The sequence below is a fragment of the Psychrobacter sp. P11F6 genome, from assembly GCF_001435295.1.
Taxonomy (GTDB): Bacteria; Pseudomonadota; Gammaproteobacteria; order Pseudomonadales; family Moraxellaceae; genus Psychrobacter.
Genome location: NZ_CM003594.1, coordinates 2846602 through 2904272, shown reverse-complemented (window position 1 = coordinate 2904272; position 57671 = coordinate 2846602). Strand labels below are relative to the sequence as shown.

The following is a 57671-nucleotide window of genomic DNA, read 5'->3' as shown; positions in this document are numbered from 1 at the left end:
TGAAGAGCAAAATACCCGTCGTAGCTGGATTGAAAATAGTATCACTAGCCTACAAGAGCTGACAGCTGGTATCGAAAATGCGGCAAAAGCGGTCGGTATTGACAATTTAGATGCTGACGCAGGTTCGCAGTTTTAACCGATCACGAATTTACTGGCTTAACAGCAAGCATAGCAGTGATTGACATAGTATTGACCGACATAGCATTGATCGATAATGCCTGACAAGTCGTTATAAGCTAATGAGAATTATTTTCATGGAAAAATAATTTAGGTATAATACACACGTTGTCGACTACCGTTGGCAGCGTGTTTTTTTTACCATATTAAAATAGCCTGATAGGTCAGTACATCGCTGTACCTTATCGACTAGAAGTGAAACACTTTATAGCATGCGATTTTAATGGTTCTAGATTAGAACTAAGGTACTCTTTATGAACACCACGATGAACACCACAAATATCTTCAAAACCAAAACCCCTGCCTCTTTTTATGCGCCTTTTGTCAGCAAAACCACCCTGTTAAAGCCAATGCTTGGTATTCTATGTGTGCTATCCCTTAGTGCTTGTCAGCCGACGGACGGTGTGTCTGATGACGTTTCTGAAAACGAAAAATCTGCCATTAATAATGCTGACAGCCCAACGCTAACACCTGAACGCCTGCAAACCATCGAAACGCTCGCTGGCGTACCAATGCAGCAATTGGCAAGCTTTGATCCGCAAGAGGTCAAGCAAGGTGGTGATACAGGAATCAGTATTAGCAGCGCTGAGAGTTACTCTAAACCTTCATCAAACTTGACGGCATCACGAAAAGGGCATTTCTTTATTGGTAATGCGTTCTTTCGGCAACCGTGGGTGATTGCCCCTGCCAGCACTGACAGCCGCGATGGTCTGGGCGCATTGTTCAATGTTGCTGCCTGTCAGTCGTGCCATGTCAAGGACGGTCGCGGTCATGCACCTATGACCAGTGATGACGATGCCGATAGCTTGCTTATTCGCCTTGCGATGCCAGCGACCACCGATGAGCAGCGTCAGCAACTGCAAAACTCACTTATCGAAAAAGTCGTTCATCCTATGTATGGTGGTCAGCTACAAGATCGAGGCATCCAAGGTGTGCCTGCTGAAGCCAGAATTGCGGTGCAGTGGACAGATAAGCCTGTTACTTTTGCAGATGGTCATATCGAAACATTGCGTGCGCCCACCTTTAATTTAACCAAACCGGGTTATGGTGCATTTGATGATGATTTGATGGTGTCGCCGCGAGTGGCTTTACCGATGATTGGGCTTGGATTACTTGAGCAAATACCGGATGAAGCTATTAAAAAACAAGCGGTTGATAATAAAAACAGTACGAATGGCGATATCAGTGGCAAGTTCAATTGGGTCATGGATCCACAGACTGGCAAGCATGCTCTTGGACGCTTTGGCTGGAAAGCTGGGCAAACTAAGCTGATTACTCAAAACCAAAGTGCTTTTAATGAAGATATGGGCTTGACCTCAAATATACGTCCTCATGAATCCTGTATGCCGACACAGACGGCTTGTATGAATGCGACGACTGGGGCTGATGAGCAAGGCGATGGCAAGCCGCCTGTTGAAGTCAATGATGAAGTGGCTAAGTTTGTGGAGTTTTATACACGCAATTTGGCAGTACCGCATCGGCGTGATGCTGACGATACGCTAGTGCTAGCGGGCAAAAAACGCTTTTATGATATGGGTTGTCAAAGTTGCCATACGCCAAGATATCAATTGCCAAAAACTGACGATGACCATCTTGAGCAGCATGGACAAGTGATTTATCCTTATACAGATTTACTATTACATGACATGGGTGATGATCTTGCCGATCGCACGATTGCTGGGAAATTACCCGCAAAAAATATCCAAGTTGAGTTTTTAGCCAATTCTTATGAATGGCGTACGCCTGCTTTATGGGGCATTGGTCTGGCACAAACGGTTGATCCACAAGCAACATTTTTGCATGATGGTCGCGCCCGTACGTTGATGGAAGCGGTGCTATGGCACGGCGGTGAAGCCCAAAAGCAACAGCAAAAAGTACTCAAACTCGACAAACAAGGTCGTTCTGAATTGAATGCGTTCTTACAGTCATTATAGAGATAAGGTCATTTATCTATGCTAAATGACTGAGTAATAACTGAGAAAGTAAGTGTTGATAAGGTTATCCGCCCAATCAAACACTAGAGATCAGAGCTTATAAAGATTAGAATTTAAACCATTATTGATAATAATATTGAGAAATTTATGAAAATAAACCATGCTTTAGCGATGGCCTTATCGGCCTTAAGCGCAGGCTTGCTGATCAGCTGCGTCAAACCTGCTGATGACAATAAAGCGCCAGAAGTAGATAGCCAAAAAGTTGCGCAAGACAAGGCGGCATCTACAAGCGCAGCAGAAAAAGATAGTAGTGGAGATAAAATTACCGCTGTCGATATTAGTGCCGAGACCGAAAAGACCTATTTGACCCATGTGGCAAATGACATTGTCATTCCAGCCTATGCGGATGCCGCAAAACAGAGTGATTTATTGCATGATTTGGCACAAAAGCATTGTCAGCAAGCACCAGTCAGCGGTGATGAGCTGCAAGCACTGCGCGATCAATGGCTAGTGCTTGCACAAGCATGGGCAGGCGCTGAGATGATTAACTTTGGTCCAGCGACCGCCAGCATGAGTAATTTATATATCAATTACTATCCTGATGAGCGCGGTCTGGTACACAGTGGCGTTGCCGATCTAATCGCTGCCAATCCTAAGCTCACCGCCGAGCAATTGGCTAACGAGAGCGCCATCGTGCAAGGGGTGCCAGGATTAGAAGAAGCGTTATATGCCAATGACAGTCTGGATGCTGCTCAATGTGCTTATGTGATGAGTGCAAGCAGTGCTTTGAGCACACGCTTAAAAGATATTGAGAAAAACTGGCAGCAAAATGCCACTAATCTATTAGCCATTGATAAAACGGCTGACAGCGATCAAGGATTGAATCAATGGTTTAATTCTTTACTCTCGTTGGTTGAGACCATGAAGTCTAATGCCATCGATCAACCGTTAGGCTTAACAGGAAAGGCAAAAGGTCATTTGCCAGCCGCTACCGCAGAGCAAAGCCGTGCCATTATCAATGCTAAATTGGCGACATTGAATGAAGTACTGACGGATCCCGTTTTGACCGCTATTTTGGGCAGCAATAATGAAAATGAAGTCGCGGATAATTTATCGACCGCGCTTGCTGATGCCACCACACTATTAGCGCAAATGCCAGAAGACTTAGGGACTGCCGATAAAGCCACTCAACAAGAGCTGTATGATCACCTCACAACTATTACACGTCTTATTAAGCGCCAATTGATTCCGGCGCTGGGTATCCGTGTGGGCTTTAACAGTACTGATGGCGATTAAAAAATGCACTCTATCGATACTAAGACAGCAAATAAATCACAGCCGCAGCCAGAAGATAAGCAGTCTAATAATGAGCTGCTGGCAACATCAGCATTGACGATGCTTTCTACTATAATGGGTACTGTAGCGCTTGTCGGTATTCATCATCGTTATCGCAAGCAGCGTCAGCCTGATGCCCGCTTGCAGGATTATGTCATAGGCATACGTTCGCAGTTGCAGTCGTTAACCTCTACACCAACACCCCAGCTAGCACGGTTTAGTTACGCTTGTCAGCAAGCCGCTACTGCATGGCAACACGCTTATTATTTATCGCTAGATGATAGGAATAATACCAATCATCATAGTGTCGCTGACTTTAGCGCGGCACATACCACCACCGTACTGACCCGACCCATTTGTTGGGTTAGCGGCGTGGCGTCTATGCCAAAAAATAGCGCCTTAGCAAATGATGATCAGCGTGATGATAATGATTTTGGTGTGGTCGGTATTGATGCTGAGCGACAAATCGTTTGGCAAACGACCATGCCTGAACGTGTCCATGATATTGTCGTTCAGCCTGTGCTTAGTGATCAAGATAGTACGGTGAAGAATCATAGCAGTCGTGACGTCGTGGTGATAGGTCGTCGTCCTAGTGAAAAATTCTGGGTGCTTGATACTGCGACAGGACAAGTAAAATTCGCCATTAACGCTGCAAACAACCGTCATTTTTATGGACACGCTTGTTATAGCCTAGATGGTGAATTGCTGTATGTGACCGAGAATGACACCATAAGTTTGGATGGTAAAATCGGTATCTACGATGCTTACGATAATTATAAAAAAATAGCAGAGTACAACTCGCATGGTATCGGTCCGCATGAGCTGATTATGCATCCTGATGGCGAGACGTTAGTGATCGCTAACGGCGGTATCAAAACCGAGCAAGCGTCGCGTGAAGAGCTAAATCTAGACAGCATGTGTCCTTCATTGGTTTACCTTAATCGTCATACTGGTGCTTTACTTGAGCAGATTATGCCTGAGCACAATCAAATGAGCGTGCGTCACCTAGCCATGCATGACGATGGAACGGTGATGATAGGCATTCAATTCCAAGGCGAAAAGCATATCAATGTGCCGTTAGTATTGACCCATAAGCGTGGTGATACGGATTTTAAACCCCTTATTATGCCAAATGATCAATGGCAGCGCTTTCATCAGTATATCGCCAGTGTAGTGGTCGATAGTGCGCGTGACCTACTATGCGTGACCACACCAATTGGCGGTTGTGCAGCGATTTATGATTTAAACACTCGCACCTTAATAAATGACGTTAGCCTACCAGATTGTGCAGGGGCAGCAGTGTTTTTGCGGCAAAGTACTAATAATACAGCCAATCATGATGAGCAATCAGCTTTCATCGTTAGTGATGGGCAAGGTCAATTGACCAGATTAACGGTCAATGATTTATCTATACCGAACTCAGATATCGTCACTACAAATCAAGCTATCGTTAAAGACAGTCAATGCCATATGATGTCGTTTGATAATCATCTGCAAGCGCTATGAGCATGAATGTGCCGCCAGCATATCAGTCTCGCTTATTAGAAAAATCGATACAGCATTTGGCGCAAGCAGGTATTGAGCTACATATCAGCAAAAAGCGGGTGAAAAATATCAATTTCCGTTTAAAGCCACATCAATTACTGGTATCTGTACCACTATTTATTAGCCCAGCCCAAGCTGCGCAGGCTGTGATGAAACGCGTGTCATGGGCGATAGCAAACCATCCGCAAGTATTAGAGCAGTATAAACGGCAACAACTTCCTTTAGCGCAAGCTTTAACTGCTGATAGTACCTTGCCATTGTGGGGTGTAGAGCAATCGTTCACTTTAAACCATGATGAAAAACTTGCCTATTATCGGCAACATCTTTCTGAAGCGATATCTGCATTATTTGCAAAGTGGCAACCGATTGTCGGTGCGACAGCCAATGAGATACGCCTAAAAAAAATGCATACGCGCTGGGGCAGTTGTAACACGCGTGCGCGCCGAATTTGGTTGTCTGTGTATCTGCCTGCTTATCCTATTGCGTGCACCGAATACGTCATCGTCCATGAGCTGTGTCATTTACACCATGCTAATCATAGTCGTGCCTTTTGGCAAACGGTCGCAACCGCAATGCCTGATTATCAGCATTGGCACGATATGCTGGCAGGGAAGACAGGAAAATTAGATTAAACGATTCATTTAAATAATATCCATAATCGTCATGTTCTCATTTTTAACACCATCTTTAAAATGAGACACGTTCTGATAAGCCTGATATGATAAGACATAACGATATAAACCGTGTCGTTTAAATAATAAGTTTGTCTACAGGGATGTCATATGGAAAATGTCAATCAAGCGCAGTTTTGGCAGCAGCGTTATGAGCAAGACAGTATCGGTTGGGACATGGGACAGGTATCGCCACCGCTCAAAGCCTATATTGACCAACTGCCCGAATCTGCCAAAGAGCAAGCGATTCTAGTGCCGGGTGCGGGTAATGCTTACGAGGTAGGTTATTTACATGAGCAAGGGTTTACCAATGTCACCTTGGTTGATTTTGCCCCAGCGCCGATTGCAGCGTTTGCTGAGCGTTATCCTGACTTTCCAGTTGAGCATTTAATCTGTGCCGACTTTTTTGAGTTATCGCCTGAGCAGCATCAGTTTGATTGGGTGCTTGAGCAGACGTTTTTTTGTGCGATAAATCCATCACGCCGTGACGAGTATGTGCAGCAGATGGCAGCGTTACTGAAACCGAATGGTAAGCTGATTGGTTTGCTCTTTGATAAAGACTTTGGACGAGAAGAACCACCGTTTGGCGGTACAAAAGCTGAATATCAGCGGCGTTTTGAGCAGCGTTTTGATATTGAAATCATGGAGCCAAGCTATAATTCACATCCTGCACGGCAGGGCAGTGAGCTGTTTATTAAGATGCGTGTAAAAGCGTAATTTCGTGCTCAATATTTTTTCGAGCCTGCTTCTCTAAACGTGCATAGTAATAATCCGTCAGATAAAGCGTTGGATGCGCCAGTAATTCTTTTAACACTGCCATGCGTCCGACGCGATAATCACCATCTGAGACATGCGCATACTCTTGGCGTACAGCGTGAGCATAGTGTTCATACACCGACCAAGATACCCCTAAAATACTTAAGTCCATATCTAGTAAATAAGCGGCATCGCTGTATTTTCCTCTCTCTTTAGCCTCGTCTGACCATTTCTCAATTTGATGACTAGCCGTCATCATAATCAGCGCATAGATATGTTGGCATTGCTCCGCACTTAAATAACCAGTTAATGACTCTACTGCATATTCTGCACTTTTAAGCTCGTTATCTGAGTGCGTCGGCTCATATATCACATCATGATACAACAGTGCTAACGCAATGATATGCGGCTCATGCAAATTATCCTTAACCTGATCGAACTGCCCAAACAACTGCTGAATATGCTGCAAGCTATGATAAACACGCTGCGGCTCGTTATATCGTATGGCGATATTTTGCCAAAGTATGCTCACTTGCTCTAGCGTGATATGGCTACTCATAGCGGATAAATGCTGCGTAAAAATCGTACCAAGCTCAGTATTTAGTTGCGACAAATCTTCCATCGTTAACCTTCGTTTGATAATTGCTGACAATTTACAACCAACAGATTATTCTTTATTAGCAGCATCTTCAAAGGCTTGCTTAAACACTTTACCCAATAAATTGACATCATCGACACGGGCATAATTTAGACGGGTGACAAAAGCAATATGGCGGTGTGGCCCTTTTTCTGCTAATGGTACGGCTACCGCATTTTGATTCTGCAGATGCAGCTGGTCGAGTGCCATTTCTGGCACCAATGTCGTCCCCATATTGGCAAGTGCCATCTGTATAAGGGTGTTTAGACTGGCATCTGAAAAGCTTGATTTCATCTGTGCACGGTCAAAATGACAGACAGAAAGGGTTTGATCGGTCAAGCAATGCCCTTCGCCGAGCAGCATGAGGTTGGCGGTTGCCAGCTCATCAGCGTTGATGGTTTCAAGCTTGGCATGCACATCATCTTTTGGGAATACGGCAAAGAAATCCTCGCTCCAAAACTCAAAGCTGTGCAAACCATCGACCGCATAAGGCAGCGCAATAATAGCCGTATCAATATGACCGTAACGCACTTGCTCAAGTAAGCGCTCCGTTTGTTGCTCAACGATGGTCATACGAAATTCTGGATAATTGGCTCGCAGGGCAGGTAAGACTTTTGGCAGTAGATAAGGCGCAATCGTTGGAATGATACCGACAGTCATCGGATACGCCAGCGGCGATTGATGGCTATGGGCGCGTGTGGTCAAATCATTGACTTCAGAAAAAACTCGCTGCGCCCGTGTTAAAATGTCTTCACCAATAGGGGTAATCAATACTTGCTTATTATTACGCTCAAAAATCTGCGTATCCAGTTGCTTTTCTAACTCGGCAATACCCAAGCTCAGTGCCGATTGCGAGATATTACAGTCTTCAGCTGCACGTTTGAAGTGACGGTGTTTAGCCACGGCTAAAGCAAACTCAAGTTGACGTAAAGTAATCATAAAACCTCTCTATTAATGGGTTTTTAACGTGATATATTATGCTGATTCATTGGGTGTAACAATTCGATATCCAAACTCGATGTCATCTTAACGTAACCTAACGGCTGTATAGTGACTGACGCATGCTCTATAGTGGCTTACGCATAATGCACTGATGATAAAAAGTAGAGAGAATAGTTTAACAAGTTTAATAAAACAAAACATCACATTAAAAACTTTTAACTGGATTAACGATAGAATTCGCGTATAGTTTGTCAGGTGGCCCAAAGCAGTAAAGGCTTAATAGAAACAATCATACCAAGAAATTTCAATCAACTTAACTATTAATTAACTATAAAGGAGCCAATCATGGCGTCTATTATCAATCAAGAAATCCCAGAATTTTCAGCTGATGCGTACGTTAATGGTGAATTCAAAACCATCACTTCAGAAGATGTAAAAGGCAACTGGGCAATCTTTTTATTCTACCCAGCTGACTTTACCTTTGTTTGCCCAACTGAACTTGAAGACATGGCGGCTCATTATGACGAGCTTAAAGGTTTGGGCGTAGAAGTATACTCAGTATCTACTGATACTCATTTCACGCATAAAGCATGGCATGATTCTTCAGAAGCGATCGGTAAAGTACAATACCCAATGATCGGTGATCCTACTGGCCGCATCACTCGTGGCTTTAACGTCATGATCGAAGAAGCAGGTTTGGCTGAACGCGGTACATTCCTAGTTGATCCAGACGGCTTGATTCAAGTTGCTGAGATTCATGCTGGTGGTATTGGCCGTAGTGCAAAAGACATGCTACGTAAAGTAAAAGCAGCCCAATATGTTCGTGAAAACGATGGCGAAGTTTGCCCAGCCGCTTGGGAAGCTGGTCAAGAAACGCTAAAACCAAGTCTTGATCTTGTTGGTAAAATCTAACTCTTGATTTAACGAACTGGCTCAATACTTTAGATATTTGTAGTGCTGTATATCCTACTTTGAGTTAAATCAGCATTATAAATGAAGACCCCATCAGCATAAGTTGATGGGGTCTTTTTATGTTATTTATCAATAAGTGTTTTTATTCATGCATCGTGATAATAAGTGAAGCGCTAAGCATGAGATTGTAGTTTATTTTTATCAATTATCTTATAAATCTCATCTTTTAAATGCAGTTTTCGTCGTTTCATCAGTTCAATTTCTTCATCGCGACTGGTGTGTGTCACCAAGTTTTTATCCAACTGATTAATCTGCTGATCTAGCTGGGTATGCTCATCAAAGATCGTCGCAAAATGACTGTCTTTTAGCTTAAGCTCAGCAATAATGTCTTTGTTATCTTGCCATGTATCAGTCTTTCTCATGTTGTCATCCTTGTTATGAAGCGCAAGTTTGCAGTAAGCACCCGCGCATGGTCGTAAGATTGTTTTGATGAATTGCTATGATTTTGAGACTTGATTTTATTAAGCCAAAACACTATTTAGCTCAATATGGATAAGACCTAATAGTAGCAGAAAGCGTCTTTGATAAACTTGCATAAAAGACAATCTGCAACGAGGGAAATAAGAGTTTTTCCTATTAGCCTCATTTGATTGTAGCGAAAAAATAGCCTTGTTACCATGAGAATAATCTACATGTATATTGAAATTTAATTTAAAATAATAATTAATGATTGGTTTTATAAAACATAAGATTTGAGTTTCTCAGCTTGCCGAAACCCTCAGAACCTATGATAATAGAGACATCAAAGGACATAAAATTATGGCCTATAATATTTTAGATAAAATTATTAATACCAAATAGTCTATATTTGAACGAGCAACATGACAGTTGCCGTTACATATCCAGTAATGATGAGGAACAAACATGATAGATAAAAGTTTATTAGATGCCATCAAAAGTTACAGCGAAAAAATGACTCGTCCAATTACCTTTGTATTGGGTAGTGGCGAACATAGTAAGCGTGCTGAGTTGATTGATTTTTTGACTAAAATCGCTGGCACCACAGATAAAATCAATTTTGATGCAACAGCAACTGATGATAGCTTACCAAGTCCAATTAGCTTTAAAGTAGTCAGTCATGTCGATGGTGCATTGACTGATACGGGTATCGTCTTTAGTGGCATCCCCGGTGGTCATGAATTTACCTCGCTGATTTTGGCTATTTTGCAAGCGGGTGGTCATACGCTAAAATTGGATGAAAGTATTCAAAAGCTGATTAAGCGTTTTAATAAGCCACTACAGTTTCAAACTTACGTGTCGCTATCTTGCCACAGTTGCCCAGAAGTGGTACAAGCGCTCAACCAGTTTGCACTATTGAACGATGGTATTAGCAACGAGATGATTGATGGTGCTCTATTCCAAGAGCAGGTTGATGCTAATAACATCCAAGGTGTACCAGCGGTATTCTTAAATGGTAAACCGTTTGCCAATGGTCTCATCGACACGGCAAAATTGATTGGAAAGTTGCAAGAGCAATTTCCTGACCTGTTAGCAGAAGCTGATGACGATGCTGAGCAGTTAGAGCAGCAAGATGTGACGATTATTGGTGCAGGTCCAGCTGGCGTTGCCGCTGCGATTTATACCGCTCGTAAAGGCTTAAAAGTGACGATGGTTGCTGATCGTATCGGCGGACAGGTGAAAGACACACAGGATATCGAAAACTTAATTTCTGTGCCTTTAACCACGGGTACTGAGCTATCAGCGAACTTTGAAAAACATTTACGCGAATACGATATTACTTTAAAAGAGCATGTCAGCGTCAAAGAAATCAGTGAGACAGAAGATGAAAACTATCGCATTCATCTAAACACGGGTGAGACGTTTGAGACACGCAGTATTATCTTAGCGACGGGTGCTCAGTGGCGTAAGCTTGGTGTTCCGGGTGAAGAAGAAAACATCGGTAAAGGCGTGGCTTTCTGTGCTCACTGTGATGGCCCATTCTTTAAGGGTAAAGACATTGCTGTCGTCGGTGGTGGTAACTCTGGTATCGAAGCGGCATTAGATCTTGCTGGTATCGTGAAGCATGTGACCGTGCTTGAGTTCGCGGATGATTTAAAAGCGGATCAGGTATTGATTAACAAAGCCAAAGAGAAAGATAATATCGAATTTATCACTGGCGCAGCGACGCAAGAAATTAAAGCGACTGATGGTAAAGTGACTTCGATCGTTTATCAAGATCGCAGTACAGGTGATACTCATGAGCGTGACTTGGCAGGGGTGTTTGTACAGATTGGTCTAGTACCGAACTCTGCGTTTGTTAAAGGCTTTGTTGATTTGAACCGTTTTGGCGAGATTGAGATTGATGAGCGCTGCCGTACTGATCGTAAAGGTATCTTTGCTTGTGGTGACGTGACCACTGTGCCATTTAAGCAAATTAATATTGCGATGGGTGAAGGTAGCAAAGCGGCATTATCAGCGTTTGAATACTTGGTTATGCAGTAAGCTTTAAATGAATTTTCTACAAGTTCAGATAAAAACCCGATGCTAAGGCGTCGGGTTTTTTTGCTTATAAATATGAATTAAGTACTATTCAGCCAACACCCCAACCACCGAAAGTATCTCACCTGCTTCATCTTCTTTGATTACACGTGTCTCTTTTAACGCTGAATTGATCCAAGCTTGTATATGAAGGTTGTTTAACATCGTCTCACAATACTGTTTGGTCGTTGATTTCAACACTATGCCAGAGGCATCGGCATACGTTTGCAAACGTAGAATAACTGGTGCAAAAAAAGCATCAGCAGCCGTAAATGAACCAAGCAAGTAGCTGTCTTTTGAGCGCTCTTTCAGGCAATCTTCGAATATTGTTTCTATACGCGCTATATCATTTAAGCAGGCATTACTTGGTTGTATCTTCGCCATCGCTCGAATGTTCATCGGCATCTCACTACGAATGCCCATGAACCCTGAGTGCATCTCAGCGATGATGCTTTGGCAATAAGCGCTATTTATTCTGTTGCTAGTATTGGTCTCAGCGTCAGACTTCCTCAATCCTGTCCAAAGATCTAATTCCGTCAAATAATTATTGGCGTGAATGGCTATCGCTAAAGTATCCCAGACCGTGATTTTATCCTCACCTCGACCATAAACCAGAACCGGTACTTTGCCTGTTGGCGCATGCTCATTGAGAATGGGTATCGCGGATGGATGAAACAGTTCAATCAGTTGCTCATCAAAATCAATATTAAAAGCTTTGAGTAGTAGCCAAGCTCGCAATGACCATGACGAATAGTTTTTATTACCGATGATGAGTAGAGGTTCTTGCATCATAAAATCCTATTGAGCTGTATAAGTAGTATTTTATTATGTGCTCAATATTAAAAATTAACCAGTCTGTAGTTCAGTAATTCCAGTAAAAAACGCCCATCCAAAATTTGGACGGGCATTTTTTCAACAGTAGTAATTGTATTTAAGTCACTATCAATCGTCTAATAAATCCATACGCTTTGCCGCTTCATAAATACCTGTTGAGCGGTTGCCAGTACGGCAAAAGATCAGCATTGGCTGTTCAGCTTGATTAAAGAAATCAGCAAATTCTTCGACATGGTTTTGATTAAGCTCACTACCAGCGAAAGACACTTCTTTATAAGCAAGACCTGCTTTTTTAGCAGCAGCTTCAATCTCAGCGCTGGTCGGTTGGTTCGGCTCTTCACCATCTGGACGGTTGTTAATAATGGTTTTAAAACCATTTTCAGCAATCATAGGTACTTGATCAGGGGTGATTTGTCCGGTAATACTAATTTGATGGCTCATAAGAGCTCCTTTTTATTTTTTATACTAAATAAAGTGTGTGGCGTAAGATACAGAATCTTAGCCTAATCTTAATAGGCAACTTTCTAAAGAGACCGTATGTAAGCATTATCGATTTTTTATAGTAACGGTTATAACAAACCTTGCATCAATGCGCTTTGATACAACAATTTAGCACGTGCACCTGTCCCGCAAAACATCAATATCGGTTTAGGCATCGAGCGATAAAACGCCGCAAATTGCTCGACAGTCGCCATGCTCAAGCGCTCATCATCAAACGGTAAATGATGATAAGTAAGGTTGGCTTTTGCCGTGGCACTGGTAAAGTCGCCGCTATTGGGCTGCGTTTCTGTCTCGGCATCAGGACGAATATTGAGCACGGAGCGGTAGCCAAGCTCAGCAATCTTGGTGCATTGGCTTGGATAAATTTGCTTATAAATAGTTAAATTATCGGTCATAAGTCGTTTCGGTCGCGTATATTAAAAGACGTTTGGAGGTATCGTATTGTAGCTAAGCGCCATTTTATAAAGGCTGTACTTTAGGTATCTCTTCTAAAGGCTGTATTTTTTAAGGGCTTATACCAATTTAGCATAACACAGCTTTTATCATATCTATATTTTGTCACAGCACAATAATAAGTATGCTTGATTGAGCAACATATGTCTCACAGACCGATTAGATATCTTTTAGCGCATTTACCGCATCCATCGTGCTTAAATAAACTTGACCTGAGAGGGTGGTAATGACCGGAGTATGCTCGATAATGTCCATTACTGGTCCTTTAATAAAGCTAAAGTTTAAATGTTTATTTTGGTTCAGCAGCTCTTGATTAAGACTGATCAGCATCTCTTGTCCGGTCAGGTCAATGTGATTGACCGCTGACATGATGAGTATGACCTCATGCGCTTCTGGATATTGCTGAGTGGCTTGTATGACCCTACGATGGACGGATTCACTATTGCCAAAAAATAAGCTCTCATCGATACGCAGCATCAATAAGTTGCTAAAGGTCACCACATCGTGACGGTTTATATTGCGAAAATGCCCTGTGCCAGCTAGCTGACCAACCACAGCGACGTGCGGTTTACTCGATTGCCAAATGAGGCTAGCAAACGACACCATCAAACCAATTACTAAGCCTGTATTTAATCCAAATATCAATACGCCGATGAATGCCGCCAAAAAGCTGGCCGCATCTAGACGGTCGCGTTGCCATGCCGATTTCAAGGTTGCTATATCAATGAGACCGATGATCGATGCCATGATGGTTGCGCCCAATAAAGCGTAGGGCAGTGGTGCGAGTACATTGCCAAAAGCGATTAAAGCAGCAATCATGACCAGCACGGTTACTAAACTTGCAACTGGTGTTTTGGCCCCTGAATCGGCATTGATGGCGGTGCGCGAAAAGCCGCCAGCGACGGTAAAGCTTTGAAAGAAGCCACCCGCCATATTGGCGAGCCCCAGTCCAGTCAGCTCAGTATTGGCGTTAAAAGCCTCACCGCGCAGGCGTGCATAGTTGCTGGCGACGGAGCTACTAGAGACAAAGATAATCAATGCCATCAAACCTGCGCTAGGTAATAGATTCAGCGCCTCATCGAAGTCTGGTACATAGGGCAGGGTAAAGGTTGGTAAGCCTTGTGGAATACTCCCAATCGTGGCCACGCCGTTCGTAGTCCAGTGTAAGCTGATGCTCAAAACAATTGCAATACCGAGCAAAATAAGCGGAAATAGTCGCTCAGCCCATTTGGCATAAGACACTGATAACCAAGATTTCCATAGCCATTTGCTACCGTAGCGATTGGCCACCAACAGTGCAAAAGCAATGACGCCAATAACTAAGGTTAGCGGATGTAGCTGGCGTGCATACATTTGCATGCTTGATAGATAACCGATTAAGTTATTTCCCGCAATAGGAATCGCAGTCAGATATTTAAGCTGACTGATAAAAATTAATACGGCTGCACCACTGATAAAGCCTGCTGAAACGCCGCGACTGATAAACTGCATAATCCAGCCAAGCTTGAGCCGCCCTGCTAGCCATAACATCGTACCAACCATCAATGACAGCAAACTTGCCATCAATATATACTGCTGAGTGCCCTCTGTAGCATAAGGATGCAGGCTGCTGGCTGTCATAATCGCAGTAATAGCGACAGGCCCTACTGCTTGCACATTACTCGATCCTATCCATGCATAGACCAGCACGGGAACGATGGCCGCGTAGAGTCCATAGACGGGTGGTAATCCTGCCAATACCGCATAACCTAAGCTTTGCGGAATGACGAGCACCCCAACCACCAACCCAGCAACAACGTCAGTTGGCAGGGCAGACAACTGGTATTGACGCAACCAAGCAGGAATCAGACGAGCGGCGATAGAAGGCATAGCAATATGTCATCACAATATATAGTCAATCCTATATAAATCAGATACGGTGTCAGGCTCGCTTAGTCTACTATTGGTAGTACTTTCGCTTGCCTTCCTTATATCTAAACTATATTGAACTGACTATAGTAGAAAAAATTGAATAAAAGAAAAGGTTAAATACAGCCAAGCGCTAAATTCATAAAGTTATGCTAAAAAATGACGCTAACAAGTGATGCTAAAAACTCAAGCCAACAAACTAGCTGTCAGTTTTGGCACAAAAGCGTTCATACAACAAATGTAACACTGCCAAGGCATCGTCGCTGGCAATACTATAATAAATTTGCTTGCCTTCGCGGCGGGTCGTCACCAGCGCATCTTTGCGTAGAATACCAAGCTGCTGTGACAAGCTTGGCTGACCAACACCGACTAAGCTTTCGAGCTCGCTGACGCAATATTCTCCTTGAGTCAACTGACATAAGAGTAATAAGCGATCCGGATGTGAAAGCGACTTTAATAGTTGGCTGGCTTGCATGGACGCTTGCTGCATTTGCTCAGCAAGGTCTTTAGGTGCAAAGTCTGCTACGCTAGATGACGCATCATCAATGCTAGTAGTCGAGGTGCTCAATGCTGAAGTAGAAGTAGTCAGAGCAAGCTCCTTATATAAGACATAATAAAAAATTTAGGATTAATAGCTAAGATAGGATTAATTATCAATGATATTGCCACGGATAGCAAGTTATCATTATTTACATTATATAAATTGATAAAATGTTAAATCGTTGCTATATTGGTATGCATCGTTGATAAATATGTGGCGGTCAATACGATAAGCTGAAGCCGGTGCATATTATACTGAACAATTTATCAAAAAATAAAATATTCATCTAAAAGCAAAGAGGTAGCCATGCAAGTTCATTCATTCTTACATAGCGACACAGAAACTTATACTCACGTACTCGCGGACGTTCAACAACAAGTCTGTGCCATCATCGATCCTGTATTGGATTTTGATGCTAAGTCAGGGCGCACTAGTACTACTAGCGTCGATGAGGTGATAGAGTTCGTCCGCGAGCATGGTTGGGAGCTGGTTTACATCATAGAGACTCATGCGCATGCTGACCATATATCCGCCGCGATACATGTCAAAGATACACTCGGTGGGCAGTTGGTAATCGGTCAACATATCACCGAAGTGCAAAAAATATTTAAGCAAATATTCAACTTTGATACCAGCTTTCGCACCGATGCCAGCCAGTTCGATATTCTAACGGATGAGGGCGATACTTTGGCGCTTGGCAATATTACTATTACGGTCATGTATGTACCGGGTCATACGCCGGCAGATATGGCCTATATTGCTACTGATGATGAAAAGACCGTGGTCTTTGTTGGTGATACTTTATTTGCTCCTGATGTCGGGACGGCTCGCTGTGACTTTCCAGGTGGGGATGCCAAGACGCTGTACCACTCAATCAAGAAGCTCCTTGCGCTCCCTGAAGATACGATAATATATCTGTGCCATGATTATCCAAGCAAGGGTCGCCAGCACTGTCCAACCACGACTGTCGCTGCACAAAAACTGGGCAATATCCATGTCAAAGATGGCATTAATGAAGCAGAGTTTGTGCAAATGCGTGAGCGCCGCGATGCCACTCTTGACATGCCGCGTCTAATTATTCCATCGGTACAAGTAAACATCGATGCAGGTCATTTCCCAGAGCCAGAAGACAATGGTACCCGTTATCTCAAAGTACCGATTAATGTACTTGGGCAATAAGACAGATATCAGGATAAGTAGACATCAGAATAAGCAAACATTATAAACATGTATAACGTTACGTAAGCACAATACGAGTATAAGCCATCATAATGCTAGTCTTTACCGTAAACACATGGCTATATTACTCCTTTACCATTAAGCCTTCACACTTAAGGATTGAACCATGGAAATTAATATCGGCAGTACTGAGCGTTTACTACGTATTATCGCGGGTGTCGTGATTATCGGCTTGGGTTTGTATTTTCAAAGCTGGTGGGGCGTGATTGGCTTAGTGCCATTACTCACAGGACTCTTCCGCTTTTGTCCTTTGTATAAAATGCTTGGGATGAATACCTGCAAGCGTTAAACAGTCGCTAGTTTTATTGTCATAAATACATAATCAAGCATGTGTGTTGAATACTTTGATCGACCAACACCCATGCTACTTGTATAGGAGTCTTATAATGATTGAGCAAAACTCTCATCTGGTCTGCCCACATTGTCAGGCAACCAACCGCATACCAGCAGCCAAACTTAGTGCTGCGCCAAATTGTGGCAAATGTGGTCAGCCGTTATTAACGGGAAGTCTTCATGAACTAAACGCCCAAACGGTTCGTAAAGTCATTCAAAAAAATGAAGTCTTGACCATCGTTGATTTTTGGGCGAGTTGGTGTCAGCCGTGTCTAATGATGGCACCGCAGTTCAAAGCCGCAGCGGCTCAACTGCCACAAGTAGTGTTTGCCAAAATACAAACCGATAAATATGAGCAAGCGGCGGCACCTTATAATATTCGCAGTTTGCCAACCATGGTGGCTTTTAAAAATGGTAGAGAGATATCACGGCAGTCAGGTGCGTTACCTAGCGATCAAATTGTTCAGTGGGTACAAAGCTTACATTCTTGAGTTTTAACGGATTATGATTATAAAAAAGCCAGTATGCTTATTGCATGCTGGCTTTTTTATAACAAATACTATCTAAAGTCATCAAAGAGTTGAGCAGTTAAATATTACTTATCAAACTTAACTTATTAAACATAATCTATTAAACATAATTTATCACGCATTACTCGCCATAAATCTTAACACCATTGGCAAAGCTACAACGCTGAATGCGGGCGGATTGAATGATGGCATCACGCTCGCCATAGAGCCGTGATAATTTTGCATCGCGCGCCTTGGTATTGTTGCTTTTGCCCACGCCAAAGCTAATATTAGGGGAGATGCCCCAACGTCCCGCAGAAACCCCAACCCCGACACCTGAGGCGGATAAAGTTGATTGCTCATTGCGCGCCGCGTCGACATAGCGATTGACGCGGTTATATTCTTGGCTAAGGGCTTGGCAATCGTAACTTTGATACGTGCTTGGCGGCACATATTGTGGCGTGACATTGCCCGTCGAGGCACAGCCTGAGAGACCAAAAATGCCAGCTGTCGCCAGTAGTGTCGCTGCAGTAAGAGTTTTCATAGTGGCTCCATTAGGCTAGGTTAAGGCGATTGTATTTATGTAAGATAGCAAACTTAATGGGATTAAGATATTGAAAATATAGCAATTATTAAATATTTTCAATGCTAGTAATATAAGTATTTGTGCAATCAAAATGTTATATGTTTATTAAAATAAGTTACCAGGTTTAGCAAAGGCTAGTACCACAATGCCCACATATGCCGCTCCAGCAATAAGAATACCGGTCTTTCTTTGGCTAGATGTGGCGTTATTATTAAACGCTTTGATACTGGCACTGATAGCCGCAACGAGTAAGATTACTTTTGCAAATACCCATTGTATGGGTGCATTGGCACTCATCAGCTGCATTAGCATGACTGCCCCTGACACAATAATGAGGGCATAGAGAATGTGCGAAGAGATTTTAACCACGCGTGGCGCTTGCTTGTTTGAGCTTAATACCAAATAGCTCTGATATAAAAACAGGGCAATGAGCAATACAGCCATGAGCATGTGTAGATGTTTCATGAGATATTATTTCCTTTAAAGGTGCAGTTTCAGCGCTTACTGGTTACATATAATTATGGTATGGAAAACACTATCTTCGCAATAGCTCGTTATTAGCCCTTGTTTTGTCCAGCACATAACGGACTATCAGGGCTTTGACCTCGCCATTCTATTGGGGTGTAAGCATGAATCGCTAAAGCATGGACTTGACCGCCTTGCGAGGTTAATAAGGAGTTTGCCAGTCCATATACAAGCTGATGCCGTGCGACCAATCTTTTGCCTTCAAAAGCATCACTAACAATCGTAAGCTTAAAATGGCTTTCTTTACCATCAAAATAACCAGAATGATTCATTGACTCATTCAACAATTCTATATGTTGCGGCTGCAACGCTTGTAGCTCAGCATTGAGCGCATCAGCGGTCGGTGTTTTACTCATAATGATCTTTCCATATATTTTGCCTAATAGTACTTGGCGGTATCATACTTAGCAATTTGTGAATTGCAAATAATGCCTATTATAGCAGACGCTATTAGCGGTAAAGCCTGCTATTAAGTGGCGTATGCCTGTAAGCGATTAAACTTTTGAGCTATCCTGTTTTTAAAAAATATAGCAATGAAAGATATTCTTTTTAACATACTGTCTTTAATGACGAGAGCTAATAGCCAGTCATGGCAAGTAGCGGTATCTGTTAGCTATCAGCATAAAAAAGCAGAGCACAATTGATAACCTGTACTCTGCTTTTATAAGTAACAACCATTTACTCAAAGCATGAAATCTAACAATCTCGTTAGCGACGCGCTTTTTGATAAAGCGGCATCACTTTAGGCATTAATGATTGCAACTGAGCAATACGGTTGCTGCTGGTCGGGTGAGTGCTTAAGAACTGCGGTGGCTCACCTTGACTCGCGCTTTGCATTTTTTGCCATAAGGTAACCGCTGCTTGCGGATTATAGCCAGCACGTGCCATTAACTCTAGACCAATCTGATCGGCTTCAGCTTCTTGTGTGCGACTGTGTGGACGGCTCAGCCCCAAATCCCCAGCAACGTTTGCTAGTTCAGCTTGACCTTGTGACAGTCCAAATATGCTAGCAGCCACGCCGATACCAGTCTGCGTCGCATACTGACGCGATAGGCGCTCACGTGAATGCTCACGCAGCGCATGTGACATCTCATGACCCATAATGGCCGCAATCTCGTCATCCGTGAGATTCAGGCGGTCAATGATACCCGAGTAAAACATGATTTTACCACCCGGTACCACAAAGGCATTCAGCTCATTAGATTTGATCGTATGCACTTCCCATTGCCATTTCGCCGCATCTGGACGGTAGACACCGACCTGACCGACCAAACGATTAGCGATGTTCTTTAAGCGATTAAGCTGAGCCTTATTGGTATCTAACACGCCGCGCGCTTTTGCTTCTTGCAACGTTTTGGCATAACTCTGTGCAGACAGCTGCAAAACTTGCTCACTAGAAACCAGTAAAAGCTGCTGACGGTCAACGCCAACGGCACCGGTACTGGTGGTGCTGGTACAACCTGTCAGGGCTAGTGCCGACAATGAAGCGGCCATCACGGTGCTGGTCAGTAATTTTTTCATAATAAACATCCTCGCTGTAAATGATAAAAAATAAAATAAAACAAAGCGGCTATTAACAATAAAGCGGTTGTCGTTAAAGTGATTATCGTTCAAATGACTCGTATTAAATTTTTTGTGGAATAAAGAGTCGAAGAGGCAAGTAAGGCAGTTTTTTATTGATGTTCTACCTGTGCTTGCTACGTGACCTCAACAGTAAAATTTTACCCGAACTGTCATTAGGCATAAGTATAATAATGTTACTAAGGCAAAACCAATGCAGGAAAAGTAACAATACAGCGTAGGATTGTAAGTGAGAGGGACGTTGACACCAACAAATCTATTTTTCGCGACTAACGTCTATAAACTTGATAGGCGGCATAAATCTCAGTCAAAAAATAGTCTCATAGGCAATGAGATACTACCTACAAGGACAGAGCTTTAGATTTCTAACATTATTGTGAAAAATAATTGATATTATTTAAAATAAATAATTATCGCTAAATCAATTATTTATGATAATTACATCAATAAATAGCGAGTTAAAGACATAATATTGGAAATAAACGTTAAAAATGAGGTTGACAGGGTTAGAATATCTGATAGAATAGCCAGCCTATCGAGACGGAGTTGTTGTTAACAACACTACAATTCGATAATAAGCGGGAATAGCTCAGTGGTAGAGCATAACCTTGCCAAGGTTGGGGTCGAGAGTTCGAATCTCTTTTCCCGCTCCAAATATGGCTTGAAAAAGCATCAAAGCCTCACTTTATTGTGAGGCTTTTTTTTGTCCTGATTTTAAGGGTTGTCATTGTTTCTTAAGAATATTTCGATGACATTCCAAGCTACTATCGACGGAATTCACGACATAGATTACTAAAAGTTGTAGCGCCAAAACTAAGTTACAAAAGGTGGTCAATTTGACACATTAGCCTCAGTTTAATCACGCATAATTATATAGATCGTTTAAACGAATATAACAACAAATAATCCATCTATAGACCATGATGATAATAAGGAATAATTATGCAAGAATTCAAACATAGAGCATTTAATGAATTATTTGATCTGTCAGGAAAAACCGCAATTGTGACGGGTGGTGCAAATGGTATTGGTAAAGCAACGGCGTTACGTCTAGCACAAGCTGGGGCAAACATCGCTGTTGCTGATCTAAAATTAGAAGATGCAAAGGCTGCGGTCAAGGATATCGAAGCTTATGGTGTAAAAGGCTTGGCAGTCGAGTGTAATATCTTGAAAGATGAAGATTTGGTCTCTATGGTAGATAAGGTCGTCGCTGAATTTGGTACTGTCAATATTTTAATCAATAATGCTGGCGGCGGCGGCGGTGGTCGTGAAAACCCAGCCACAGCATCGGTCGATGATATTCGCCGTGACTTTGATTTGAATGTTTTTAGTGGCTGGCGCTTGTCTCAATTATGCGTGCCACATATGAAAGCGTCGGGTTATGGCTCGATTGTATTTACCACTTCGATGTCGAGTATCAATAAAAGCCTGAACATGAGTGGTTATGCGGGTTCAAAAGCGGCTGTCAATCATATGGTGGCGAACTTGGCACATGATTTTGGCCCTGAGGTACGCGTCAATGCGGTTGGACCTGGTGCCACGCGTACTGATGCGTTAAAAACTGTACTAACACCAGAAATCGAAAAGAAAATGCTAGAGCATACGCCGATTCAACGTTTGGGTGAAGCCGATGATATCGCTGGTGCTATGCTGTATTTTGCCGCACCACTATCTGAGTGGGTCAGTGGTCAAACCATATTTGTGAATGGCGGCGGTGTGCAAACCTTGGACTAAGCTTATCTGCATATGAAAGTATTTAAACCATGATGTTAAAGCTATAGTAAATAGTAAGAAAACCGTTATGAAAAGCGTCATTTAACGTATAGTTGGGTGACGCTTTTATCGTTTTAAGCCTATGTTTTATGATAAAGATACTGGCGCATTGATAGGCTGTATCTTTCAATTGACTGAATGTGCTCAATTGACGATATTCAGGTCATTAAAAGCAAATATGGGCGACCTCATTGCAAAAAGTTTGCTTGCCATTCTTAAAGCCTGCGATGGCTTGCGAATTGATTCTAATCGCTTCTACCGCGCCTTTCGCTTCTAATATGACTAGGGTAGCCAGTGCTCCTACTTTAATCTCCGTTTGCTGTGACAAAAGTTTCGCTGCATTTTTGCTAATCATATCGAATACCTCCGCTATCTGCTCATCTTTTGCTAATTGAGTGATATTGGCATACATATTTGCCATTCTAATCAGTGAGGCATCACCGTAAGGCGTGAAAGCATTTAAAATATTATTACTAGAAATAGTCGTATTGATGCCCATTGCTAATAGCTCATTGGCGTTGACCATGCCTCTAGGAATGAGCGCATCATAATCACGCCCATTCAAAAATATGTCGGTGGCTGGTAACACCGTCAAGGTAATGTCAGCGAATTTCAGTAACGCAGCCATTTCCATACGTTTGTCTTTGTCCATCGCCGATAGTTTGGTCACATGACCAATAGACACGCGACCTTGATAATGGCGCTTGATGGTTTCTTCAACCAATTTTGGAATGCTTGAGCCTTGTGGATCCAGATCAAAATCTAAATGAAAATCAACATCGACGTCAAACTGCTCAGCCAAGTCAAACACCATTTCAATATGCTTGTGAGGATTCTCATCTTTGTATGGACAGCCGCCAACCAAATCAGCGCCTTGTGACAATGCCAGTTTGAGTAGCTCATGAGTATGCAGGTCATTGGTCAATCCTGATTGCGCAAAGGCGCAAATCTCTATATCGATGGCAAATGTATAGGTATCGCGGGCTTTTTTGATGGCATTAAAGGCACGCATCTCTGTTTTTGAATCTGTTTCAACAAAGGTACGCAGACCAACGGTGCCTTTTTTAATCGCCATCTCAATCACTCGTGCAGCACGATTAAACACATCTACTTCCGTAAAATCCTTTTTAGCCTTACCTGTTTCTTCAACAGCCTCGTTTAAATCACCTTGCTCTATAGTACAACGATCAAGGATGCAGGCTTTATCAAGGTGAATGTGGCTCTCATAGAATCCTGCACAGACAAAGTAACCTTTAGCATCGTAAATTGCTTTTGACGCATCATCATTTTCAGTTTTTTTCGAAATGTCGTCAATGCTCTCAATATAAGCGCCGTTTATACTGATATTGACCAAGTTTTTATGATTGGGTAATTGGGCATTTTTTATAAGTAAATCGGGCATCATTTTTCCTTGTTTTTTTGCTTGGAGTGATTCAACGATCAATGGCATTTTAGTGTCAAGAGTGGGGGTTTTAAACTTTAAATCCGCATGACTATTCGATGTTTTTATTTTTTCCTACCCAACGGTCGTTTTTTGTTCATGAGTGGTTAGGGGTAAGCGTCATCGAGTCTAATATATGGAATATAATGACCACCGCTACGGTATGTAGACTTTGTTTATAAATAGACTATATCGTTTTTACCAAAAAACATACTTAGTTATTAATGTTTTATTGTTATAATTATCTTATAATTTTTGAGTGTTCGTTAAGATATACTAATAATAAAAAGAGTAAATAATAAGCTAAATTTAGCTTCATAGCTTGAAACTACGAAGGCATTTCTGTGATGGAATGACTTCATTTAAATACAATCAGATAAACAGGAAAAAGTATGTCAAATATCGATGAGTCGTTACAAGAATTAATGAATCTTGATGGTGCAATGGGTGGCTGTATCGTCGACTATATGTCAGGCATGGTACTTGGTATGGCTGGCGGCGGCGTTGACTTAGAACTTGCAGCAGCAGGTAACTCGCAAGTGGTAAAGGCGAAGGTAGCAACGATGAAGTCATTAGATATCAAAGGTGAAATCGAAGATATGTTGATCACCTTGGAGTCTCAATTGCACATCATTCGTCCTACAGCCAAGCATGAAGACTTGTTTATTTATTTGGTGCTTGATAAATCAAAAGCCAATCTTGCATTAGCCCGCCGTAAGGTACAAGCGGTAGAAAATAAACTAGAAGTATAATTCGGTTGGTCGTGTTCAAAAAATGAGTGATTTATCAAACTCTCCTTGTTGCTTATCGCGCCTTAAATAAGACAAGACTGGCAACAAGGTCAAATTCGTTATGTACGTACTGTACATAGCGAATTATTATTTTATAAGCAGTAGGAATAACTTAACGAGCGTGAGCCGTTTTATCAAGTGGTGGCAAAATGAAGTGTATTGCGTACGTCAGTAGAGTGCCTATCAGTGATCGTACTATTCGAATGCCTACTGGGTTATCAGACATCGTTAGCGTCTCTCGTAAGCACAATCCAAAATCGCAAATTACGGGTATCATCTCTTACCGTGACGGTCAGTATCTGCAAGTGCTAGAAGGCCCTTATCTTGAAGTAGACAAGTTAATGATTAAGATAGCTTCTGATCCTAGACATGAAGATCTTTGGGTGTTTTTGGATGTGCGCGTGATCAAACGCAGCTTTAATAATTGGGCTGTGAGCGTGTTTGATTTTGTGGATCAAGGCAACTTTTTTAATGCGTTCATTGAGAATAATAGCGCTGTGTTAAACAGCTTTAATGAATATCAACAAAGACGTATTCAACCGTTTATTGATATAAAAAAATCTGATACGGTGCCTGAAAAGTATTATGAAGGTAAGGATTTAAGATTGTTGGCATGGCCTGATCTCAATAATGAAAGCCAGCCGCAGATGATGATGAACCTGTGTATCAAATTGACTAAAAAGCCTTATTCGTTTAATGCACTAGCGGATAGTGGTGATTTTGGCAGCCATCATCAAGTCACACAGATTATCAGAGAGTTTGATCGTTTAGGTTTATTGAGTGTCACAGAGGCAGCACCGATACATGAGCAAACCGTAAATGAGAAAAAGCCTAACAAATTTTATGGTGCGATCAAAAAATTCTTAGGAATGAGGTAAAAAATTGAATTATCAGAAGCTAGCAATCATTGGTGAAGTAGGTGCTGGAAAAACTCGGTTGGTCAAGACATTAAGCGAGATAAGCCCCATCGAAACAGAAGCAAAATCTAGTATTGATATCGGTAAAGAGTACACGACGGTCGGCATCGATTATGGGCGCATCACTCTGTCTGACGATATGGCGCTAGGTATTTACGGTGTGCCAGGTCAAGAGCGGTTTTCTTTTTTATGGGAGTTTGTCAATCAGTCGCTATGGGGATTGCTCATTTTGATTAGATATGGCGAGACACCCGATTATGCCAATTTAGATAAGCTGTTACACTTTTTTGCGCCAGAAAAAAATCAGACCACGTGTATCATTGGTATCACTCATTGCGAAGATGCTGACAAAGATAGCCTTTCAGCACTGGGACAAGAAATAAGAGTGATGTTGATGCAGCATAACGTGGTGGCACCTGTGCTGCATACAGATCCTAGAAACAGAGAGTCCGCCGTGTCTCTGTTGTCATTATTTAATACCCTTAATAATCAAGACTAATGCCAGATATGACTATGTTAAAAGAAAAATTAGACGAAAAATCACCAGCAAAAATAGCGTTATTAAGCCACATGAAAGCATTGTGTGACGCCAATAGAGAAGTCATATTGGTTAGCTTATGCACCACAGATGGCTTTCCCATTAGTTGCTTTTCGATCAGTGAATTGAGCAATCAAACGGACAAGTTTGCGGCGATGAGTAGCACACTATCAGCGCTGAGCGATTCATCCGCGAGTCAAATGAAGCAGGGCAAGTGCGACATCACTATTGTCGAAGCCACTGCTGGAAATATGCTATTTGTCAAAACTGACTATATCGGTAAGCCGTGTGTATTGACCGTGGTAGCGCAGAATAAGATGGCACTAGCAGAAGCAAGATATAAGACCAAAAAACTGATTGGTGCCATTTCTGCTATCACTGAGTAAGGCGCATAAGTAACTAAGATTGCTGGATTCGGTAGGGCTATAAGCGATAATTCGACTATGATAGACATGTGATGTTATTCGCGTGATCAAATATCGACCTTGTATAAAGGTAATGCATTGACCTTTGACGGCCATATCTACCAAAAACTCAGCATTAGCGGTATTAATTTTGGCATGGATCCTGTGCTTATGCTTTCTGACTTCTTCATCGGTCAGCTTTAGGTTGCTGGTTGTGCCAAAACCATCTTGTAAAAATTCATGATTTCTCAAATCTGCTAGCGTCTCAAGTAATCCCATTCTGCTCAGATAATCGGGACTGGCACAGAGCGAATAACGAGTCAGCGCCAGCCGTTTTGTTTGGTCGCTGGAATCTTGCAGCTCTTAATGCGAATGACGATCTCATACCCTTCTTCGATCAAATCAACGTGTCGATCAGAAAAATCCAACTCAACGTTTAGGACGGGACAGCCAGTGCTGTATCTATCGGTGATGGCGCGTAATGAAGAATTTCTACAGTACATTGCGTAGAGGCTTATCGCGTATTAACTATCGGGCGAATAGGCTGAATTTATGCTGTTGGCTCTATTCTAAAATGAATGGTTCGATTTTGAAGTAAAAGGTTCTGCTGTGGCTATTTGACGCTATATTTACAGTGTTATTGTTCTGAAATCTAGAGTAATTAATTACAGTCAATAAATTTTTTTGATAGCTTATTTTTCATAACTTGTTCTTTGATAGCTTAATATACAAAGCACCACTTAACGGATTGTTGAGCGGTGCTTTTTTAGGTACTAATTCTCACGATACTGAGCTTAAAGATACTGAGCTTAAAGATACTGAGCTTAAAGATACTGAGTTTAAAGATACTAAGCTTAAAGATACTAAGCTTAAAGATACTATCAAGGATAAATAGTTAGGTTTGGCTTTTTTTACGACCTATCAAGCTATTAGCTACCCATGCTGGACCAATTAATAAGAATTGTAAGTCTTCAAAAAACGAGGGTTTTTTGCCTTCAATTTTATGACCGATGAACTGTCCAATCCAAGCAACCACAAAAACAGCTGCCCAAACCTTAAAGCTCCATGGTAATAATGCCATTACTGACAAACAAATAAGAATAAACATCCCCATTGCCAAGAATAACGGCGTGGATAGACGCATATAAAATAACAATACCAACGCGCTAAGTACCAAGGTAAACCAAACTGATAGCGACATGCCCATGCCTAACAGGCTGACAAATATAGTAGGAACGCATAGCCAATGGATCTTCTTATTGACTAGGTTTTGATGACTGACAGAATATTCACTAAGCCATTGCTCAAGTGTGCGTTTAGACAGGCGTTTTTGCTGAGTACGAGACATACTAACCTCCATGTTAGTAGATGAATTGAAAAATCTCTCCTATCAGTTGTAGCACTAATTGAACCAGTCCACCACATTATCTGATAGACGCCACAGTCAAAACCTATAACGTTATCAACATGTTTGCCAATATCTGCGAGCTCTTCGGTTTTATTCTTTTAAGATATCAGCGCTTATACGTCACACAAGATAACCGCTAACCTTGTTCACTGCGCTGCCATTCATACAAACCAATAAAGGCGTTTATTTGATATATCATGGTTTGAATGGCAAAAATGTAATTGCCTGACATTAGATTGACGATGAGCCAGACAAAGTTAACGATAATCCATAACCACCAGTTAAATGAATAGCGCAAAATCATCGCGGCTTGTGCAGTAATGGAGAGGACAAAAGCAATGACGTTGATCCAAAAGAAGGAGATAAATCCTAGGAATTTACTATTATCATCTTCAACCACTGCATAGCCATAGCTGGCTAGTAAATTATTTACCGTGGGAAAAAGTGCGAGACCAATAATAATAAAGGCGGCGGTAATCAACCAAACCGCTTTGCTCGCCGCCTTTGGTATCATGTCGCCATCAGGATCGGTATGTTTTGACCAATAAAAAATACCGTAGACATGGGTGAAAAAGTTAAAGAGTGGCGCGAGCATCAAACCGACTGCACCAGACGTCGCCTGCACGACGACTTCTCCCGCAGTCGCTGCCATTCCCAACCCGTTGCCCATGACGTTTTTGCGAAATGATAGCGAAACCACACAGACCAAACCAACGAAAGACACGCCCAAATAAAACATATCAAGCGTGGTATGTTCTGTTGTGAGCCAAAAACCTGCGGATAAGGCTATTACCCCGCAAATGAACCAAGTGACAATCCATTGCATCGCCCACTTTCCAGTAATATTATCTAATAGCTGAATACGCATAAAGCCTTTTTCCTTAAAGTATTAAAACTACAATGGGTGCTTATCTTATTTTTTAATATCATATTATTTTTGTATTATCGCTATTCTTGCCATCGCTATTTTTATCATCTCGTCTATCTACCATAAACATACTGATCGATAAGCAGCAGCGCTTGCTGATAGCGCGCATCGTAATCTGGCTGATCAACCATGTGCGGTTTGATATCATGACGAGCAAAAATATCGACAAGACGTCGCTCAAAGCGTCCACGCGCCTCAGGCGTGCCCAATGAGCGCATGCCATCATCAATCCACGGCGTATTGTTATCCAGCATAATGGTATGATCTAAGCGAAACTCATCGATGCAAGCCGCCACAAAAGGATGGCTGCAACCTTCATATTCTTCACAGAATGCTTGAGTAGTCACAAAATCGGTATCAACGATGGTGACAGGAGCGGTCGCATTAGCCGCCGCATCTCTTATAGCTTGAGCATGCTGAAGGGCAATCGGACCATAGTCATTGTATTGTAGACCGACTTCACTACCGCCCAAATCAGTACCGACATATAATCGTCCCATCTCTAAAGCAAAGCTGGCGCCATAATAATTGGCCAGTTTATGCACCAATGTGGTCTTACCTGAGCTTTCACCGCCAACAATCGCCACCGTTTTGGTATAGTCGCCGCGCGCTTGCGGGTGAATAGCTGACCAATGTGCGACTGGATTACGAGCGATGGCATAAGAATCAAACTCAGGCTGTAGCGGGGTCGTGATGACTGGCATCGATAATCGCTCATAGACATCACTCTGCGCCAATGGGTGGTTTTCTGCGACAAACAAGACTGTCTCTGCTGGTAAGTCGAGCGCTCTCGTCAAACGTTGTAGTTTGGCATTGCTGGCGGGAATGTCGATTGTCACATCGACGAAGCTATCATGTAGTGGCAGCTCAATCTCATGAGTGGTATGAATCTGGATAAATGGTAAATCAGCACACGCCATCTGTAGCCAACGTGCTTTGTCTTGCAAAGTAATGTCAAAATCTGGATGCGGTGCTGGATGCGCCATAATGATAATATGCAAGGTATTCGCTTGTCCTGCCGCAGCCAATATACTGCGCATTTGACCTAAATGTAGTGGCTCAAAATGTCCAATCATCAATCCTGACTCGTACATAGCTTTCCTTAATTTTTATTTATTCTTAATTGCACTAATTTTATAGATAGACTGCTGGAATATCTGTTATTTACCAGCATGTTATAAAGGTTTAAGGCGATTTACAGGTAGGTTATTGTAAAGGGGTGTTTTTTTATATGACTTTTTTCTGATAAAAATATGACCAAGTTATTAATTTAACTGTGATTGTTTGAGTATCTCACCATTTCTGAAGTTTCATCTACACAATATCTATGTGCTGAAAATGGCTAAATATTGGATTTGTAACAACATGTGTAATATGGCAGCAATAAAGCTCATCGTGAAACATTTTGAAATAACTATTTAAAATCAGCAGTTTATGAGGTTTTATGACAGATTAGGGCAAGCTTGGTTAGCATAAACTCACAAAGTACGTCTATACGTTCAACAGATAAATATTAAATAGTTGCTATACTTATTCATAAGTTAAGAAGGCTAAGTAGTTTCCTGACTAGAATCGGAAAAAAAGCATAAAAATAGAAGAAAAAAGCAAAAAGTAGAATTTTAAATAACAATAGAAACAATAGAGAGGTATTTGATTTGGCTAAACTAGCAAAACTACATCGCTCACAGAACAATCGCATGATAGCAGGTGTGATGGGTGGCATTGCCGAATACGTTGGCTGGTCACCGACTTGGGTGAGAGTATTATTCGTGATTATCTCATCTTTGAGTGCAGCAGTACCTGGCATCTTAATTTATATAATTTTATGGATAATCATGCCAAAAGCGACTAATGCGTCTTACCAATAAGATTTTTTTATATTTGCTCTTATCTTTTTAATAGCTTAGTTTAATAGCTTAATAGTAGTATCGTTTTGATAGCATCACTATCGAGATTAGCTCAGATAGATTTTTACCAAAAAAAAAGAATAGCAGTTCGACTAAAAAACAAAAAGCCTGACTCATCAGGATACCAAAGACATACCTTTCCTCCTGCCCAGATGCTCGCGCATTTGGGTATTTTTTTATCTGCTACTTTTGTGCCTCCTATATTGCAGCAGTTTGATTATAAATGAGCCTTATAACGACTCGTTTAGGTCTGCAGCATAAATTTAATTGCAGTAAATATGGATAAAATAGTCAATTTTTAGTAAGGTGAGCAGGCAAATAGAGTCGTTGCCAAATAGGCTATACGAGTGCTATCAAAACTTTATTTATAAATATCCATTCCACAGTGGCTTTACTATGAAAACCCAAACTATGACATCCCAAGCGACAACTCCGATGATAGAAAATACAGACCCTCAGCCGATGACGTTTCAGGATTTAATTCTAACCCTACAGAATTATTGGGCAGATAAGGGCTGTGTTATCTTGCAGCCTTATGATATGGAAGTCGGCGCGGGTACTTTTCACACCGCGACATTTTTACGCTCATTAGGTCCTGAGCGTTGGAATGCTGCCTATGTGCAGCCGTCACGTCGTCCAACCGATGGTCGCTACGGTGACAACCCCAACCGCTTGCAACATTACTATCAGTTTCAAGTGGTGCTAAAGCCAAACCCACCTAATATCCAAGAGCTGTATTTGGACTCGCTAAGAGCCATTGGTATCGATCCATTGGTGCACGATGTGCGTTTCGTTGAAGACAACTGGGAATCGCCAACGCTGGGTGCGTGGGGATTAGGCTGGGAGATTTGGCTCAACGGTATGGAAGTGACGCAGTTTACGTATTTCCAGCAAGTAGGCGGTCTTGAGTGCTTCCCGGTGACTGGTGAAATCACTTATGGACTTGAGCGCTTGGCGATGTATGTACAAGGCGTCGATAGCGTTTATGATTTGGTCTGGGCAGATGGTGAGTTTGGTCGCGTCACTTATGGCGATGTTTTCCATCAAAACGAAGTTGAGCAGTCGACTTATAACTTTGAGCACGCAGATGTGCCGATGATGGGTCAGATGTTTGACTTTTATGAGCAGCAAGCAGATAAGTTGGTTGCCGAAGGTTTGCCATTACCTGCTTATGAGATGGTACTAAAAGCTTCGCATGCCTTTAACTTGCTCGATGCGCGCGGTGCGATTTCAGTGACCGAACGTCAGCGTTTTATCCTACGTGTGCGTACGCTTGCCCGTAAGGTTGCCATTGGTTACGTTGAAGCACGCGCTAAGTTAGGCTTTCCATTAGCGGATGAGGCACATCGTCAAGCGGCGCTCGATAAGTATTTGCCAAAAGAAGAAGCCGCTGAGAATACAGAAATCAATCAAGCTATTGATAACAATCAATCTACTAATAACAATAAATAGGAGCATCCCATGAGTACTATTCTATTTGAACTGGGGTGTGAAGAGCTACCTCCAAAAAGCCTAAAGCCACTACGTGATGCGCTACAAGCGAGTGTCACTGAACAATTGAATGAAGCAGAAATTAGCTTCGATAGTATCAAAGCCTTTGCCGCACCGCGTCGTTTGGCGCTTCAAATTCAGGGCATTAGCGATAAGCAGCCGGATCGCAGTGAGCAAAAACGTGGCCCGGCGATTAAAGCTGCCTTTGATGCGGAAGGTAATCCAACACGCGCGGCAATGGGTTTTGCAAAAGGCTTGGGCATTGAAGCCAGCGAGTTGATAACGATTAACACCGACAAAGGTGATTATGTCGGTTATGAGCAAGTCATTCATGGTCAAGCAACTACTGAACTGTTAGCTGCCATTTTTCAGACTGCACTAGACAATCTACCGATTGCTAAGCGTATGCGTTCAGGTGCCAGCCGCAATGAATTTGTGCGTCCAGTCCAGTGGGCGGTATTGATGCAAGATAGTACTGTCATTGATGCGACTATCCAAGGCCATCAAACAGGCACGCAAACTCGTGGCCACCGCTTCCATAGTCCTAACTATCATGAGATTGCGCACGCCAATGACTACGAAGAATTACTAGGCGGTTTAAAAGTCGTGGCTGATTTTGATAAGCGTCAAATGCTGATCAAAAACCAAGTCAAAGCACTAGCAGATGAGGTCAATGCTGATGCTATCGTGCCGCAAGATTTGTTGGATGAAGTCACCGCATTGGTTGATTTCCCGATTGCACTGCGAGCAAGCTTTGAGCCACGTTTTTTACAGGTACCGCAAGAAGCGCTTATCTCTACCATGCAAGCGGATCAGAAGTATTTTTGCTTAACTGATAAAGCAGGCAAGTTGCAGCCTTACTTTATTTTTATTACCAACATTGAGTCAAAAGATCCCAATCAAATTATCGAAGGTAATGAGAAAGTCGTACGTCCGCGTTTGGCCGATGCCGAGTTTTTCTTCTTGCAAGACCAGAAGCAGCCATTGTTTGCGTTGACAGAAAGCCTCAAAACTCGCGTTTTCCAAGACAAGCTGGGTACGATTTGGGAAAAATCTGAGCGTATTGCCAAGCTTGCCGCCTTTATTGCCGCCTTGATGCAACAGCAGGGTCAGCAGATTGATATCGATGAAACGGTGCGTGCGGGTATTTTGTCAAAAGCTGATTTGGCAAGCTCATTGGTCGGTGAATATCCTGAATTACAAGGCATCGCAGGCACTTATTATGCGCGTCTGAATAATGAGCCAGAAGCAGTCGCGGCAAGTTTAGAAGAGCAATATTTGCCTAAGTTCAGCGGTGATGTATTACCACAGACGCCAATTGGTATTTGCTTAGCATTAGCTGACCGTTTAGATACGCTTGTTGGTATTTTTGCCATTGACCAAGCGCCGACAGGGTCAAAAGATCCGTTCAGTTTACGTCGCTCAGCCATCGGTATCCTGCGTATTTTGATTGAAAAGCAATTGCCAATTAATCTGGTAGCGCTCGTTGAACAAGCAATCAAAGGCTATAGTGACGCTGAAGGCAGCAAGATTGAAAAAATGGGTGATACGTTTACTCAGGTCATGGCATTCTTAAACTCGCGCTATCGTGCGATGTATACCGAACAGGGCGTGAGCGTTGATACTATCCAAGCAGTGCAAGCGATTAACCCGCATATGCCGCTTGATTTTGATCAGCGTATTCGCGCGGTACAAGCCTTTAGCGAATTGTCACAAGCCTCAATGCTTGCTGATTCAAACAAGCGTGTCGCCAATATATTAGCCAAGTCGGAAGTGAGTGTCGCTGATACTGTGGATGAAGCGCCATTGTCTGAGCCTGCGGAGCAAAGCTTATATGCAAGTGTGCTGCAAGCGCAGACGGCGGTTAAACCGATGCTAGAACAAGCGGATTACACACAAGTGTTGCAAACGCTTGCCAGCTTAGATGAGCCGTTGACGCAATTCTTTGATAATGTGATGGTCAACAGTGAAGACGCCGCCCTTAAAAACAACCGCTTAGCGCTGCTTAAGCAAGTACGTGCATTGTTTTTAACCGTCGCTGATATCAGTGAGTTGCAGCTATAGTTTCACTAATATAAATCGCTCACTTTATTTTCTGTTTAATATAAAAACTGGCCCGCTATGGCCAGTTTTTTACGCCATATCATGGCATTTATTGATAAATTATCATGATAAATGGATGGACAATTAACTCGCTAAAGCATAGCACTATCGTCAGTATTGCTGGTATAAGTTATACTGCCTAGACGTATTGAATAATCCGCCAAGCGGCTTTTATCATTCATAGCGCTTACTCATATTCAAAGGAGCACTGCCGTGTTTGCTGTTATCATTATCATCATCGTTATTTGGATAGTAATGTGGGGGTTTTATAAATTTATGTACCCGCGTGCGCCCAAAAGCATGATGCCAAAAAAAGGGGATGTGATCACACCGCGTCAGTGCAATTTTTGTGGCAACAGCTTGGCTGAATACCGCGGCGTCCTTGAAACCAAGCCCAACTTGGCTGCGAATAGTGAGAGTGCTATTGGCGAAAACCAAGCATTGTTTTTTTGTAATTATGAGCATCAAGCAGACTTTCATGCAGGTAAGGTTTATAACCCTGAGGTATAAATAATTAGATTATGACTTAGGCATAAAAAAGCGCTTGGCTCATCAGAGCGAAGCGCTTATTGTTTCGTCGCGTAATATGCGCTTATAAAACAGACTGTGCGTCTTTCATAATTTTATTTAATAGCGCTTCAGATTGTTTGTCTTGCTGTAGTCGATCTTCATCGCTTCTTTGATTGGTGTGTATTTTTTCATACAAATTTAAGCAGCACAGTACCAAGATGCTTTCTTGACTGAGGCTTGGCGCATCTCGTTTGAGATCTAGTGCATGGTTATTGATATACGAGACAGCTGAGAGCAGCTCTTCTTGTTCGTGTACTGGGCAATAAATAGGATAAGTGACACCCGCAATTGCAATATCAACCTTTTTGATTTGTGGTTCAGGGATAGTGGTTTTCACAGTAGCACTCGGCGTATTTGAACCAGTTGCAGCGACTGGTTGTGGTTTAGAAGAAATATTCTGCTGTTGGCCATTTTGTGGCTGTTTTTCTACAGAGTTTTTGTGGTCATCGGTCATGATAAATCCTACAATGTTTGGTCAGTAAAATGAGTAATATAAGATATCACCGTTTTGATTTTGTCGGTTTCATTAGCAAGTAGTGATGATCGGTCATCGTTTATTGCCATCCCATCAGCCTTCTACTTGATCGATGTGAGTTAAGCGTTTTAATACAACTTGTGTACGCTCCGCTGCCAATTGATTCTTTTTCTGCAGCTCACTGTTTTGCTGTTTAATATCGCTATATTGCTGCTTTAATTCATTATTTTGTTGTTGCAATTGGCTGTTTTGTTGTTGCAATTGGCTGACCTGTTTTTGCAGTTTGTCTTGTTCTTCGCCTATCATATGATGCGCTTCAGCCAAGCTTTGGTAGCGCTTGTCGAGATCGTTCAATTGCTTTTTGGCACCGTCGCGTTCGCTATGACTAGTGTTGAGCTTGGTCGTTAATGCTGCAAGCTCTTGAGGGTCGCTAACAGGATGCTGTTTGAGGCTGCTAAGTTCAGCACTGACAAGCTGATACTGTTTTTTTATGTCGAGTATCATTTTTTCTAATATTCTAAGTTGATCATACATAGTCAGTTTTTATCCTTAACAAGTAAGCGTGAATGAATTTTGTTCTCTGCGTTTAATAATGCCATAGGTGACCGCATAATATCTATATCAACAAAGTAATTACCTATATTAGGCGTTGTTTGTTTATTTTTATTAGCCATGGTTTGATTGATAATATCAAGCGATGTCTCACACCTATTTTATCCGTCTGTTTTTATTTTTTAAGCAATATTTTTTAAGCAATAATCAATCACTAGGACCTCTATTATGAATGACAATATATCTGGCTGGAATACATGGCTGACTGCTTTTGATGACTGGACTGACGTATCTATCAGCGAAGTGCACGGCTTGATGACAGGGCTGATGACTGCCTGTAATGCGCCTGATGAACAAGTATGGGCTAAGGTATTTGAGGAGCTCAGTTTTGCGCCTTTACCTGATGAGGCATTGACACTGTTAACAGAAGAAGCGGAAGACACTGTTTTTCAGCTTAAAGACAAAGACGATGCTTATTCTTACACACCATTAGTGCCAGATGATGAACATGATTTGTACGAGCGCGTGATGGCACTGAAACAGTGGGCAAATGGTTTTATGACGGGTTTTGGGATTACCGACTGTGGTCTCAGTGGTGACGAAAATGAGATGCTGTCTGATTTGGCTAAAATTGGTGGTATTCGATTAGAAGATGATGAAAACTTTGAAGGTGGCGAAGAGTCTTATCTGCATATTTATGAGTTTGCGCGCATGGTGCCAGTGAGCTTTGCTACCCGCACGCGTAAACCTGTTAAAGATATTGCCCTAATTGCCGGACTGGCTATCGATGCCAAAACCACCAAAGAGCTGCAGGCAGAAGGCAAGTTACCAAAGCCAATGCCGCCAGTCGTTGATGCGATGAATCAAAACCGTCCTTCATAATAAAGACGCTATCGTAAGAAGCAATCTGTCATAAAAGCCAACTTATTATCCATGCTAGGGCGTGTCCTCAATCTAAGAGAAAGCGACTAAATGGGCTAAAAATAGTTAAATCTTGCAAAACTACGTCAAATAGCTGGTTAATGTCCCAATATTATCTGCGCTATTTTTCTGATTTGGCTATCAGTTATCTCATTTTTATCACCATTTTCAAAATGAGAACACGCCCTAGTATTTTCTAAAAAGATATGAGAGATTTTAAGAGTCATTACTGGCCCTTAGATAATAGAAGGGAGATTATGATGATCACCGACAATGATATGATGTATTTGCGCCGCTGCGTAGAGCTTGCTACTGAAGCTTTAGAGGCGGGCGATGAGCCATTTGGTAGCGTATTGGTCGACGGCGACGGTCATGTGCTGCATGAAGATCGTAACCGAGCCAATTCTGTCGATGCTACTTATCATCCTGAGATTGCCGTTGCTAAATGGGCAGCAGCAAATATGACAGCGGAGGCGCGCGCTAACGCTGTGGTTTATACCTCAGGCGAGCATTGTGCCATGTGTTCGGCCGCGCATGCGTGGGCAGGGCTTGGTCGTATCGTTTATGTCAGCTCATCAAAACAGTTGGATGAATGGATGCAGGAGATGGGCGTAAAATCCTCATCACCGATCAATTCATTAAGTATTCAAGAAGTGGCTCCGAACATACCAGTACAAGGTCCGATTGCAGGCTTAGATGCAGAAGTAAAGGCGCTGCAACAGCGCGCATTTCAAAGATGCTAACGCTTTCTATTTTTACCATTCCAGAAATTACAGTAGCGAAAAACGAGTGCGAGTACTACATCTAGTAGGCTTGGAAAATTTAACATCGCTAACCGTATTTCTAAAATCGGTATTATATCGTGATAAGGATATTTCATGACTTCGAACAATAATAATCAGCTCAAAAATACGTCTTACCCTGCGCATAGTATCGATTGGCTAACGCGTTTGATTGGCTTTGATACGGTCAGTCGCCATTCAAATTTAGCCTTGATTAAAGATGTGCAAGCGTACTGTGAACAATTAGGTTTGATAATAGATTTGACTTTTAATGAAGCCAAAAACAAAGCCAATCTATTCGTTACTGTGCCAGCAGGCAAAAACTCTGATGAAGTAAATCATGGTCTGGTGCTGTCTGGTCATACCGATGTGGTGCCAGTTGATGGTCAAGACTGGGCGTCAGATCCATTCACTGCGACGATACGTGACGATAAGCTATACGGACGCGGTGCGTGTGATATGAAAGGCTTTATTGCTTGTGCATTGACGTTATTACCACGCGCTGTGCAATTATCAAATAGCGGTCAGTTACGTCGTCCACTGCATTTGGCATTGTCATTCGATGAAGAAGTGGGCTGTTTGGGTGCGCCATTGATACTGGCAGATTTGAAAGCGCGTGGTATCACCCCTGATTATTGTATCGTCGGTGAGCCAACCAATATGACGATGGTTGTGGCACATAAAGGCATTGCCGTTTATCGTTGCCGCGTCCATGGTAAGTCTGCGCATTCGTCATTGACCGCCCAAGGTGTCAATGCTATCAGCTATGCCAGTCGTTTGATTGGTTATGTCGATGAGTTAGCAGAAGAGATTAGTCATCGCAGTGATAATGATGCGCTGTTCGATGTGCCTTATTCCACATTGTCTGTAGGCACGATTCGAGGTGGCACCGCGACCAATATTGTGCCTAATCTATGCGAGTTTACCTTTGACTATCGTAACCTGCCGCATATGACGCAAGAGGATATTCTTGCACCGATTCAAGCGAAAGTGGCAGAATTAAATGCCCAGATGCAAGCATGTGCTGCCGATACCGGTATTGAGCTGATGCAGGAAGAAAGCGTACCGGCAATGACTGATAATGACAGTGCTGAATTGCAATCGTTAATAGCCGCACTAACTGGAGATAACGAGCGTCATAAAGTAGCTTATGCAACTGAGGGCGGGCAATTTACCAATGCTGGCATCCCAACGATTATCTGCGGTCCCGGTAGTATTGAGCAAGCACATAAAGCCGATGAATATGTCGAGCTGAGTGAAATTGAGCGCTGTGATGGTTTTTTACAGAAGTTATTAGATAGCTGTACGATCAATTGATGGATTAAATCAGCAAGTGACGAGTTAGCAGAAGAGACACCGTCGTTATGGCGGTGTTTATTTTTTAGCAGTTTGGCATTATTACGATAAATTTTTATAAATAATAAAGTAGGGGTTGGTCGATGTCTTGGCATCTGTTTGCAGTATTCTTTGCAAGTACGTTTTTTATTTCAGCGACCCCAGGTCCAAACATGCTACTGGCATTTCAGTATGGCATGAACTATGGCGTGAAGCGAACGCTGTGGACGCTGGCAGGTCTGAGTCTTGGGCTATTTATATTACTGCTTTCGACCCTACTTGGACTCGATGTGATCAGTCGCCAGTCGCCTTGGTTGTTGACAGTCATTAAAGCAGTGGGTGCAGCTTATTTAATCTATCTAGGTATCAGCTCATGGCGTGATGCGGGTGATGGTAGTTTAATGAAAGACGCTCGCGAAATGAGTGAAGAAGTCGCTTCGGAATATTCTGCGTCTGAAAGTAACAGTGAAAGCACGGCTAATACACCGCAGCCACGTTCGCTCTCTAGCGCGGCTGTCAAAGTCTTTCCAAGTAATACGACCCTATTTCGTACAGGTGTTTGGGTATCGTTATCTAATCCAAAAGCTATCTTATTCTTTGCGGCATTTTTTCCGAAGTTTATCAATTTTAGTGCGCCACTATGGCCGCAATATGTCTTATTAACCATAGGGTTGTTTTTGAGTGAGACGATTTGGCAGATTATTTATACCTTAGGTGGTACAAAACTGGCAAGTTGGCTCGATGTTGGCAATCGTTTAGCGTGGCTTAATCGTGGTTGCGGCATCATATTTATCATCATTGCAGCCGCTTTATTGGTTGAAGTCATAAATAGCTTTATGGTTTAAAGGTTTTTTAGTTCTATATTTAAAATAACACTCTCAAAGTAACACTTTTTAAATAACATGATTAATGAAATATATTTTTTTATTTAATTAAAATTAATTATTGACTTTATTTTTTAAATCGTTATTATTGCTACATCTATTTATTAGCTTCTATGTAAGCGATAAGCCATCCCAATAAGTCTGCTATTATTGTCTACAATAATTAGCCACAACCTACGGAGGAATCATCGTGTCCTATTTAACTATCAAGACGTTTTTAAAGATTGAATGTGTAAACTACCTGACAGCAATGACGACTTCGAACAGGTTTGGCTGAATTTATATATAAGCTACTGAGTGATATCCTATTGAATGATATCAACGCATAGTCTTCTGTATCTACTTGCGCTATTCCTCTTCTAAGTCTACCGTGCCAAAATCGCTCTGCGATCGTGCTAAGCCATATTGCGCTTACTGCTGTCTGTTTATCTAACATTTTACTTTACCGCTATTGCCAATAAGGTTACTTACGCCATCGTTTAGCGTATGCCTTTCTGTATGCATAATTTTTATGCTTTCAATTTTGGTACGGTAAAATCTTCCTTCAAAACGTCCATAATAAACTAATTATACATTTCTATTGATTTTTCATTTAATAGAAATACGGTATTTTATTGCCTAAATTTTATAGATTATTAAATAATCTTCTTATTAAACGTTATGTTTAATTGAGACGGATAAGTAATGTCTAAAAATTTTAATAATAGGTAAGTAAACATATCCTGCATGGTTATAAAAATAATAAAATGGAAAATATAAAAGATGAGCATTCAATTAATATTAAATGAAAACCGCAAACATGGTGTACCAGTCAAGATTTATACCTCAGATATTGAGCAAGGTGCGATGCAGCAACTACGCAATTTAGCCCAGTTGGAGTTTGTACACTCACACATTGCAGTTATGCCTGACGTGCATGTTGGCAAAGGTGCTACAGTCGGTAGTGTGATTCCGACTAAATCAGCCATCATTCCTGCCGCCGTTGGTGTGGATATCGGCTGCGGTATGAATGCGGTGCGTTTGTCACTGACAGCGAGTCATCTGCCTGACAGTTTAAAGTCATTGCGGTCGATCATTGAGCAGCAAGTGCCTGTTGGCTTCAACATGCACAAACAAATCCAAGCCAAGAACTCAACGCTTGATCCACTAGGCAAGCGCTTAAAGCCGATTACTGATAAGCATCCAGGTTTGCTCAAAATGCTCAAAGGTTTTGAGCGCACTTGGGCAAAGCAGCTCGGTACACTGGGTGGTGGCAATCATTTCATTGAGCTTTGCTTGGATGAAAACAAAGACGTCTGGGTAATGCTGCACTCTGGAAGTCGCGGTATTGGTAATTGTATTGGCCAGTACTTTATTAACCTTGCCAAAAAAGAGCGTCAATCGCGCTTTGGTCATGTGCCAGATCATGATTTGTCGTACTTTGCTGAAGGGTCTGATAGCTTTGCTGATTATGTTGAAGCGGTGGGCTGGGCGCAGGATTACGCGCTAGAAAATCGCCGTGAGATGATGCGCTTGGTCATCAAGTCATTGCAGTCGCCACAAGCGGGGTTACCACGATTTCAGTTGACCAACGAAGCCATCAATTGCCATCATAATTATGTCAATGAAGAGGTGCATTTCGGTGAGCAAGTCTATGTCACTCGTAAAGGTGCGATCAGTGCTTATGCAGGTGAGCTCGGCATTATCCCAGGCTCTATGGGCGCAAAGTCTTTTATTGTGCGCGGTCTAGGCGCAGAGGAATCGTTTTGCTCTTGCTCGCACGGGGCAGGACGACAGATGAGCCGTGGTAAAGCCATGCGAGCGTTCACTATTGATGAGTTAAAAGCGCAGACAGATGGTGTCGAATGTCGCAAAGATAAAGGCGTCATCGATGAAATACCTGGCGCTTATAAAGACATTAATGAAGTAATGGCGAATCAATCTGACTTAGTAGAAGTGGTGCATACGCTGAAGCAGGTGATGTGTATTAAAGGCTAACGAGTGACGGCATAGCGAGCCACGACGATGTCAACCGAGCTAAATGTACTAAGTGTACTATTTGCGCTCGATTTCCTAGTCGTGGCCTCACTATGCCGTCACTCGAACAGACAAAACAGATCGATATATATTAAAAGTATAGGTAACAATATGAGCTTAAAACAAACTTTAAAAAAAGCCAAACAGATTGAGCGGCAGTTAGAACAGCAAGCCGAGACAGGTGCACAACACTCAATAGGCACTGTCAAGCCGCGCAACTATTTGGCACTAGATCCACTGTTAAGAAAAGGTGGTATTCACGAAAAGGAGGATATCGATATCGTCCGAAAAAAACGTCGCCGTGAGACCAAGCAGCAGCTACGGCAGACGGATTGGTTGTGGAGTAGTAATCGTTCATCTTAATCTTAAATTTAAACAACAAAAAAGCCGCTCACTATAAATAGTGAACGGCTTTTTTATTTTTACTCAAACTTATAATTTAACGGTTACGCCAATACTTCGGTTAGCTCACCTTTTACCATGTGCGGGCTGACGAAATCAGTAATACGTACGCTGACGAGTTTACCTAGCATTTCATCCATTTTTTCGACATCGTGAGGGAACATGACCGTACGGGTGTTATCTGCCGTTCCGATTAGGCAGTCAGGATGACGGTTGGCAACTTGTTCAACCAATACGCGAGTCGTAGTACCGACCATCTCATGGGTTTTGGCAAGCGTTGAGTCAATGATGACTTTTTGGAATTCTGCTAAGCGCTCTTTTTTAGTTTTAAAGCTCACATCATCTGGCAACTCAGCGGCTGGCGTGCCCGGACGTTTAGAGTAAATAAAGCTGTAGGAGTGATCGAAATTTAATTCTTTTGCTAGATTTAAGGTATCTTGGAAATCTTGTTCCGTCTCGCCAGGGAAGCCAATGATAAAGTCGCTCGACAAGTGAATATCTGGGCGAATGGCTTTGAGCTTATTAATTTGATTGATATAAACGTCAATCGTATGATTGCGTTTCATGGCAGCCAATATTGCGTTCGAGCCACTTTGTACGGGTAGATGCAAGTGCGATACCAGCTCTGGCAATTGTGCATAGGCATCAATGATGTCATCAGTGAACTCTAGTGGATGGCTGGTCGTATAGCGAATACGCTCAACGCCATCGACATGCGAGACATAATGCAATAGCTCGGCGAAACGGCAAATGCTGCCGTCGTCTTTTTCACCACGATAGCCGTTGACGTTTTGACCCAATAGGTTGATTTCACGCACGCCTTGCGCCGCCAAGCTATCAATTTCAGCCAATACGTCGTCGAGTGGGCGCGACAATTCTTCACCGCGGGTATAAGGCACCACGCAAAATGAGCAATATTTTGAGCAACCTTCCATGATAGAGACAAAGGCTTTAAAGCCTTCTACTCTTGGCTCAGGTAAAAAGTCGAATTTTTCAATACTTGGGAAGGATACGTCAACTGTGCCGATGCGATTTTTTGGTGCGATTTCACGCTGCTCATGTGATTGATCATACAGCTCTGGCAAACGGTGTAATGTCTGCGGGCCAAATACCATATCGACATAAGGCGCGCGTTTTTGAATGTTATCGCCTTCTTGAGAGGCTACGCAACCACCGACACCAATGACGAGATCAGGGCGCTTTTCTTTTAGCTTGCGCCAGCGACCCAATTCTGAAAACACCTTTTCTTGCGCTTTTTCGCGGATAGAGCAAGTATTCATCAGCAATACATCGGCTTCATCGATATCGTGTGTGACTTCCATACCGTGGGAATCACCGAGCACGTCCAGCATTTTGCCAGAATCATAGACGTTCATCTGACAGCCCTGCGTGGTGACAAAGACTTTCTTAGTCGCTGTTTTGACAGGTGCTTGGGCTGAACTTGATTCTTTGAGTGCAGTGACAGCAGGTGCAGTAGCGGTTGTTTCAGCGACAGCAGTGTCATCGATGCGGGGATTAAATACAGTAACACTCATAAGGATAAGTCCATGATTGACTAAAAATATAGCGTGATAGGTGATTAACAGGTGGCGTATTTTATCACAACCCTATGACAATGTGAAAAATTAGCAGGGTCAATTGTTGGTCGTTATGATAAATTATTTATAACAGTATCAATTGTTTACTGCTGTTAGTAACGCGTTTGGCAAAAATTACAGCTTGCTATCACTTCTATGTTACACCGTGCTATCGTATTTATTAACAAAAGGTAAAGGTGATGGTTGAAAGTGCAACGAATATAGTATGATGAATGCGACCATATTAGCGCGATTGATTAAATCGCGATTTACGCCGTTTTGGCATTGTTATTCTAAACATATTATTTAGCCAAATCATTTGGACACATTACAAAGAGAGTCAGTATGACAAAGCCGCAGGTTGCTCATAGCATCAAGGATAGAGAATCTATTAAGCAAAATGAAGATGCAAAACGAATGAAAGCAAGGACGCTACGAGTCAGTGCGTTAAGTTTGGCGACAGCAATGAGTGCGCTAGGATTGTCACAGGTGGCTTGTGCTGAGCTGACGTGGGGCGAAGAGGACAGTTATCAGCAAGAAGGCAGCTATCAACAAAACAGTGGCTATCAGTCGGACAATGGTGTGAGCTCATTTACAGCAGCGGCAATTGCGGCAGAACGCGGTGATGTCAGTGCTTTATACAATTATGAGCAAGCAATGAGTGGCGGTTTGTTTGCTATGTATCCCACTTATTGGCGGATGAATTTGGATCTTAATTCGCAAAGTTCGGCGGCAGTGTCACAGTTTGTGCGTCAATATCCAAATACGGTGATGGCAGAAAAGCTGGTGGCGGATTTTGCTGAGACTAAAGCAGGCTCCAATGATTACGCCTCAGTACGCCAAGTTGCGAATTTGATTACCAATGCGGATGCCAGTGAGCGCTGTGCGGTTGCGCTTGGGTTCAATAATGGCGGCGATACTATGCGGGCTATGGCAGCCAAGTCTGAAGTTTGGTTGACGACCAAAAAGCAGCCAGCCTTGTGTGACCAGCTCGCGATGGAGATGAATAATAACGCGCTGATTAGCAATCAGGATCGCGCGGCGCGGCTCAAGCGTATGCTACGCAAAGGCAAAACGGGTGACATTATGGCATTGTCATCACGTTTAGGAACGCCTATTGCTTATTCAGCATTGAGTGAGATTCAACTGAATCCGTCTGCTTTTTTTAGCCGTTTTAGTCGAGAACCTGCCAGTCAAAACAATCAATACCTATATCTATATGCTATGGGACGCGTTGCTGACAAGTCTTACCGTGAAGCTGCATTACAGTTAGATTTTGATGTTAAGCAAGACAATCAGCGTTCAGTTAAATTGTTGAATGCGGAGACTCGTCGCTATGCGTATCGCATCCTTGGGGTGCAACGTATGAATCATAATACGGATGATGGTTTTAATGCTGAGGCGGTTGACTGGTTCCGCAATAGCCTAGACGAAGATTTTAATTTTGAAGAAGCCGAAGATTATGCCATGGCAGCGATTCGCTTTAGCCGCTGGGATGATGTGGTCGAAGCCATCTCAAAAATGGAGGCTGAAACCCAAAAAAGTGACCAGTGGCAATATTGGCTGGCTCGCGCTTACGAGCAATCAAGCGATGCAAACAAGCGTAATACTGCTAAAAAAATGTATCAAAACTTGGCAAAAAATAATGACTATTATGGCTTAATGGCAAAGGATAAAGTGGGTCAGCGCTTTGATGCCAGTCGTTTGGGTGGTAATAACTTACCGAATGTCAGTACCGCTGATCGCGCACGTGTCATGCAAGATGCCAACTTTGCACGTGCTTTTGCTCTATATAATGCTGACGCCAGCCGTGCCTATGCCAATCGTGAATGGAACTGGGCAGTAAAGCAGGCGCGCGACAAGCGTGATGATAACTTGATTATTGCCGCTGCTCGTCAAGCCTATGATATGGGCTGGCTCGACCGAGCAATTTATGCCGTTGATAATACTGATAGAGTAGACAGCTTAGCGTTATCACATCCGATGCCGCATCAAGATGCAGTCGTACGTTATAGTCAGTCTGCTGGTATCGATCCTGCTTGGGCTTATGGCATTATGCGTCAAGAAAGTCGTTTTGTTGCATCAGCACGCTCAAACGTTGGTGCCAGTGGTTTGATGCAGGTGATGCCTGACACGGCAAAATATATTGCTCGCAATTTAGGTGAGACCTATAGCGCCAGCCGTGCCAATAGTGGCGATACCAATATTCGTTACGGCACATGGTATATGGGTGATATTTTCGGTAAGCTAAACCGTCAACCTGTGTTGGCAACGGCTGGCTATAATGCGGGTCCGAACAATGCCAAGCGTTGGCAACCGGTATATGGTTCGCTCGCAGCCGACCAGTACGTCGAGTCGATTGCCTTTCCTGAAACCCGTAATTACGTTAAACACGTGATGGAAAATGCCACCATTTATAGCAGTCTATTAGGTCGTAGTCAGCCTATTAGCCAGCGTATGGGCACGATACCTGCCGCGCTCTAAAATGCTAATGTATAAATTGAAAAAACCATTCGTGAGCAATCATTAATGGTTTTTTTATGTCACTTTTGATCGTGCAATCAAAGCTAGTTTTGTCTTGACGCGATGTCTAATTCGACGCCAAACATCGCTGATGATGACATGCTAACGTTGCGATATTTTTGTACTATTGATGCTATCATTAGCTTATGTTTACGTTTCTGCTATAGATTAAAAAAAACGTTTTGCTACCATTGCATCAATTAGTGTCTTTTATACGTGCTTATAATAAGTGCTTATCAATCAACGCACACATTTTTATTAGCTCTATTCTTAGTTTTATCAGTGTTTATACGTCGAACACTATGAGCTAAACGATAGCCCATGTTTTTATCATTGCTAGATGCCTTCAGCCCCTATGATCAAAAAATATTTCAATCTGTCCCTGTTATTAAAAGTTAGGCATCAGTCATCTATTCAGCAGATGCTCTCGCTATCTACTCTGACGCCAGATTTAAACCAATCAAGCTCGATAACTAATACATCTATGGATAAACTAAATACGACGCTAAGTATCGGTGCATTAGTGATGTTGCAAGGCATTATGATGATGCCAGTACATGCCGCGAGCGCTGTTAAGAGTGGACAGCGTGTGTTGATGATTGAGATGACGCCAGCATTGTGTAGCATACAGCCGACGCGTGCCCGTATGCGTCAATGCTTGGAGGGTTATTCGTTGACAGTATCAGGTTTAGATATGGGATATGGTGAGCGCTGCGGACGTGGTAGTGAGCCACGTCTGACACCGTTACAGTTAAAAGTCGTCAACCGTATCATGCCTGATACGACAGTACGTAGCCAAGCTTGGCAGCGTTATGGGGCGTGTAGTCCACTTAGTGCCAGTAGTTATTTTCGCCAGATTACCAATTACGCTGGCGCATTAAAGCTGCCTAATGAGCTTAATACAGGTAATAGCTATACGGTTTCTAAATCTCGATTTATCAGTCAAATGACCCAGCTTAACAGTGGCATGTCCTCAAACAGTATTGATTTGATTTGCCAAGCGGGCAGTCGTCGTCAATCAACATTGACGGATATCCATATTTGTTATGAAGGGAGCGAATTTGGCACATGTCATAATGTTGTGAATAATTGTGGCAGTAAGTTCGTCATTTCGGGTGGAAAATAGTTTTTTTAGCCCATTTAAATGCTTATTGTTTGAATTGAGGACACGCCCTAATAATATTCGCTTATCTTAAGTGTTATATCACTGTATATAACGCTTCTAAATGTTGTCATCAGCTGCCTTTTCATACTTTCTAGCACTGTATCCGTATAGGTTTATAGTGGGTATAAAAATCCTCCCGTATAAAATGTAACAATATAATCGGTGGTCGGTGTCTTATTGTCTCTAGACGATTTGCTGAACGAAGTGCTACACTAGCTCTCGGTTTATGACTGCTATATTCAGTAGGCAAGTCGCTATTTAAAACGATAGTCATCCATTAGAACCATCAATCAGAATCATGAATTATCTAATCTATAATTAGGGAGTATTCAATGTCAATGAAACAGCCTTTACGTGTTGCCGTCACTGGTGCCGCTGGTAATATCAGCTATGCTATGTTATTTCGTATTGCATCTGGCGAGATGCTAGGTAAAGATCAGCCAGTTATTTTGCAATTGCTTGAAATCGCTCCAGCACTTGACGCCCTAAAGGGTGTGGTCATGGAATTAGAAGATTGTGCATTCCCTTTATTAGCAGGTGTTGTGCAGACTGATGATGCGACTGTTGCATTCAAAGATGTTGACTATGCTCTGCTAGTCGGTTCACGTCCTCGTGGTCCAGGTATGGAACGCAAAGATTTGTTAGAAGCCAACGCTGCGATTTTCTCAGCACAAGGTAAAGCATTGAATGACGTTGCTAGCCGTGATGTAAAAGTATTGGTAGTCGGTAACCCTGCCAATACCAACGCGCTTATCGCTCAGCGTAATGCACCAGATCTTGATCCACGTAACTTCACTGCGATGACTCGTTTAGACCACAACCGTGCCATGGCGCAGTTGGCTGGCAAAACTGAAAGCACAGTAAATGACGTGAAAAAAATGATCATCTGGGGCAACCATTCATCAACTCAGTATCCTGATCTGACTGCTGCTACTGTCAATGGTAAGCCTGCATTAGATTTGGTTGATCGTGAATGGTACGAAGCGACTTATATCCCAGAAGTACAACAACGTGGCGCTGCAATCATTAAAGCACGAGGTGCATCATCTGCCGCTTCTGCTGCCAACGCGGCCATTGCACACGTACGTACGTGGGCATTGGGTACTGATGAGAACGATTGGGTATCAATGGGCGTTTATTCAAATGGCGAATACGGTATCGCAAAAGGTTTAATCTACTCATTCCCATGCACATGCACTAACGGCGACTGGTCTATCGTAGATGGCGTTGATGTGTCATCAGATTTCTCTAAAGAGAAAATGGCAGCGACTGAGCAAGAGCTTAGCGAAGAACGTGATGCGGTCGCTCATTTACTACCATAAGCAGCCAATGTCATCATGTCATAAAGCTGTTTTATAGAAATTGATCAAAAAAAGCCCTCTAATGTAGAGGGCTTTTTTTGTGTCTTGTCTGCCTATCAAAATACAATTGATAACGTTAGATACACGTTGATTAACAGCTATTAAAATAAAGCTTGCTACAATAAATGTGTCAATTTAGATAATAAACACAAAGACACTCGTACCATTTAAGGAGAAAAGTATGTTGGGTGAACCAGAATACAATATGAATGAATTATTTGCACAGTTGGGACTTGATAGCTCAGATGCAGCGATTGATAGTTTTATTGAAAATAATCAGTTGGATAAAGAAGAGAAGTTGATAGAAGCGAGCATTTGGACAGACAATCAGCGTGCTTTTCTACAAGAAGAATGGGAAAAAGATGCGGAATGGGTAGAGGTCATCGATGACTTAAACGTACGTATGCATCCAGATGCTTAGAAAAACTCCCATTAGATAAAACCCACAAACGTTATAAACGCTGTGGGTTTTTTTATAAATTATAAATATCGACGCCCGCATTTAAGCCTACTAGCTATCTAACTGGACTGCTGCTCTCGCCACTCAATCAATGCTTTGACATCATTATGGATGCCTGTTTTTAATGCTTCTAAGCCATCATAATGTCGTTCACCATGTAAATAATGCAAAAATCGAACCTGTAAAGTTAATCCATATAAATCGGCATTTAATTCTGGGAAATGCACTTCCAAACGCCAATCATGTTGTTTATCGACAGAGGGTCTGGTGCCAATATTGGCTGTCCCAAAGAGGCTATTGGAACGTAATCCTGAGATACCTGATTTGCCATCTATAGCAAGTGCCGATAAGCCATCAGCAATCACTTGCCCATCTTCGTCGAGGCTGACGACATCAACAGCAAAGATACCATGCAGGGCAGGTTTTAAACGCTGTAGGTCAATATTCGCAGTAGGAAAGTCCATGGTGCGACCTATTTTATCGCCACCAACGACCATTCCTGTAATCGCATAATCGCGACCAAGTAGCGCATTAGCAGCGTCAATATCACCAGCCAATAGTAAGTCTCGAACGCGAGTAGAGCTGATACGTGCCGCTTTACCATTATCATCGATGACGGTATGTAGGTTGGTAACATCTAAGCCGTAATTCCGTAAAAACTGACTGTCACCAGTACGGTCATGACCAAATTTGAAGTCATCACCCAACACCAACGCCTTGACATTTAAGCGCAGGGCTAAAATATCCGCAAATGCTTGGGCGGATAGCGAGCGAAACTCTGCATCAAATCCTGCCACAATCAAGGTCTCAACGCCATATTCTGCTAACAAAGCTTGTTTTTCAGCGAGATTAGTGAGTCGAGCAGGCGCGGTGGCTGGTGCAAAAAATTCACGAGGCTGTGGCTCAAATATCATGACAGCAGAACCAAGATTTTGTGCATGGGCAATATCACGGACTTGTTCAAGCATCGCTTGATGACCAAGATGGACACCATCGAAGTTACCGATAGTGAGCACACAGGGCGCTAAATCTACAGGGCTAGTATTTGCAGTCAAATTACTGGGCGAGGCAATCAGTTGCTCAAGAAAATAGGTGTTCATAAATTTTCAGCTATGATAGATAAGACCGGATAAAAAAGAAAAAACACACCCGTACCAAAATCAATGTGTTTAAAATCAGCCATTATAAAGTAAAATGACCATACTAACATCCTATAGTCTACTGACAATAAAAGTATGGCGCTATCCGCTCTGTCATCTTAAAATACCGTGATGCTTGTCCACATGCTTCTGTAACGACCCTCTTTATGGATGGATCATCTTGCAACAATTATCACTCATAGACTATTAATTAATAATTACGGAGACCTTATGCCCGTTGCTGCCTTAAATGCTGTGCCAGCTGTTTTGTTAGAACACTATCTCACTGATGAGTTTGTCGTGCAGCGTGCAAGTAGAGACGACTTGTCAAAGATTTTGGCGATTTACAATCAGACTATTGCAGGTAAGCAAGCCACTGCCAATCTTACCCCAGTGACTTGTGAAGAGCGTGCAGATTGGTTTGATGAGCATATAAATAGTCCGACGCGTCCTATTTATGTCGTAAAAGCGATGCATAAGACCACGCAAAATTCAGCAGAAGCAGGGACAGCAACAATCGTTGCATGGGGTAGCTTTAGCGATTTATATGCACGACCGGCTTATCATATCAGCACTGAGATTAGTATCTACTTGCATCAGGATTATCACGGTCAAGGGTTGGGCAGCTTATTGACATGCTGGATGTTGACACAAGCGCCAAGCCTAGGCATTCATAATGTGATCGCGCTTATTTTTGCGCACAATCAGCCAAGCTTAGGATTGTTCCGTAAGCTTGGTTTTGAGCAATGGGGATATATGCCAAAAGTGTGTGATATGCAAGGCTTTATCGCTGATGTTGTGATGCTTGGCAAGCCAGTGTCGTCAGATTAATATTAAATTTTGATTGGTATCAAATAAAATCATTGAAGATAAGATAGTTCAAGTTCAAGTGAATTAAGCTAAAATAACTTAAGCTAAAGTGATTTTAAATGAGGACAGCAAAGCGTCTTATCCTAGGATTTTCCATTGACCTTCAATTTTTTGCAGCTGATAGGTCAACGGTGCAGGCGCACTTTGTCCTTTTAACATCAGCTCCCCAATGATGGTGGCACGGGTTTTATCATCGTTATATTGAGTATCGGTAATAGTGACGCCATCGACGGTTTGCTGAAAGGCATACTGGGTTTTAGCCAGCTCTTCTTCGAAGTTTGCCATATCTACTTTATAATATTTAGCGGCTTCCTTTACCTCGCCATAGTACAAGCTATCTAGTGCTTGCTTTACAGTATCTTCCGGCGTACCAGCTTCGGTGGGATTGGTTACGAGGTTCTTTTGCTTGGTCGCAGAAGTGACTGGATTGATATTATCACTATCAATCGCCGTTTCAGCTTTACCGCTGTCAGCCATCTGCTTGCTGTCAACTGTGCTATTCGCATCCACTGCTGACGTTTGTTTAGCAGTGCTATTTTCAGCATCAATGCTTTTATCAGAACTGCCTTCAGCGATGGCTGCCGTATCTTCGGCACTATTAGCTGTCTTATCGTTATCGCTACAAGCACTCAAAAGTAGTCCAGTGCTAAGTATACCAGCGGTCAGTATGGTTGGTAAGCGTAGTAAGGTTGCTCGTTCGGTTATCATTATTAGCCCTCAGATTTCATTTATTCGTTAATGGTTAATTATGGCAACTATCCGCATCCTTCACTATCCATTCTCTTACTAAGCTTGTTTTGGTTTCGTAAGTGAAGCTGCTTAACCATGCTTTAGCTGGCGCGGACGGAAACCAGTGGCTAGTAATACCACGCCATAAACCAGCGCCCCTACGGCACACATAATGAGCAAAGCGGCGATACGTCGCCACTGCGCATCATCGCTAGGGAAATAAGGCAGCATGACATAAAGTACGCCAATCATAGCGCTGGTCGCAATCGCAAACTGGGTGAATAGTTTTTTCCAATGACTGCCAAAGCGGAAAATATCACGTTTATGTAAGAAGTAATATAATAAGCCTGCGTTCACAAAGGCTGCGCCCGTGGTTGCTAAGGCCAAGCCGCCATGTAGTGGAATCTCTAAGAAATAAAATATACCGATGAAAATGACACTAAAAATCATGTTGGCAAAGACAGAAATGATACCGATTTTTACAGGTGTTCTGGTATCTTGACGGGCAAAAAAAGCAGGGGCAAAGATTTTAATAAGCATAAAGCCTAAAATGCCACCAGCCATACTACGTAATGCGAGCGAACTCATCTGCGCATCGCGTAAGGTAAATTCACCGCGCAAAAACAGTGCTTGCATCAGTACATCGGCAAGTATAAACAACGCTGCTGATGCAGGGACACCGACTAAAATGATTAAGCGTGCCGCCCAATCGATGGTCTTTTTAAAGCTAACATCATCTTTTTGGGCTTCGCTTTTCGATAAACTGGGCAAAATGACTGTACCGATTGCCACGCCAATCAAGCCTAATGGCAGCTCACTCATACGCTCTGCGGCATACAGCCAAGAAACCGAACCGCCAATCATCAATGACGCAAAAATGGTATTGAGCAGTAAATTAATCTGAGTGACAGAGACCCCAAAGATGGCAGGCAGCATGAGTTTTAAAATACGGCGAACGCCTTCATGCTGAAAGTCAACCTTGGGTGCGACCAGCAGCTTTTGTTGCCATAGCTGCGGCAGCTGCAGTAAGAATTGCAACAATCCTGCGATAGCGACTGCATAGCCTAGCGCCATGATAGGAACATCGAACATAGGGGCAAAAATTAGCGCGCCACCAATCATACATAGGTTCAATAACACGGGTGCAAAAGCAGGCGCAGCAAAGCGTCCGTAGCTTTGTAAAATGCCACTGGCAAAGGCGGTCATAGAAATAAATAGCAAATAAGGAAAGGTCAGACGCAGTAATTCAGCGGTAATAGCAAATTTACCTGGTTGATCAGCAAAACCAGGCGCGAATAAAGTCACGACCCAAGGTGCCATTAAAATAACAACGACGGTAAGCATCGACAAAATTAACAACAGAGCGCCTGAAGTACGACTGACTAAGATTTGTACCTGCTGCAAACTATATTTTTCTTTGTATTCAGATAGCACAGGGACGAAGGCTTGACTAAAAGCACCTTCTGCAAATAAACGCCGCAAAAAGTTTGGGATTTTGAAGGCGACTAAAAAGGCATCCATCAGACCACCAGCGCCAAAGACGCCTAACAATACGACATCGCGTACCAGACCTAAGATACGAGATAGCATGGTCATACTACTGACCACCATGGTTGAACGAAATAACCGACTTTTTGCCATGAGAACCTATTGTGCTAATTTGTTTAATGAAGGTTGTTTACTGATGGTTGTTTACTAAGTTGCTGCTATCAAAAAGCTGACGGATTATAGCATTTTCATAATCGAGATAAATGGATTGGATGTGGAATATGCTGTGTACAGTTAATAGAGCTTTTAACAGGATTGACAAAATAATTATCCATATGACTTAACCCTCAAGAATGTTGGCGACCATCTCACGTAATCTTGCCCATTCAAAATAATCACCGGGATCCGTTTTGCGACCAGGGGCAATATCGCTATGACCTGTTAGATGACGACGAGTTTTGGGGTAGGCGGCATAAATAGCACAGACTATTTTTGCAAGTACCTCATATTGTGCGGCGGTGAAGGACACAAAATCAGACCCTTCAAGCTCAATACCGATGCTATAATCATTACATTCAGGGCGACCCAAGTAGCTAGAGCGTCCAGCATGCCACGCGCGCTCATTAAAATTAACAAACTGAGTTATCGCGCCATCACGCTCGATGAATAAGTGAGCCGAAACCTCCGCGCCTTTAATCGTTTGAAAATAGGGATGCGCCGCCCAGTCTAGCTGATTGGTAAATAATGCTTTAACGTAATGGATGCCGTCAGCATCAGACGCTCCGAACTCGTTCGGAGGTAGGCTGATATTATGAATAACAATAGTATCAATACTCATATCTGTTGGTCGCAGATTGCAGTTTGGTGATGCAAGGTATGTGGCTGCAGATAATCTGCCATCGTTAATCGTTATTGGTGCTATGGACATAATATTCTCTTTTATCATGATATTAATAAGTGGGCATTGACCGCTGGTTGCTAGCCATTTTTTATCAATTAATAGCCATTCTGACAGTAGCTACCTTGATAACAGTAGTTTTGATAGTAACAACTTTGATAACAGCCACTTTGACTAAGATATTTCAATGATCTGGCTCTTATATGGCTTTTAAGGTTATTTTAGTGGACGATTTAATAGGTATTATCAACCAGCCCTTAATCACGCTATCGGCGTATGAATAACAACGTGCGAGGTTTTACCCCATGATTCTAAAGCCTAGTTTTTTATCTGTAGATTGTACCCTAACTATTATGAGTCAACGAGCACGTTTACCACTTGCTATTGTAGGATTGCTACTCTCTGCACAAACGCAGGCTATTCTTCCAACGCCAGAATCGTTAGTTACGACAGGGGCATTGGCGCCTACACTGCAAGCTGCCGCAATCGCTAATAATACGCCAGATAATGCCACTCAAGAAGATACTCAAGTACTAAAAAAAAGCAACGCTGAGCAGTTGTTAGCCAAGTGGCGTGAGCAAGCAGCAATACAAAATTTAGCCCAACATACGACATGGCGACGTTTATTGTATTTTTTTGATGATCAAAGGAACTTGATTGGTAAGAAAAAAGACACCAGCATGGTTGATGAGGCTGACTTTTTTTTGAGTGAGCATGGTCGGCAAGACTCGAATGCCGAGCTTGATGCGTTACTCGTCGTCCTCGCTAATGAGGTAGCGACAACGAATAATAGTACTGTCAAAAAAAATACTGCCAACAATTCGGTATTATGTCGTTTTCCAGCGCGTGTACAATGGTTGACCGATACATTAAACATTGATAAAACGGCGCTAAAAGTTGACTGTCCCGAATTGAATGAATGGATGCAGAAGATTGCCCCTGAACAGCTATCTATCATGTTTGCCCAAGAGTATTTAGACAACCCTTTATCGGCCTTTGCTCATACGTTATTGCGTATCGACTCAAAAGCCAGTGTGGCTGATCCGAGCCAAATTCATCATGCGGTTGCGTTGAATTATACGGTTGGTGGTAATCCAAAAGACAATTTTGTGGTGTATGCCATCAAGTCAATGACTGGTCGCTATGATAATTTAATAGAAATCGATCCTTATCCAGCAAGGCTGGCCAAGTATCTGCAAGAAGACGAGCGTGACGCATGGACGTATCAATTGGATTTGACACCAGCTGAAGTGCAGCAGATTATGTTGCACGTTTGGGAAACCAAAGATTTAAAATTGCCGTATTACTTCACCACAGATAACTGTGCGTCTGAGATTTTACGCTTAATTGATGTGGTGCGTCCGCAGCAGCACTTATTGAGTCAGCTGCCTTATGCGGTTATTCCCTCAGATGTCGTGCAGTTGCTTGATGATGAAGGCTTACTTGCCAGCACCAACTATACGCCTGCCGATAGCACCTTACGCCAAGCGCAGTTAAACAAGGTTAAAGAGCAGCGCGAGCAATTCGGCTATCACAACAGCGCAAAACAGACGATCAATGAGATTAAATCTGCCCAACTCAATGCGGTTTCGAGCATGTCAGCTGATGGACAGACGTTATTGCAGCCTAATATAGTGGTATCAGATAACAATCCAATAGACAGACATCCGCTGCAACTGGCTCATATGGGACTAGGACAGCGCGGTGATAATAACTATATCGATTTGGGCTTACGAGCGGGCTATCATGATATTCTCGATCGTCCCTCAGGATTTCCACAGTTTTTTGATTTAGAAGGCGCATCTGCGACTTTGCGCCTGTACGATACCGATAATGACAAAGCCAATCAGCCAAACAGTGTGGTTTTGCAAAATGTGACGTTGATTCGTGGGCGCTCATTTAATCCGGTCAATTCTGCCAAAAAAGGCAAAACGTGGGGCGCTAGCATCGAGGCGACGCGTGTGAATGATGGCTCCCAGCAAGGCGGTCGCGATCATTTAGTTGGGAGCTTGGGCTATGAATCAGGTTGGTCATGGGCATTTGGTACGCCTCGCACAGGTACAGGCGAGATGCCGCCGCAGCTATGCTATACCTTTTTGTCCGGCACAGCGCAAGCAGGGCGCGGTATCAATAAAGGCTTTCGCGTTGGTGCTGGCGTGAATGCAGGCTGTCGTTATCAGATTAACAATCAGTTACGCGCGCAGGCTGAATTGCAACTGCCATATTGGTATCATGGCAGCAGCGATGAGTCTAATGCCCGTGGTCATTATTGGCAGCCGATATCGACATTAGGGCTGCAGTACGATATCGATAAAAAACAAGCATTACGCATTAATGCTAACTACGAATGGCAAGATCATGTTGATGCCAATGAAGACGTACAGCTGTCGTACAGACGCTATTTTTAACATTTATTACTGAAAAAATGTATAGATTATTAAAAAGATGTATAAGCAGTCATTAGAAATGGCGTTCGAATAAAGGATAAATGATGAGTACGCAAAATTTATTGATTATCGGTCAAGGTGATATTGGTTTGCCAGTCAGCAATCAGCTGGCACAGAACGGCTTGAATGTCACAGGTTTGGCTCGTGGTGAGCGCCATCATTACTCTTTGGATGATAACGCTGAATTTATGCAAGCCGATGCATTGACTCTGACGGCTGAGCAGCTGCAAGATTTTACAGCGATAGCAATTATCGTTACCCCCGATGATTATTCGACCAGCGGCTATCATAATAGCTACTTAGCAATTAGCCAGCATTTGGCAACGCTTGCGGACAAACTCACCAACCTTTCACGCATTGTTTTTATTTCATCAACGGGTGTTTATGGGCAAGATAATGGCGAATGGATTGATGACAATACCGCGCCTGCAACGCCAGAGCGTGAAGCATCGCAGGTGATATTGCAAGCAGAACAAGTCCTGCAACAAGGCTTTGGTGATAAAGCCATTATCATTCGTCCAAGCGGTATTTATGGACGCGCGCGTCTCATGCGTCTGCGTAAAGCCCGCGAGCCACAAAAGGAAGCAGTGGCAGCGGCGCATTGGAGCAATCGGATTATGGATCGCGATTTGGTCGTTATCATCGCTAACGTACTGACTATCGATGCGCCCAAGCCCCTTTATATTGCTACTGATTATGCGCCAGTCACGACTTTTGAGTTGGGTATCTGGTTAAGTCAGCAGATAAATGAAACGCCTCCTGCTCTTGACGATAGAAAAGTAGCGGTTACGGGAAAACGCTTGCACAGTAATATTCCATTAGCTTGGTTGGCATATCCTGATTGGCAAGTCGGTTACCGTGATATTTTGCGTCATCAAGAACAATATCAAGAGTAATATGCCAGTTTAATTTAATTAAA

58 protein-coding genes and 1 tRNA gene (1 of these 59 running past the window's edge) are annotated in these 57671 nt (G+C 42.6%); 34 read left to right on the top strand and 25 right to left on the bottom strand.

Features of this window, described 5'->3' with window-relative positions:
• The 6 genes from AK822_RS12020 to AK822_RS11995 all read left to right on the top strand — a co-directional run.
• Positions 1 to 136, top strand: partial view of an imelysin family protein gene (locus tag AK822_RS12020; protein ID WP_060491806.1) — the final stretch only. Its footprint begins 1325 nt before the window's first position; only the last 136 of its 1461 coding nucleotides appear in the window; its start codon lies beyond the left edge, outside the window; it ends in the stop codon at positions 134 to 136.
• A gap of 307 nt (positions 137 to 443) precedes the next feature.
• Positions 444 to 2111 carry a di-heme oxidoreductase family protein gene (locus AK822_RS12015; RefSeq protein ID WP_060492307.1) on the top strand — a complete coding sequence of 556 codons (1668 nt, stop codon included), beginning with the start codon at positions 444 to 446 and terminating at the stop codon, positions 2109 to 2111.
• A 147-nt stretch (positions 2112 to 2258) separates the two neighbouring features.
• Positions 2259 to 3407: an imelysin family protein gene (locus tag AK822_RS12010; protein ID WP_060491805.1), complete on the top strand. Its 1149-nt coding sequence runs from the start codon at positions 2259 to 2261 to the stop codon at positions 3405 to 3407.
• 3 nt (positions 3408 to 3410) lie between these two features.
• On the top strand, positions 3411 to 4952 hold the full coding sequence (locus tag AK822_RS12005; RefSeq protein WP_060491804.1) for a DUF1513 domain-containing protein: 1542 nt from the start codon (positions 3411 to 3413) through the stop codon (positions 4950 to 4952).
• A 2-nt stretch (positions 4953 to 4954) separates the two neighbouring features.
• The gene (locus tag AK822_RS12000; RefSeq protein WP_060491803.1) at positions 4955 to 5623 is read left to right on the top strand and encodes a M48 family metallopeptidase; all 669 of its coding nucleotides are present in this window, start codon (positions 4955 to 4957) and stop codon (positions 5621 to 5623) included.
• 150 nt (positions 5624 to 5773) lie between these two features.
• Positions 5774 to 6379, top strand: a complete 606-nt coding sequence (locus tag AK822_RS11995) for a methyltransferase domain-containing protein (RefSeq protein ID WP_060491802.1) — start codon at positions 5774 to 5776, stop codon at positions 6377 to 6379.
• Here the strand turns inward: AK822_RS11995 and AK822_RS11990 are convergent.
• Together AK822_RS11990 and AK822_RS11985 are read right to left on the bottom strand one after the other, a co-directional pair.
• Positions 6357 to 7040, bottom strand: coding sequence for an HD domain-containing protein (locus AK822_RS11990; protein ID WP_060491801.1), 684 nt, complete (start codon positions 7038 to 7040; stop codon positions 6357 to 6359). The two genes, AK822_RS11995 and AK822_RS11990, sit on opposite strands and share 23 nt — an antisense overlap.
• A gap of 45 nt (positions 7041 to 7085) precedes the next feature.
• Positions 7086 to 7994 (bottom strand): hydrogen peroxide-inducible genes activator, encoded by a 909-nt coding sequence (locus AK822_RS11985; protein WP_060491800.1) that lies wholly within the window; start codon positions 7992 to 7994, stop codon positions 7086 to 7088.
• Positions 7995 to 8342: 348 nt separating this feature from the next.
• Here AK822_RS11985 and ahpC point away from each other — a divergent pair, with 348 nt between their 5' ends.
• Complete coding sequence (ahpC, locus tag AK822_RS11980) at positions 8343 to 8909, top strand: alkyl hydroperoxide reductase subunit C (protein ID WP_045453533.1); 567 nt, start codon at positions 8343 to 8345, stop codon at positions 8907 to 8909.
• Positions 8910 to 9082: 173 nt separating this feature from the next.
• On the opposite strand, the gene AK822_RS11975 is transcribed toward ahpC, so the two are convergent.
• Positions 9083 to 9331 (bottom strand): HP1242/YdcH family protein, encoded by a 249-nt coding sequence (locus AK822_RS11975; RefSeq protein WP_045444089.1) that lies wholly within the window; start codon positions 9329 to 9331, stop codon positions 9083 to 9085.
• A 502-nt stretch (positions 9332 to 9833) separates the two neighbouring features.
• Between AK822_RS11975 and ahpF the strand changes: the two genes are divergently transcribed.
• Entirely contained in the window at positions 9834 to 11411 is a 1578-nt protein-coding gene (gene ahpF, locus AK822_RS11970; RefSeq protein ID WP_060491799.1) for an alkyl hydroperoxide reductase subunit F, read from the top strand.
• 84 nt (positions 11412 to 11495) lie between these two features.
• Here the strand turns inward: ahpF and AK822_RS11965 are convergent, their stop codons facing one another.
• The 5 genes from AK822_RS11965 to AK822_RS11945 all read right to left on the bottom strand — a co-directional run bounded on the left by AK822_RS11965 (position 11496) and on the right by AK822_RS11945 (position 15711).
• Positions 11496 to 12239: a glutathione S-transferase family protein gene (locus AK822_RS11965; RefSeq protein WP_228139027.1), complete on the bottom strand. Its 744-nt coding sequence runs from the start codon at positions 12237 to 12239 to the stop codon at positions 11496 to 11498.
• Positions 12240 to 12389: 150 nt separating this feature from the next.
• On the bottom strand, positions 12390 to 12722 hold the full coding sequence (locus tag AK822_RS11960) for a protein tyrosine phosphatase family protein (protein ID WP_021813753.1): 333 nt from the start codon (positions 12720 to 12722) through the stop codon (positions 12390 to 12392).
• Between the two features lie 128 nt (positions 12723 to 12850).
• Positions 12851 to 13177: a protein tyrosine phosphatase family protein gene (locus AK822_RS11955; protein ID WP_060491797.1), complete on the bottom strand. Its 327-nt coding sequence runs from the start codon at positions 13175 to 13177 to the stop codon at positions 12851 to 12853.
• A gap of 217 nt (positions 13178 to 13394) precedes the next feature.
• Positions 13395 to 15104, bottom strand: a complete 1710-nt coding sequence (locus AK822_RS11950) for a SulP family inorganic anion transporter (protein WP_060491796.1) — start codon at positions 15102 to 15104, stop codon at positions 13395 to 13397.
• A gap of 238 nt (positions 15105 to 15342) precedes the next feature.
• Positions 15343 to 15711, bottom strand: coding sequence for an ArsR/SmtB family transcription factor (locus tag AK822_RS11945; protein ID WP_319020723.1), 369 nt, complete (start codon positions 15709 to 15711; stop codon positions 15343 to 15345).
• Between the two features lie 279 nt (positions 15712 to 15990).
• Here AK822_RS11945 and AK822_RS11940 point away from each other — a divergent pair, with 279 nt between their 5' ends.
• The 3 genes from AK822_RS11940 to trxC all read left to right on the top strand — a co-directional run bounded on the left by AK822_RS11940 (position 15991) and on the right by trxC (position 17747).
• Positions 15991 to 16863, top strand: a complete 873-nt coding sequence (locus AK822_RS11940; RefSeq protein ID WP_060491795.1) for an MBL fold metallo-hydrolase — start codon at positions 15991 to 15993, stop codon at positions 16861 to 16863.
• A 166-nt stretch (positions 16864 to 17029) separates the two neighbouring features.
• Entirely contained in the window at positions 17030 to 17212 is a 183-nt protein-coding gene (locus AK822_RS11935; protein WP_045444095.1) for a YgaP family membrane protein, read from the top strand.
• A gap of 97 nt (positions 17213 to 17309) precedes the next feature.
• Positions 17310 to 17747 carry a thioredoxin TrxC gene (trxC, locus tag AK822_RS11930; RefSeq protein WP_060491794.1) on the top strand — a complete coding sequence of 146 codons (438 nt, stop codon included), beginning with the start codon at positions 17310 to 17312 and terminating at the stop codon, positions 17745 to 17747.
• 160 nt (positions 17748 to 17907) lie between these two features.
• Here the strand turns inward: trxC and AK822_RS11925 are convergent, their stop codons facing one another.
• From AK822_RS11925 to AK822_RS11910, 4 genes are all read right to left on the bottom strand, one after another.
• On the bottom strand, positions 17908 to 18309 hold the full coding sequence (locus AK822_RS11925; RefSeq protein WP_060491793.1) for a hypothetical protein: 402 nt from the start codon (positions 18307 to 18309) through the stop codon (positions 17908 to 17910).
• A 147-nt stretch (positions 18310 to 18456) separates the two neighbouring features.
• Positions 18457 to 18816 (bottom strand): SirB2 family protein, encoded by a 360-nt coding sequence (locus AK822_RS11920; RefSeq protein WP_060491792.1) that lies wholly within the window; start codon positions 18814 to 18816, stop codon positions 18457 to 18459.
• Between the two features lie 92 nt (positions 18817 to 18908).
• Positions 18909 to 19232, bottom strand: a complete 324-nt coding sequence (locus AK822_RS11915) for a BolA family protein (protein WP_060491791.1) — start codon at positions 19230 to 19232, stop codon at positions 18909 to 18911.
• 352 nt (positions 19233 to 19584) lie between these two features.
• Entirely contained in the window at positions 19585 to 20397 is an 813-nt protein-coding gene (locus tag AK822_RS11910) for a M48 family metallopeptidase (RefSeq protein WP_045453551.1), read from the bottom strand.
• 638 nt (positions 20398 to 21035) lie between these two features.
• On the opposite strand from AK822_RS11910, the gene AK822_RS11905 reads away from it, so the two are divergent.
• Positions 21036 to 21110: transfer RNA gene (locus AK822_RS11905), tRNA-Gly, on the top strand.
• Positions 21111 to 21399: 289 nt separating this feature from the next.
• Complete coding sequence (locus AK822_RS11900) at positions 21400 to 22191, top strand: glucose 1-dehydrogenase (RefSeq protein ID WP_060491790.1); 792 nt, start codon at positions 21400 to 21402, stop codon at positions 22189 to 22191.
• 205 nt (positions 22192 to 22396) lie between these two features.
• Here the strand turns inward: AK822_RS11900 and AK822_RS11895 are convergent, their stop codons facing one another.
• Complete coding sequence (locus AK822_RS11895; RefSeq protein ID WP_087945648.1) at positions 22397 to 23632, bottom strand: amidohydrolase family protein; 1236 nt, start codon at positions 23630 to 23632, stop codon at positions 22397 to 22399.
• Between the two features lie 431 nt (positions 23633 to 24063).
• On the opposite strand from AK822_RS11895, the gene AK822_RS11890 reads away from it, so the two are divergent.
• The 4 genes from AK822_RS11890 to AK822_RS14940 all read left to right on the top strand — a co-directional run bounded on the left by AK822_RS11890 (position 24064) and on the right by AK822_RS14940 (position 26303).
• Positions 24064 to 24423: a hypothetical protein gene (locus tag AK822_RS11890; protein ID WP_045444104.1), complete on the top strand. Its 360-nt coding sequence runs from the start codon at positions 24064 to 24066 to the stop codon at positions 24421 to 24423.
• A gap of 188 nt (positions 24424 to 24611) precedes the next feature.
• Complete coding sequence (locus AK822_RS11885; protein WP_060491788.1) at positions 24612 to 25340, top strand: BLUF domain-containing protein; 729 nt, start codon at positions 24612 to 24614, stop codon at positions 25338 to 25340.
• 4 nt (positions 25341 to 25344) lie between these two features.
• On the top strand, positions 25345 to 25878 hold the full coding sequence (locus AK822_RS11880; RefSeq protein WP_060491787.1) for a GTP-binding protein: 534 nt from the start codon (positions 25345 to 25347) through the stop codon (positions 25876 to 25878).
• Between the two features lie 8 nt (positions 25879 to 25886).
• Positions 25887 to 26303, top strand: a complete 417-nt coding sequence (locus tag AK822_RS14940; RefSeq protein ID WP_157292423.1) for a roadblock/LC7 domain-containing protein — start codon at positions 25887 to 25889, stop codon at positions 26301 to 26303.
• Here the strand turns inward: AK822_RS14940 and AK822_RS15290 are convergent.
• The 5 genes from AK822_RS15290 to nadR form a co-directional block, all read right to left on the bottom strand.
• Positions 26241 to 26609, bottom strand: coding sequence for a hypothetical protein (locus tag AK822_RS15290; RefSeq protein ID WP_372887192.1), 369 nt, complete (start codon positions 26607 to 26609; stop codon positions 26241 to 26243). The two genes, AK822_RS14940 and AK822_RS15290, sit on opposite strands and share 63 nt — an antisense overlap.
• A 32-nt stretch (positions 26610 to 26641) precedes the next feature.
• A complete protein-coding gene (locus AK822_RS14935; RefSeq protein WP_157292421.1) occupies positions 26642 to 26824 on the bottom strand; it encodes a hypothetical protein in 183 nt (60 codons plus the stop codon).
• A gap of 392 nt (positions 26825 to 27216) precedes the next feature.
• Positions 27217 to 27669: an Mpo1 family 2-hydroxy fatty acid dioxygenase gene (locus AK822_RS11870; protein WP_060491785.1), complete on the bottom strand. Its 453-nt coding sequence runs from the start codon at positions 27667 to 27669 to the stop codon at positions 27217 to 27219.
• 196 nt (positions 27670 to 27865) lie between these two features.
• Positions 27866 to 28597: a nicotinamide riboside transporter PnuC gene (gene pnuC / locus AK822_RS11865; RefSeq protein WP_060491784.1), complete on the bottom strand. Its 732-nt coding sequence runs from the start codon at positions 28595 to 28597 to the stop codon at positions 27866 to 27868.
• Positions 28598 to 28710: 113 nt separating this feature from the next.
• Positions 28711 to 29751 carry a multifunctional transcriptional regulator/nicotinamide-nucleotide adenylyltransferase/ribosylnicotinamide kinase NadR gene (gene nadR / locus AK822_RS11860; protein WP_060491783.1) on the bottom strand — a complete coding sequence of 347 codons (1041 nt, stop codon included), beginning with the start codon at positions 29749 to 29751 and terminating at the stop codon, positions 28711 to 28713.
• Positions 29752 to 30312: 561 nt separating this feature from the next.
• On the opposite strand from nadR, the gene AK822_RS11855 reads away from it, so the two are divergent.
• From AK822_RS11855 to AK822_RS11840, 4 genes are all read left to right on the top strand, one after another.
• Entirely contained in the window at positions 30313 to 30525 is a 213-nt protein-coding gene (locus AK822_RS11855) for a PspC domain-containing protein (RefSeq protein ID WP_045444125.1), read from the top strand.
• 501 nt (positions 30526 to 31026) lie between these two features.
• Positions 31027 to 32016 carry a glycine--tRNA ligase subunit alpha gene (gene glyQ / locus AK822_RS11850; RefSeq protein ID WP_087945723.1) on the top strand — a complete coding sequence of 330 codons (990 nt, stop codon included), beginning with the start codon at positions 31027 to 31029 and terminating at the stop codon, positions 32014 to 32016.
• A 9-nt stretch (positions 32017 to 32025) separates the two neighbouring features.
• The gene (gene glyS / locus AK822_RS11845; protein WP_060491782.1) at positions 32026 to 34119 is read left to right on the top strand and encodes a glycine--tRNA ligase subunit beta; all 2094 of its coding nucleotides are present in this window, start codon (positions 32026 to 32028) and stop codon (positions 34117 to 34119) included.
• 252 nt (positions 34120 to 34371) lie between these two features.
• Positions 34372 to 34668, top strand: a complete 297-nt coding sequence (locus AK822_RS11840) for a hypothetical protein (RefSeq protein WP_228139026.1) — start codon at positions 34372 to 34374, stop codon at positions 34666 to 34668.
• Between the two features lie 82 nt (positions 34669 to 34750).
• On the opposite strand, the gene AK822_RS11835 is transcribed toward AK822_RS11840, so the two are convergent.
• A complete protein-coding gene (locus AK822_RS11835) occupies positions 34751 to 35182 on the bottom strand; it encodes a cell division protein ZapA (RefSeq protein WP_060491781.1) in 432 nt (143 codons plus the stop codon).
• A gap of 114 nt (positions 35183 to 35296) precedes the next feature.
• Entirely contained in the window at positions 35297 to 35737 is a 441-nt protein-coding gene (locus tag AK822_RS11830) for a hypothetical protein (protein ID WP_055124734.1), read from the bottom strand.
• A 246-nt stretch (positions 35738 to 35983) separates the two neighbouring features.
• Between AK822_RS11830 and AK822_RS11825 the strand changes: the two genes are divergently transcribed.
• The 6 genes from AK822_RS11825 (at position 35984) to AK822_RS11800 (ending at position 42056) form a co-directional block, all read left to right on the top strand.
• The gene (locus AK822_RS11825) at positions 35984 to 36637 is read left to right on the top strand and encodes a UPF0149 family protein (RefSeq protein WP_055124733.1); all 654 of its coding nucleotides are present in this window, start codon (positions 35984 to 35986) and stop codon (positions 36635 to 36637) included.
• Positions 36638 to 36933: 296 nt separating this feature from the next.
• Positions 36934 to 37419 (top strand): nucleoside deaminase, encoded by a 486-nt coding sequence (locus AK822_RS11820; protein ID WP_228139025.1) that lies wholly within the window; start codon positions 36934 to 36936, stop codon positions 37417 to 37419.
• A gap of 135 nt (positions 37420 to 37554) precedes the next feature.
• Positions 37555 to 38775 (top strand): acetylornithine deacetylase, encoded by a 1221-nt coding sequence (argE, locus tag AK822_RS11815; RefSeq protein ID WP_060491779.1) that lies wholly within the window; start codon positions 37555 to 37557, stop codon positions 38773 to 38775.
• Between the two features lie 122 nt (positions 38776 to 38897).
• Complete coding sequence (locus AK822_RS11810; RefSeq protein WP_060491778.1) at positions 38898 to 39638, top strand: LysE family translocator; 741 nt, start codon at positions 38898 to 38900, stop codon at positions 39636 to 39638.
• A gap of 801 nt (positions 39639 to 40439) precedes the next feature.
• Positions 40440 to 41654, top strand: coding sequence for an RtcB family protein (locus AK822_RS11805; protein ID WP_060491777.1), 1215 nt, complete (start codon positions 40440 to 40442; stop codon positions 41652 to 41654).
• 150 nt (positions 41655 to 41804) lie between these two features.
• Positions 41805 to 42056, top strand: coding sequence for a hypothetical protein (locus AK822_RS11800; protein WP_060491776.1), 252 nt, complete (start codon positions 41805 to 41807; stop codon positions 42054 to 42056).
• A gap of 83 nt (positions 42057 to 42139) precedes the next feature.
• Here the strand turns inward: AK822_RS11800 and miaB are convergent, their stop codons facing one another.
• Entirely contained in the window at positions 42140 to 43630 is a 1491-nt protein-coding gene (gene miaB / locus AK822_RS11795) for a tRNA (N6-isopentenyl adenosine(37)-C2)-methylthiotransferase MiaB (RefSeq protein ID WP_060491775.1), read from the bottom strand.
• 387 nt (positions 43631 to 44017) lie between these two features.
• Between miaB and AK822_RS11790 the strand changes: the two genes are divergently transcribed.
• The 4 genes from AK822_RS11790 to AK822_RS11775 all read left to right on the top strand — a co-directional run bounded on the left by AK822_RS11790 (position 44018) and on the right by AK822_RS11775 (position 49142).
• Complete coding sequence (locus AK822_RS11790; protein ID WP_060491774.1) at positions 44018 to 46156, top strand: lytic transglycosylase domain-containing protein; 2139 nt, start codon at positions 44018 to 44020, stop codon at positions 46154 to 46156.
• A gap of 523 nt (positions 46157 to 46679) precedes the next feature.
• Positions 46680 to 47321 carry a T2 family ribonuclease gene (locus AK822_RS11785; RefSeq protein WP_055124727.1) on the top strand — a complete coding sequence of 214 codons (642 nt, stop codon included), beginning with the start codon at positions 46680 to 46682 and terminating at the stop codon, positions 47319 to 47321.
• Positions 47322 to 47698: 377 nt separating this feature from the next.
• Positions 47699 to 48682, top strand: a complete 984-nt coding sequence (locus AK822_RS11780) for a malate dehydrogenase (RefSeq protein ID WP_060492304.1) — start codon at positions 47699 to 47701, stop codon at positions 48680 to 48682.
• Positions 48683 to 48902: 220 nt separating this feature from the next.
• Complete coding sequence (locus AK822_RS11775; RefSeq protein ID WP_045444148.1) at positions 48903 to 49142, top strand: DUF2789 domain-containing protein; 240 nt, start codon at positions 48903 to 48905, stop codon at positions 49140 to 49142.
• A 98-nt stretch (positions 49143 to 49240) separates the two neighbouring features.
• Here the strand turns inward: AK822_RS11775 and ribF are convergent, their stop codons facing one another.
• The gene (ribF, locus tag AK822_RS11770; RefSeq protein WP_060491773.1) at positions 49241 to 50281 is read right to left on the bottom strand and encodes a riboflavin biosynthesis protein RibF; all 1041 of its coding nucleotides are present in this window, start codon (positions 50279 to 50281) and stop codon (positions 49241 to 49243) included.
• A 270-nt stretch (positions 50282 to 50551) separates the two neighbouring features.
• Here ribF and AK822_RS11765 point away from each other — a divergent pair, with 270 nt between their 5' ends.
• Positions 50552 to 51151, top strand: coding sequence for a GNAT family N-acetyltransferase (locus AK822_RS11765; RefSeq protein WP_060491772.1), 600 nt, complete (start codon positions 50552 to 50554; stop codon positions 51149 to 51151).
• A 117-nt stretch (positions 51152 to 51268) separates the two neighbouring features.
• Here AK822_RS11765 and AK822_RS11760 read toward each other — a convergent pair whose 3' ends face one another.
• From AK822_RS11760 to ampD, 3 genes are all read right to left on the bottom strand, one after another.
• On the bottom strand, positions 51269 to 51898 hold the full coding sequence (locus AK822_RS11760) for a hypothetical protein (RefSeq protein ID WP_060491771.1): 630 nt from the start codon (positions 51896 to 51898) through the stop codon (positions 51269 to 51271).
• 111 nt (positions 51899 to 52009) lie between these two features.
• On the bottom strand, positions 52010 to 53560 hold the full coding sequence (murJ, locus tag AK822_RS11755) for a murein biosynthesis integral membrane protein MurJ (RefSeq protein WP_055124723.1): 1551 nt from the start codon (positions 53558 to 53560) through the stop codon (positions 52010 to 52012).
• 187 nt (positions 53561 to 53747) lie between these two features.
• Positions 53748 to 54335: a 1,6-anhydro-N-acetylmuramyl-L-alanine amidase AmpD gene (gene ampD, locus AK822_RS11750; protein WP_060491770.1), complete on the bottom strand. Its 588-nt coding sequence runs from the start codon at positions 54333 to 54335 to the stop codon at positions 53748 to 53750.
• Between the two features lie 275 nt (positions 54336 to 54610).
• Here ampD and AK822_RS11745 point away from each other — a divergent pair, with 275 nt between their 5' ends.
• Both AK822_RS11745 and AK822_RS11740 read left to right on the top strand, forming a co-directional pair.
• A complete protein-coding gene (locus tag AK822_RS11745; RefSeq protein WP_228139024.1) occupies positions 54611 to 56713 on the top strand; it encodes an Lnb N-terminal periplasmic domain-containing protein in 2103 nt (700 codons plus the stop codon).
• An 83-nt stretch (positions 56714 to 56796) separates the two neighbouring features.
• Entirely contained in the window at positions 56797 to 57648 is an 852-nt protein-coding gene (locus AK822_RS11740) for an SDR family oxidoreductase (protein WP_060491769.1), read from the top strand.
• Positions 57649 to 57671: the final 23 nt, after the last annotated feature.

Bases quoted from the DNA above. Each gene is read 5' to 3' on its own strand.
- AK822_RS11820 (WP_228139025.1), top strand. From the start codon at position 36,934: ATGATGATCACCGACAATGATATGATGTATTTGCGCCGCTGCGTAGAG.
- AK822_RS11740 (WP_060491769.1), top strand. From the start codon at position 56,797: ATGAGTACGCAAAATTTATTGATTATCGGTCAAGGTGATATTGGTTTG.
- AK822_RS11990 (WP_060491801.1), bottom strand. From the start codon at position 7,040: ATGGAAGATTTGTCGCAACTAAATACTGAGCTTGGTACGATTTTTACG.
- nadR (WP_060491783.1), bottom strand. From the start codon at position 29,751: ATGTACGAGTCAGGATTGATGATTGGACATTTTGAGCCACTACATTTA.
- AK822_RS11780 (WP_060492304.1), top strand. From the start codon at position 47,699: ATGAAACAGCCTTTACGTGTTGCCGTCACTGGTGCCGCTGGTAATATC.
- AK822_RS11940 (WP_060491795.1), top strand. From the start codon at position 15,991: ATGCAAGTTCATTCATTCTTACATAGCGACACAGAAACTTATACTCAC.
- ribF (WP_060491773.1), bottom strand. From the start codon at position 50,281: ATGAACACCTATTTTCTTGAGCAACTGATTGCCTCGCCCAGTAATTTG.
- AK822_RS11935 (WP_045444095.1), top strand. From the start codon at position 17,030: ATGGAAATTAATATCGGCAGTACTGAGCGTTTACTACGTATTATCGCG.
- AK822_RS11790 (WP_060491774.1), top strand. From the start codon at position 44,018: ATGACAAAGCCGCAGGTTGCTCATAGCATCAAGGATAGAGAATCTATT.
- murJ (WP_055124723.1), bottom strand. From the start codon at position 53,560: ATGGCAAAAAGTCGGTTATTTCGTTCAACCATGGTGGTCAGTAGTATG.
- AK822_RS11995 (WP_060491802.1), top strand. From the start codon at position 5,774: ATGGAAAATGTCAATCAAGCGCAGTTTTGGCAGCAGCGTTATGAGCAA.
- AK822_RS12000 (WP_060491803.1), top strand. From the start codon at position 4,955: ATGAATGTGCCGCCAGCATATCAGTCTCGCTTATTAGAAAAATCGATA.
- glyS (WP_060491782.1), top strand. From the start codon at position 32,026: ATGAGTACTATTCTATTTGAACTGGGGTGTGAAGAGCTACCTCCAAAA.
- trxC (WP_060491794.1), top strand. From the start codon at position 17,310: ATGATTGAGCAAAACTCTCATCTGGTCTGCCCACATTGTCAGGCAACC.
- AK822_RS11800 (WP_060491776.1), top strand. From the start codon at position 41,805: ATGAGCTTAAAACAAACTTTAAAAAAAGCCAAACAGATTGAGCGGCAG.
- AK822_RS11960 (WP_021813753.1), bottom strand. From the start codon at position 12,722: ATGAGCCATCAAATTAGTATTACCGGACAAATCACCCCTGATCAAGTA.
- AK822_RS11785 (WP_055124727.1), top strand. From the start codon at position 46,680: ATGGATAAACTAAATACGACGCTAAGTATCGGTGCATTAGTGATGTTG.
- AK822_RS11965 (WP_228139027.1), bottom strand. From the start codon at position 12,239: ATGATGCAAGAACCTCTACTCATCATCGGTAATAAAAACTATTCGTCA.
- AK822_RS11925 (WP_060491793.1), bottom strand. From the start codon at position 18,309: ATGAAAACTCTTACTGCAGCGACACTACTGGCGACAGCTGGCATTTTT.
- AK822_RS11885 (WP_060491788.1), top strand. From the start codon at position 24,612: ATGAAGTGTATTGCGTACGTCAGTAGAGTGCCTATCAGTGATCGTACT.
- AK822_RS11805 (WP_060491777.1), top strand. From the start codon at position 40,440: ATGAGCATTCAATTAATATTAAATGAAAACCGCAAACATGGTGTACCA.
- AK822_RS11985 (WP_060491800.1), bottom strand. From the start codon at position 7,994: ATGATTACTTTACGTCAACTTGAGTTTGCTTTAGCCGTGGCTAAACAC.
- AK822_RS11895 (WP_087945648.1), bottom strand. From the start codon at position 23,632: ATGCCCGATTTACTTATAAAAAATGCCCAATTACCCAATCATAAAAAC.
- AK822_RS11835 (WP_060491781.1), bottom strand. From the start codon at position 35,182: ATGACCGATGACCACAAAAACTCTGTAGAAAAACAGCCACAAAATGGC.
- argE (WP_060491779.1), top strand. From the start codon at position 37,555: ATGACTTCGAACAATAATAATCAGCTCAAAAATACGTCTTACCCTGCG.
- AK822_RS11900 (WP_060491790.1), top strand. From the start codon at position 21,400: ATGCAAGAATTCAAACATAGAGCATTTAATGAATTATTTGATCTGTCA.
- AK822_RS14935 (WP_157292421.1), bottom strand. From the start codon at position 26,824: ATGTACTGTAGAAATTCTTCATTACGCGCCATCACCGATAGATACAGC.
- ahpC (WP_045453533.1), top strand. From the start codon at position 8,343: ATGGCGTCTATTATCAATCAAGAAATCCCAGAATTTTCAGCTGATGCG.
- ampD (WP_060491770.1), bottom strand. From the start codon at position 54,335: ATGTCCATAGCACCAATAACGATTAACGATGGCAGATTATCTGCAGCC.
- AK822_RS14940 (WP_157292423.1), top strand. From the start codon at position 25,887: ATGACTATGTTAAAAGAAAAATTAGACGAAAAATCACCAGCAAAAATA.
- AK822_RS12010 (WP_060491805.1), top strand. From the start codon at position 2,259: ATGAAAATAAACCATGCTTTAGCGATGGCCTTATCGGCCTTAAGCGCA.
- glyQ (WP_087945723.1), top strand. From the start codon at position 31,027: ATGACGTTTCAGGATTTAATTCTAACCCTACAGAATTATTGGGCAGAT.
- AK822_RS12005 (WP_060491804.1), top strand. From the start codon at position 3,411: ATGCACTCTATCGATACTAAGACAGCAAATAAATCACAGCCGCAGCCA.
- AK822_RS11975 (WP_045444089.1), bottom strand. From the start codon at position 9,331: ATGAGAAAGACTGATACATGGCAAGATAACAAAGACATTATTGCTGAG.
- AK822_RS11825 (WP_055124733.1), top strand. From the start codon at position 35,984: ATGAATGACAATATATCTGGCTGGAATACATGGCTGACTGCTTTTGAT.
- AK822_RS11810 (WP_060491778.1), top strand. From the start codon at position 38,898: ATGTCTTGGCATCTGTTTGCAGTATTCTTTGCAAGTACGTTTTTTATT.
- AK822_RS11775 (WP_045444148.1), top strand. From the start codon at position 48,903: ATGTTGGGTGAACCAGAATACAATATGAATGAATTATTTGCACAGTTG.
- AK822_RS11870 (WP_060491785.1), bottom strand. From the start codon at position 27,669: ATGTCTCGTACTCAGCAAAAACGCCTGTCTAAACGCACACTTGAGCAA.
- AK822_RS11915 (WP_060491791.1), bottom strand. From the start codon at position 19,232: ATGAGTAAAACACCGACCGCTGATGCGCTCAATGCTGAGCTACAAGCG.
- AK822_RS11955 (WP_060491797.1), bottom strand. From the start codon at position 13,177: ATGACCGATAATTTAACTATTTATAAGCAAATTTATCCAAGCCAATGC.
- AK822_RS11910 (WP_045453551.1), bottom strand. From the start codon at position 20,397: ATGAAAAAATTACTGACCAGCACCGTGATGGCCGCTTCATTGTCGGCA.
- AK822_RS11890 (WP_045444104.1), top strand. From the start codon at position 24,064: ATGTCAAATATCGATGAGTCGTTACAAGAATTAATGAATCTTGATGGT.
- AK822_RS11950 (WP_060491796.1), bottom strand. From the start codon at position 15,104: ATGCCTTCTATCGCCGCTCGTCTGATTCCTGCTTGGTTGCGTCAATAC.
- AK822_RS11765 (WP_060491772.1), top strand. From the start codon at position 50,552: ATGCCCGTTGCTGCCTTAAATGCTGTGCCAGCTGTTTTGTTAGAACAC.
- ahpF (WP_060491799.1), top strand. From the start codon at position 9,834: ATGATAGATAAAAGTTTATTAGATGCCATCAAAAGTTACAGCGAAAAA.
- AK822_RS11830 (WP_055124734.1), bottom strand. From the start codon at position 35,737: ATGTATGATCAACTTAGAATATTAGAAAAAATGATACTCGACATAAAA.
- miaB (WP_060491775.1), bottom strand. From the start codon at position 43,630: ATGAGTGTTACTGTATTTAATCCCCGCATCGATGACACTGCTGTCGCT.
- AK822_RS11920 (WP_060491792.1), bottom strand. From the start codon at position 18,816: ATGAAACATCTACACATGCTCATGGCTGTATTGCTCATTGCCCTGTTT.
- pnuC (WP_060491784.1), bottom strand. From the start codon at position 28,597: ATGCGTATTCAGCTATTAGATAATATTACTGGAAAGTGGGCGATGCAA.
- AK822_RS11745 (WP_228139024.1), top strand. From the start codon at position 54,611: ATGATTCTAAAGCCTAGTTTTTTATCTGTAGATTGTACCCTAACTATT.
- AK822_RS12015 (WP_060492307.1), top strand. From the start codon at position 444: ATGAACACCACAAATATCTTCAAAACCAAAACCCCTGCCTCTTTTTAT.
- AK822_RS11760 (WP_060491771.1), bottom strand. From the start codon at position 51,898: ATGATAACCGAACGAGCAACCTTACTACGCTTACCAACCATACTGACC.